We start from the raw sequence: 57,671 nt of genomic DNA, 5'->3' as shown, positions 1-57,671 counted from the left end.
ACTTTATCAGCAAATCCGAGTTTGACCATCATTTCATCTGTGACGATCATCGCCCGTTTTTTCGTTGTGAGCGATTGAAGGTATTGTACTGAGTTTTTCTCGAAGTAGATTTTTTCAGGTACTTTGAACCATTGCATATTCACGCGACGTCTCGCCACCTTTTTCACGTTGAGTAGATGTTTCGCCGTCACGTTTTCTGAGACGGAGTTTTTACCGTAAGACCCACAACCGAGCGTGAGGGATGGTGTCATTTCGTTGTAAAGGTCACCGATTCCACCGTGCGCTGAAGGTGAGTTGACGATGATGCGGCAAGCCTTCATACGGAGACCGAATTCAAGGATGGCATCGTCATCTGTTGAGTGGATGACCGCTGTATGACCGAGTCCACCGATTTCAAGCATTTTTTCAGCAATCGCGAATCCTTCTTCACGTGATTGAACTTTATATGCACCAAGAACTGGGCTTAATTTTTCGTGAGAGAGAAGCTCAGTTGCGCCAACTGTTTCAAGCTCTGCAATCAAGATTTTCGTATCAGCTGGAACTTTGAGACCTGCTTGTTCAGCGATCCATGCTGCCGGCTTCCCAACAATTTCAGGGTTGACCGCACATGTATCCGTACGGATGACGAGCGTTTCAAGCTTCGCTTTCTCTTCAGGTGAGCAGAAGTAGCAACCGAGTGCCGTCATCTCTGCTTTCACTTCTTCATATACTTCTTGGTCGACGATGATTGCTTGTTCAGACGCACAGATCATCCCGTTGTCGAACGTTTTTGAAAGGATGACGTCTGAGATGGCACGTTTCACTTTCGCAGTCTTATCGATGTAGGCCGGTACGTTACCAGGTCCGACGCCAAGTGCTGGTTTACCAGTCGAGTAAGCCGATTTGACCATCGCTGCCCCACCAGTCGCAAGGACCATCGCCACACCAGGGTGGTTCATGAGCGCTTTCGTTGCATCAAGTGATGGAACTTCAACCCATTGAATCAAGTTTTCAGGAGCACCTGCCGCTACCGCTGCGTCACGGAGGACACGAGCTGCTTCACTTGAACATTGTTGCGCTGATGGATGGAACGCGAAGATGATTGGGTTACGTGTCTTGATGGCGATGATCGCTTTAAACATCGTTGTTGATGTCGGGTTAGTGACCGGTGTGACCCCAGCGACGACACCGACTGGTTCTGCGATATAGGTGATTCCGTTTTGAACATCATCTTCAAGGACGCCAACTGTTTTTTCTCCACGAAGTGAGTTGTAGATATATTCTGTCGCGAAGATGTTTTTGATCATCTTGTCTTCAAAGACACCGCGACCTGTTTCTGTATGCGCTAATTTCGCGAGTGCGACGTGTTGCTCGAGTCCTGCAAGTGCCATCGCCTGTACGATATGATCGATTTTCTCTTGGTCGAACGTCATCAACGTATCAAGTGCCTTGTGCGCACTCGCTACGAGCGTATCCACCATTTGTTCTGCCGTAGTTTCCACTTTTGCTTTCTCTTTGACTGCCATGTTAGGTTCCTCCTCATAATTGAGAGCTTTTAATGAACATATTGACTTGATGGAAGACACAATGTGATGACTGCTTTCAAGAGATTGTGCTTTCCTTCACATTCATAGAATACAATGTTTTTCAGGATTTGTGGGTGACAACAATGTGAACTCTTTCACAATATTTTTTTGTCATTTGTTGATAGCTCTTGATTTTTTAGAGTCCCCTCAGTAAAATCGAATACGTTTTCATGAAAATGTGTGTTACTCTTTATGTAAACGCTTACATAACTTGTGTCGATTCAACAGCATATAAGATGTATCATTCATCACATCAACCCGTTTTTAGGTTCAACTGGACCTAACTCGTGTATAATAAAGTTAGAACCTAACTAGGAAGTGAATCTATTATGCCGAAACAAGATGCAGCGGACCAGTTTGTCAAACTGATTCCATTAATTCGTCGTAAATTGTTACGACGATCTGATTTTCCTCAAATCCCGAACTTAAACTTCTCTCATTTCCATCTCTTGATGTTGATTGAAGACGAGGGGGCTGTCACAAACGGACGGATAAGCGAGACACTCTCCATCGCACCGCCTAATGTCACCCCACTTATCACAAAGTTATTAAATGAAGGGTATATCACCCGTGTCCCAGACGAACGCGATCGCCGTGTCATCTGGAACCAGTTGACGGAAAAAGGTGAGCATATTTTGCTCGAACGAAGAGACTCGTTCCGAAAACTGTTTGAAGAACGACTCGCCTTTTTAAATGAGGACGAAACCGATCGACTTTTCGAGAGTTTGAAGACTTTAACAGAAATCGTGGAAAAGATGGATAAAGGCGAAGAATAAAACTTTTCTCGTCAATTCAGGCAACTTCTTATATAATCTGTAATGAATCTACGTACAAATGGAAAGAGAGATGACATGTAATGGGTCGTAAATGGAACAACATTAAAGAGAAGAAGGCATCAAAAGATGCGAATACGAGTCGCGTCTATGCGAAGTTCGGTCGTGAAATCTATGTGGCCGCCCGCCAAGGGGAACCTGATCCTGAGTTGAACCAGTCATTAAAATTCGTGGTGGAGCGTGCGAAGACGTATAACGTGCCTCGTGCGATTATCGACCGCGCCATTGATAAAGCTAAAGGTGGCGACGAAGAAAATTTTGATGAGCTTCGATACGAGGGCTTCGGTCCAAACGGCGCGATGGTTATCGTCGATACGTTGACGAATAACGTCAACCGTACGGCTTCAGAAGTTCGTGCCGCTTTCGGTAAAAACGGAGGCAACATGGGAGTCAGCGGTTCGGTCGCGTATATGTTCGATGCAACAGCCGTCATCGGTGTCAATGATTTGTCGGCAGATGATGTCCTTGAGCTCATGATGGAGCATGACCTTGATGTCCGTGACGTCATCGAGGAAGACGAGACGGTCATTGTGTACGCTGAGCCAGAAGCATTCCATGCTGTACAGACCGCTTTTAAAGCTTCAGGAGTAGAAGAGTTTGCCGTGGCAGAATTGACGATGCTTCCTCAAAACGAAGTATCACTTGATGATGCATCAAAAGAACAATTTGAAAAATTAATTGATGTTCTTGAAGATTTAGAAGATGTGCGCCAAGTCTATCATAACGTTGACATGTAACAGACGAGCGATAACTTTAACGAGTTATCGCTTTTTTTCATATTGATTTGACAAGACACACATCATATGTTAAATTTCAAAAAGTCTTTATCATATTAAAGTGATACCAAGAGAAAGAAAACATGGAAGGTGTTGGATTGATATGAACGCAGTTTTACTTGCAGTCATCGTCTTATTCGCACTCGCCATCAGTCGAGTGCACATTGTTTTATCATTAATCTTAGCAGCGCTAGTCGGAGGGCTTGTTGGAGGACTTGGGTTCAACGATACGTTGACCGCCTTCAGTGACGGTCTAGGCGGTGGAGCGAGCATTGCGCTTAGTTACGCACTCCTCGGTGCATTCGCCGTCGGGTTATCAAAGACAGGGTTACCAGACGTCCTAGCAGAAAAATTGATTGCCATGTCAGGTCGTGACGTGTCAGGAAAACGAGTGAGCTATGTTAAAGCGTTCTTATTGTCGCTTCTCTTATTATTGTCAATCAGCTCACAAAACGTGCTCCCGATTCACATCGCCTTTATTCCGATCGTGATTCCACCGTTACTCGTATTGTTTAATGAATTGAAATTAGATCGGCGTCTCGTTGCAACGATTTTGACGTTCGGTCTTGTGACTCCTTATATGCTCTTACCTGTCGGGTTCGGCGGGATTTACTTGAACGAAATTTTAATCGCAAACGTCGAAGCGAACGGTTTATCTGTCGGTGATGTGAACATCGTCTCAATCATGGGCATCCCCGCATTAGGGATGGTCGTCGGTTTGATTGCTGCGTTCATTCATTACCGAAAACCTCGTTCATACGAAACAATCGCGCTCGGACCAACTGATTATGAAGTTCGTCAAATGAGTGGTTTCAAGATGATCATGACACTTGTCGTTGTACTGATTGTCCTTATCGTCCAATTGCAGACGGAGTCGATGATTGCATCGGCAGTGACAGGGCTAATCTTACTCTCAATTTTCCGCCTCATCCCTTGGTCAGAGGCAGATGACATCTTCACAAGCGGGATGCGTATGATGGCATTCATCGGTTTCGTCATGATTGCCGCAAGTGGATTCGCCGCTGTCATCCGCGAGACAGGTGCGATTGAACCGCTCGTCAATGGCGCAAGCGATTTGATGGGTGATTCTAAAATGGTCGCGGCTCTTGTCATGTTGCTTGTCGGCCTTGTCATCACGCTCGGAATCGGTTCAAGCTTCTCGACCGTTCCAATCATTGCAGCGATTTTCGTCCCGCTCTGTGTACAATACGGGTTCTCCGTCGAGGCGACGATTGCCATCATCGGGACTGCAGGAGCACTTGGGGACGCAGGAAGCCCAGCGAGTGACTCGACACTCGGACCTACGAGTGGATTGAACGCTGACGGTCAACACGATCACCTACGTGAAACGGTTTGGCCAACGTTCTTACACTACAACATTCCACTCATCATCTTCGGCGTCATTGCCGCGATGGTACTTTAATCATTTTTTCCGTCGTGAATAAATGGTCCCTAATAAAATCAGGATGAGAATAAACCAGATTCCCGTATACATGAGAATTTCGGTGAACATAAAACTCCTCCTAACAAAAGATAAGGAGCGACGAATGTCGCTCCTTTTTATGATGAGGTTTTTAATTCGGTCTTGCAAGTATCGAGATACGCATCGACGACCTCTGCCACTTCTCGTCCTTCCCGAATCGCCCATACGATCAGGCTTTGTCCCCGCTTCGCATCTCCGGCGACAAAGACATTGTCCGCTGCCGTCTGGAAGTTTTTCGTCTTCTCGACACCGATTTTTCGCAATTCCTGTTCCGGTCGCTCAAATCCAATCGCGACGAGGACAAGGTCCGCCGGATAAATCTCAAGGGAATCCTCTTCTACAAAGAACGTCGCCTGTCCATCTGGATTGACCACTTTCGTCATCCGCTCCGTCTCGATTCCGGTGACACGTCCTTCTTTCGCGACGATTTGGTTGGAACGAATCAAATACGTTCTCGGGTCTTTCTCATAGACCTCGAGTGATTCAGCATACGCATAATCGTTCGTAAGTGTGTCAGGTTGAAGGGGCCAAGGTTTCTCTGGTGCACGAAACAATCCTTTGGATGGATGCTTTCCGAACTGGACGACGGATTTCGCTCCTTGACGAATTGCAGTCGCTACACAATCGGCCCCTGTATCCCCACCTCCGATGACGATAACATTTTTGTCTTTGGCATCGTACATGGACGGAAGCGATTCTCCTTTACGCTCACGCATAGAAGCCGTCAAATAATCCATTGCCATTTCGACACCTTCTGCATCATCCCCGTCGATCCCGAGCGTGCGCTGTTTCTGAGCCCCTGTCGCGAAGATGACCGCATCGAATTCGTTACGAAGTGAATCGACCGTCACGTCGGTACCGACCTCCATGTTCGTCCGGATGACAATTCCCTCTTGTTCGAGCAATCGAATGCGACGTCTTACGACATCCTTATCCAGTTTCATGTTCGGGATTCCGTACATGAGTAGCCCCCCTGGTTCATCCGACCTCTCGATGATTGTGACCGAATGCCCCAGTTGGTTCAATTGATCAGCGGCTGCCAAACCTGCAGGACCACTTCCGACGATGGCAATCGTCATCCCGGTTCTTCGATGGACCTGTCTTGGTTTCACCCACCCTTCTTCAAACGCCCGATCGATGATGGTTCGTTCAATCGATTTGATCGCAACCGGATCTTCACTAATTCCGAGTGTACAAGACCCCTCACACGGTGCCGGACAAACTCTCCCTGTGAACTCCGGAAAGTTATTCGTTTCCATCAATCGATGGTATGCGCCCATCCAATCCGCTTTCGTCACGAGCTTGTTCCATTCAGGGATGTAGTTGTGAATCGGACATCCAATCGTTTCTTGACCGATCAAATCACCGACGTGACAAAACGGTGTACCACAGTCCATACAACGCGCGGCTTGCTGTTTGACCGATTCGTCATCCAATCGCGTCGCGTATTCCTCATAATCTCTCACCCGCTCATCGACAAGCCGTTCTGGTAAGCTCGTTCGTGCGATATTCAAAAAGTTGTGTTTCATGCGGTACCTCCTTCAGTCACGACTCGGAACAATTCGAGTGCCCGATCCGCTTCGCTCAATTCTGGTCGATGTGTCTCGATTTGACGCATGACGTCCAATACGTTCGCATAATCTCTCGGAACTACTTTCACAAAGTGAGAGCGCGCTTGTTCAAACGACTCTAAAATGGTACGTGCTTTGACACTGTCTGTGTGGAATTGGTGCGCTTCGAGAAGTGCATAAATTTGTTCCATATCTTCATCGTTCAACTCTCCTACGACGGAGACGAGCTCCTCGTTGACGAGACGATCATACGCTTGCTCCCCGTATATATAAGCGATTCCACCTGACATACCTGCGGCGAAGTTCCGTCCGATTTCACCGAGAACGAGAACGGTTCCACCGGTCATATATTCACACCCGTGATCCCCGACTCCTTCGACGACCGCTGTCGCACCAGAGTTTCGAACGGCAAACCGCTCGCCGACATGCCCGTTAAAGAACGCTTGACCACTCGTCGCTCCGTACAAGCAGACGTTACCGGCAATCATTTGTTTACTCTCATCAAATGGTGCATGCTTTTCAGCAATCAGCGCTAATTTACCGCCACTCAAACCTTTCCCAATATAATCGTTCGCATCTCCGATAACGGAAATGGTGATGCCCCTCGGTAAAAATGCTCCTAAGCTTTGACCAGCAGACCCGCTAAGGCGAAGCGAAATCGTATCATCCGGTAAACCTACCTGACCGTGAACTTTCGTCACTTCAAACCCTAATTGCGTTCCGACCGCTCGATCGGTATTTCGAACACGACCTACGAAGAACGTTGGTTGAGTAGAAGTAATGGAACGTGATACAGCCGGGATGAGCTTGCGATGGTCGTATGAGCGATATGCAGGATGTGCCATTTCTTCTCGTTCCGGTAACGGGGTCGGCATCGTAAGCATTGGGGACAAATCTAAGCGTCCCGCTTTCGGATGACTCGTCTTCCATTCACTTTCTTCAAGAAGATCCGTTCGACCGACCACATCGTCGAGTGAGGTCATACCGAGTGATGCTAAAATTTCTCGGACTTCTTCCGCCAAGAATGTCATCAAGTTGACGACATGTTCTGGTTTCCCCATAAATTTCTGACGAAGTACCGGATCTTGCGTCGCCACACCGACGGGACACGTATCCAAATGACATGCGCGCATCATGATGCATCCGAGAACGACAAGTGGTGCTGTCGCAAACGCAAACTCTTCCGCCCCGAAGATGGCAGCTAGGACGATATCTCGCCCCGTCATGAGCTTCCCGTCCGTCTCGAGGGTTACTCTCCCCCGTAACCCGTTCAACGCGAGCGTTTGATGCGTCTCCAAGAGTCCAAGTTCCCATGGAAGTCCTGTATGCTTGATTGATGTCTTTGGAGAAGCTCCTGTCCCACCATCGTACCCACTAATGACAATTGTATCGGCATTCGCTTTGGCTACACCTGCTGCAATCGTCCCAACCCCTGACTTTGAGACAAGTTTGACACTGATTTTCGCCTTCGGGTTCGCATGTTTCAAGTCAAAGATGAGCTGAGCCAAGTCCTCAATCGAGTAAATATCGTGATGTGGAGGCGGTGAGATCAGACCGACGCCAGGTACCGATCCCCGGACTTCAGCGACCCATGGGTACACCTTGTTTCCTGGGAGTTGACCACCCTCACCCGGTTTTGCGCCTTGCGCCATCTTGATTTGAATCTCATCGGCATGATATAGATATTCGGCCGTCACGCCGAAGCGTCCGCTAGCGACTTGCTTGATGCGGCTGATGCGTTCGTTTCCAAACTCATCCGGGACGAAGCGGGCCCGGTCTTCGCCCCCTTCCCCTGAGTTACTTTTCGCGCCAATCTGGTTCATGGCGATGGCTAGGGTTTCATGCGCTTCTTTCGATAACGAACCGAATGACATCGCTCCCGTCTTAAATCGACGAACGATCGACGTGATTGGCTCCACATCTTCGAGCGGCACAGGACGTTGTGTTTTAAACGCAAACAACTGTCGGATGAACTGACCTGATGATTCATGAAGCTTCACATAAGCATCATAATATTTACGTTCATTCTCACGGCAGGCGCGTTGTAACAAATGAATCGTCTTCGGGTTAAATGCATGCTCTTCCCCGTCTGCACGCCATTGGAAATCACTTCCCGCCTCGAGCGGACGATTCGTCGTATAGGCAGACGTATGGAGTGTTTTCGCTTCGTCTTCAAGCTCTTTAAATCCGATTCCAGACAGTTGAGATGTCGTTCCCCTGAAATGCGTCTCGATCAAATCACGGTCTAACCCAACGGCTTCAAAAATTTGAGCTCCGCGATAACTTTGAATCGTCGAGATGCCCATTTTCGACATAATTTTGACGATCCCTTCAACGACCGCTTTTTGATACGAGCGGATGGCCTCTTCAAGTGAATGCATAATTTGTTCACGTTCGACTAAATCTCGAATCGTCGCATAGGCAACGTAAGGATACACTGCATCTGCCCCATATCCAATCAAGGTCGCTGCCTGATGCACTTCTCGAACTTCACCACTCTCAGAAATAAGACTACAGTTTGATCGCAAGTTCTCTCGAATCAAGTGTTGATGAACCGCACTCAGAACGAGAAGAGACGGCATCGCAATCCGTTCATTACTGACGAGTCGGTCAGAAAGGACGATCACGTTCGCACCATTTCGTACAATCTGGCTGACATGTTGCAAAAGGGCTTCAAGCGACGCCTCTAAATCATTAGTAAACGTCGTATCGACTCGTTTGAGCTTGAGCTTCTCGTCAAGTTGCTTAAGGGTTGCCCCATCAATCATCGGATGATCTAACCACACACGTTTCGCATGACCGCGTCCGGTATGAACCGGATCCCCTTGCGGACCGATCCAAGTGAATGTCGCCGTGACAATCTTCTCTCGCAAGGCATCGATTGGCGGGTTCGTCACTTGCGCGAAATGCTGTTTGAAGTAATGGAAGAGTGACCGAGGACGAGTCGAGAGCACGGCGATTGGTTGATCATGCCCCATCGAGCCGATTGGATCTTTCTCGTCTTTGATTAATGGAACCATATACTGCTCAATATCCTCTTTTGTATACCCAAACGCGCGTTGCACACGCTGAAGCTCAAATAGTTCCTCTTCTATGACCCCACTATCCTTGAGGGTCATCATCTGCTTGAGCCATTTATGATAAGGCTCTGACTTTGCAATCGTCTCTTTGATCTCATGATCTGGAATCAATCGCTTTTCAATCAGGTCGATCAACAATAATTGTCCCGGTCTAAGACGTTGTTTTGATTTGACGTTCTCTGCATCAACCGGAATAACTCCTGTTTCAGAGGAAAGAATCAATTCCCCGTCCAACGTTTCGACATAACGCATCGGGCGCAAGCCGTTACGATCTAAAATCGCTCCGATTTGACGTCCATCTGTAAAGACGACCCCAGTCGGTCCATCCCATGGCTCCATGATGGATGAATGATATTGATAAAAGTCACGTTTGAACGACTCCATCTGCCCTTCGACGAACGGTTCAGGAATCAACATCATCGCCGTGTGTGCGATTGAGCGACCGGTTCGTGTGAAGAATTCAAAAGCGTTATCGAGCATGGACGAGTCACTCCCATCCTCTTGAAGGACAGGGAACAAGTGATGAACGTCTTCAAATAAATCTGTTGATGTAACGCCCTCTCGTGCTCGCATCGCATCAATATTTCCTCGAAGCGTGTTAATCTCCCCGTTATGGACAATCATCCGGTTCGGGTGTGCCCGTTCCCAAGACGGGAACGTGTTCGTCGAGAAGCGAGAATGGACGATGCCGAACGTGCTCTTGTATTGAGGGGATTGCAAATCTAAATAAAATGCTGCGATTTGATTTGGTGTCAACATTCCTTTATATACGATCGTTCTCGTTGACAGGCTTGCGATATATAGGTGTAACGCATCGACTTTTTCGATTTTTCGACGAAGTTCATAGAAGACACGCTCATTCGCATCCTCGTCAAGGAATGGACATGAGATGAACCATTGATAGATGACCGGTTGCGTGACTCGCGCATGCTCTCCGATTTGCAATGGATCGACAGGTACTTCACGCCACTCAATCGTCGAACAGTCCAGTTCATCCGCCATACGTTCCATCATGGCCGTTTTTTCGTGGAGTTGATTCTCAGACGGCTGAAAAAAAACCATTCCGACAGCGTAACGACCAGGCGACGGAAGGTTCATTGTTTGTGTGAAGAGTTCATGTGGGATCTCAGTCATGATACCCGCCCCATCACCTGCATCGATGACACCTTGTCCTCCCCGGTGCTCTAAATTACATAACATCGAGAGTGATTTTTCGACGATCTCATGTTTTTTCAGCCCATGTAAATTGACGTAAAGTCCAATCCCACACGCATCTTTCTCAAATTTTGAGTCATATAGACCAACTCGACTCATATCATCGACCCCTTTCACTCACAGTTTCGTAATTCACATTTTGTTCTAAATATTCTGAAAAATCAAGTGAGTTGTATGTGTTTTTGCATAATAGGAATGATGTCGAATCTTATTGAAAGCGTATACACTGCTGTTATCAATGGATTTATCGTTTTTAGTTATATTCAATAAAGAATAAATATCCATGAATATTATTTATTTATAGGTTCTTTTGAACACAAAAAAGGATATCCATAGGACATCCTTTTTTTGATTATTGTTCTACCGTTTTACGCGGGTGGTGTAAAAATGATTTAGGACGTTTCCATAAAATCAAACCAATATATCCTATGGCGAGTAAAGCCAGGGCACTGACGATCACGACATAAAGAGTCCCTTCTTCGATTCTCGCAAAGATTCCGATATACGCCCAGACAAATACGAGTGGATAGATAAAATCATGATGCCACCACATAAAGAGAAGGGCTACAATCACACCGACCATCAGCATAAGTGAGGTCCAAGCGAGTTCATCAAGACCTAATAATGATGTAATCTGTTCCGTCTTCATCACAACGAATGTGTTGACAATTGTTGCGACTGATACCCAGCCGATATAGATGGAGAACGGGAATCGATCGAGCCAGCTCGTAGATGTCCGAAAGGCGATATAATACAGCCAGCAAAGGGTAGCTAAGAATGACACCATGATGACAAGGGAAAGGATGAACCACTCGTTCGTGAATGCTAAGAGCCATAAGCCGTTCAGCACGCAAGAGATTAAGAATCCAGCTTTCATACGCTCGGCTTGACGATTCGCCGTCGTTCCTTTCCTTAACTGTAAGACCAGCCAAACGAGTAACGCGACATAGATGACACCCCAAATCGAGAAGGCATATCCTGCCGGCTTAAAGTAAATGTCGATTCGATCAGAAACCGCGGCGTTGTCACCACTCGCGAAATAATTGATCACGACGATCGCTAAAAAAGCGACCCAGTTTACAATTGGCCATTTTGATAAGTCCATATGCACGATCTTCTAGACGAAGATCAGACACCTCCTTTTAGCAACATAATATTCATTACCCGCATCGATGTGTCTCTACACGTAGAAAGGGCTCGCATAAGCGAGCCCCCTCTCAATTAAAAGTCGATTTCATCCGGGTCTGGTCCGAGACGTTCACCCGTTGCCACTTGATCAATCTTCGCAAGGTCATCTGAGTCGAGAGAAAAGTCGAATACGTCAAAGTTCTCACGGATTCGATGCGGCGTCACCGATTTCGGTAACGCGACATGGCCAGATTCAAGATGCCAACGGAGCACTACTTGCGCAGGTGTCTTCCCGTGCTTCTCTGCAATTTCAGAGAATGCAGGGATGTCTAAAAACTTACCTTGCATGAGTGGACTCCACGCCTCGATTTGAATCCCTTCATCTTGACAGTAGTCCAACAAATCAGGTTGTGGGAGTTGTGGATGAAGTTCGACCTGATTGATGAGCGGGGCCATCAAGCCTGCTTCTTTCAACGTTTCTAAATGATGTTCTTTAAAGTTAGACACACCGATTGCCTTGATTTTTCCGGCTTCATATAAATCGATGAGATCTTTCCATGCATCGACAAAACCGTCAACCGGCCAGTGGAGAAGGCAAAGGTCCAAATAGTCTGTTTGAAGACGTTTCAATGAATCTTCGAACGCCTCTTTTGTCTTTCCTTCACGGATATCATCGTTCCAAATTTTTGATGTGATGAACAGTTCCGAACGGTCGACACCCGAGATGTGAATCCCTTTTGCGACACCTTCTTCGTTTTTATAAATAGCCGCCGTATCGATATGACGATAGCCTGTTTTGATGGCTTCAACGACAGCAGCTGGTGCCTCGGTTTCATTATCGACCTTCCAGACACCAAAGCCGATCATTGGAATCTCTACCTTGTTACGTAATGTAGCGTATAACATCTCATTCATCCCCTTTTCATTCTAACGAGCTGATTGTATCATACCCGACAATTTATTTCGGAAAACTAAATCGTCAAATCTTTTCGAGTGAAACGGAAGAACGAGAGTGCTGAAAAGATGGTCAAGAGACCGAGCAACCAGATGAAATGGATTCCCCAATATTCCTCACGCATGATGGCGCTCGCATCAAAGAGTGAGAAGAATGAAAAGTTCGACATCCAATCAAATTGTTCGCTCACTCCCTGAATGATATTGACCATGAGAAAGAATGTGAAGATCCCACCTGTCACCATATAGGATTTACTACTGTCATCGAACAGACTCGCAATCACATAAGCGGCTACGCCTAGGACGAGCAACATGAGCGCCCCATTCAATTGAAGCATCCACAGAACCGCATAGTCAATTTGTAAATCGAACAGAAGGTCCGCTGCCATTAAACTCAATCCATTCAGACCGACAAATAGCCCAACTGCCACCAGCAAGACGACAAAACTTGCTATCACGTACGTCACCCGCGAAATCGGGGCTGCCATATACAGCATGATTTCTCCGGAGTCGACAGGTTTGGCCAACAGTCTTGAGGCAAAAGTCAATGCGAATAGAACGGCGAGCACGTAAAAAATCAATCCATAATAGTTACTCGACAATAGATTGAGAACGTTGTCCATCGCCATCGACGCATCGATTTGGAAGACGTCGAGGAGTTCTTTTGGCAACGACTCTAATTTCGCTTCAATCAACCCTGTTTCTTGAATAGATGGGAAGATTGCGGCTAAGAAAAAGAGATACACGCTAGTTCCGACTGAATATCCAAGAATCCAACTGCGATTCTGTTTCAACATGGAGCGAATCAACATGTCAGGTCGCCTCCCCGTAATATTGCATGAATAAATGTTCGAGCTCGTCAGTACCGCTTGCCAGCGATTGAATCTGAAAATCTGCCAACGTTCGAATGAGATGATTCAACTCTGTCGGTGTCGAAATGGTGACCTCGACATGTCTACCATCCCGTTCACCAGAATCTGCAGCAAATCGAACAGCCTCCGCCTCCGTTGAAAATTCGACTCGATACCGTTTCACGCTATGTTGGCGTAGCTGTTCCATGTCTTCTTCGATGATGATGCGTCCATCTTTGATCAAGGCGGCGCGGTCGCACGTTCGTTCCATCTCAGGGAAATGGTGAGAACTCATGAGAATGGCTTTTCCTAATTGCTTTTCTTCAATTAGCCAATCGATTAGACGTTCTTGCATGAGCGGGTCTAATCCGCTCGTCGGTTCATCCAATATATAGACGGGCACATCTTTCATGAAACAGGTGATGATGGCAAGCTTTTGCTTCATCCCTTTTGACATCTTTCGGACTTTCGTCGCCTCATCGAATGAAAATCGTTCACGTAGGTGCCGTTCACGATCCGGATTCGTTTCATGCAGATGGCGGGTCAATCGAATGATTTCTTCCCCCGTCATGTTTTGAGGATAGTTGATTTCCCCCGGCAAATAGCCGACGCTCCGCTTCACTTGCTCCGTCTCCTGCCAACAATCAAATCCGTTGATGGTCGCCTTTCCTTCACTCGGCTTCAAAAGACCCATTAAGTGTCGAATCGTTGTCGATTTTCCTGCGCCGTTCGGTCCGATGAATCCGAAGATTGTTCCTGGTGTCACATGAAGTGATACATCAAAAATGCCATGTGTCTCATCAAAACGTTTCGTCAATCGCTGAATCCGAATCATCTTGACCCCTCCTTTTTTGTAATATCTGAACAATATGATTACAAAACTAGTATATCACGTTCTTTTTTGAAATGGAAATGGTATATTGATTACAAAACTAGAGAAAGGAGCGTCTAGTTCAATGGATGGATTTACGAAACGCACCGAAGAGAAACAACGAGCGATTATACGTGCCGCTCAGGACTTGATGGCAGAGAAACAATCCCGATTCACGATTAGTGAGTTAGCGAAACGGGCACAGGTCTCCCCGGTATCCATCTATAATTACTTCGGGTCGAAAGACCAGGTCATCGTGGAAGTCTTAAAGCAAATGACAGAAGAGCAGATGAGTTGGATCGAACACGCCATTGAGTCGAACGCCCCATTTGATGCGTTACTCGTCGAGATCTTGAAACGGAAAATCCAGACGGCGGTTCTCTTTGACGAGACCATCACGGAAATGATTCAACAAGATCCGAACTGGGAACAGCTTGCGACTCGGGGATATACTGCTTTCGCCCAGTTGATTGAATACGGGAAGGACCAAGGAGCAATCGATTCGACGTTATCCACTTCTTCGTATTTACGGTATGTTCAATTCATGCAGCAGGCCATCCTATCCGATCCTCAGTTTTCAATCGAGGATATGAAGGAAACGATGGAAGTCTACTTTCATTTCTTTTTGAACGGGGTCATGAAACGGTAAAAGGTGACTGTCTACAAATGAGCAGACAGTCACCTTTTTCATGTGCGATAAATAAAGTCTTCAATCGGATAGAGCGATAGATCCACTTCAGCCTCTTCTGTCAGAACAAGGTCACTTAACACTTTTCCGATGAATGGGCCGACCGTCAAACCGGATGAACCCAGACCGTTTGCGACTAATAGTTTTTCTGCCCCAGGCACCCTGCCGAGAACGGGAATGGAATTCGGTGTGACCGGACGGAAGCCGACCTTCGTTTCAACGAGTTCTGCTTCAGCAAGTCCAGGTGCCGACTCCAAACCTTTTGTCAGTACTTCGTGTACACCGATTGCTGTCGGACGAACGTCGAACGCCTTTCCTTTCTCATGTGTCGAACCGATGACTACTTTCCCGTCGTCAAATCCGAGTAAATAGCGTCGACGTGGCGGCATGACGACCGGCCAGTCTGATGCGTCTGTATCTTTTAACTGAACGTGGACGAGCTGTGCCTTTTCCCCATCGACTCGTACCGTGTATCCGAGAGGCTGTAACAACTCCGGTAACCAAGCACCCGTCGCGAGGATGATTTCATCCGCTTCATAGACTATCCCATCACACTCCACACCAATCTCATCTCCACTCGTCAACCGTGCGGAACCGTTGACAAATTTGACGCCTCGCTTTGTTGCGACTCGTTCAAGTGCAGCGCGAAAGCGACCTCCGTCGACCCTAGCCCCTCCTGTCACAAGTAGTGCATCATATTCATCGGAAAGTGGTGGGAAACGACGTCGCGCCTCCTCTGCAGTCAATCGTTCGAGTTCACCGATTTCTGGTGCTTCTTCTCGACGCAATAACGTTCGCTCCATCATCTGGTCGAGCTTTACTTCTTCATGGAGTGCAAGCGTCCCGACTCGTTTGTACCCGGTGTCCGTCTCCCCTTCAGCCTCCAGCTCTTTGACGACCTTAGGATAATAACTTGCTCCACCTTTCGCCAGTGCATACCAAGCTTTATTGCGTCGCTGCGCGATCCACGGACACACGATTCCAGCTGCCGCATCCGTTGCTCTTCCTTCTTCTTTTCGGTCAATGACCGTCACATCCGCTTTACCAGCTAAATGATAGGCAGCCGAAACACCGACGATCCCTGACCCGATAATCACTATCTTCTTCATCATAAATCTGTCTTGTGCAGACAGATGGACACATCCTTTCGTAAAAAAATCATCGACCCAACGGATCGATGATTGATTCTTATTCTCTCATCGCTAGACGATAAAGTAAATCTAACAATTCAATATACAACCAGACGAGCGTGACGATTAATCCAAATGCCGCGACCCATTCCAACTGTTTCGGTGCCCGCGCTTCGACCTGACTCGCGATGAAGTCAAAATCTAAGACGAGCGCGAGTGAAGCGACGATGACAATCACAAATTGAACACCAATCGCAAGTGGGCTTGAACCAGTCATAAATGCCAAGCCTGAGCCGAACAAACTCATCACGAGTTGCACGAGGTATAACAACATGACTGTGAACATGGCTGCCATGACACCAGCTTTAAACTTCTGTGTCACTTTGACGAGCCCTGTCGTATAGACAAACCACATCGCAAAGGCAACGACAAACGTCGTCAATACGGCGCGTCCCACAATACCAGGGACCATCGCTTCAAAGAAATACGAAATCGAGCCGACAAAGACCCCTTCGATAATCCCGTATAGCGGTGCGACGACCGGTGCTGTATTCGGTTTAAACGTGATAAGCAACGCAAAGATAAAGCCGAGAATGAGTGACCCGATCATGAGCGGGAACAATAGCCCTTCTCCGATTGTCGGGACGACTAGCCATGTCGTACCGGCTGCCGCTGTCACGAGTAACAGCAAGGTGAACACTTTAGACCATGTTCCTGCTTTCGTCATCGGTTCGGCACTGTAAGCTGTGGACTGCATTGATTTACGAAGTAATGGATTCGATTTTAAGTTCAACGTTGAATAGCTCCTTTATGGTTCAGTTACTGTTTTGCGAACACGTCGATGAACGCGCGCATATAATCTGGTAAGTCTGGCGGACGACGACTTGAGACGATATGACCATCGACGACGACCGGCTCATCATGCCAAATCGCTCCCGCATTTTCCATGTCATCTTTGATTCCCGGCGTGCTCGTCACGTTCACCCCGTCTAGAATGTTCGCCGAAATCAATACCCAACCGGCGTGACAGATTTGACCGATTGGTCGTTTTTGTTCATCCATATAACGGACGAATCCTTTCACCGACTCGAAACGGCGCAATAAGTCAGGTGACCAACCGCCAGGCACGAGAATCGCATCGAACGATGTGATGTCGACATCATCAAACGCCACGTCAGATTTTGCGGGCACACCGTATTTACCGATATATGTGTGATCGGCCTTCTCCCCAGCGAGGATCACGTGTGCTCCCTCTTCACGAAGGCGATGCACCGGGTACCAAAGCTCTAAATCCTCGAAGTCGTTACTGACAAGTTGAAGGACTTTCTTCCCTTGTAATTTCATCAAACCCCTCCTTTTATTCATTCCCCATTATACCCGAAAGCGACAGTCGCGAAAACGAAGAATGACAATTGTTTTTCCAGGATATTGATTAAGGATGATTCTCACCACTATATCTTGTGTTTCCTCCCTACAATTGATACCTTTAGTGGTAGAAGAATGAGAAGGAGGCACATCACCTATGAAGCAATATCATGACTTATGTCGACACATCCTAGACCAAGGTGTCGTAAAGGAAGACCGGACTGGAACCGGGACAACGAGTGTATTTGGTTACCAAATGCGTTTCAATCTGCAAGAAGGGTTCCCCCTGATCACAACGAAAAAATTACATACTCGTTCCATCATTCACGAACTATTATGGTTCATCTCAGGAGAGACGAACGTTCGATACCTCCAAGAAAACGGGGTCCGCATTTGGAATGAATGGGCAGACGAGGAAGGTAATCTTGGTCCGGTATACGGTTCACAGTGGCGTTCTTTCCCACGCCCGGACGGTTCTTCTGTCGATCAGTTGGCTCAAGTGATTGAACAAATCAAGACGAATCCAGATTCGAGACGATTGATCGTGTCGGCATGGAACCCAGGACAGCTTGACGAGATGGCCCTCCCGCCATGTCATCTATTGTTCCAATTCTATGTCGCCGACGGGAAACTCTCGTGTCAATTGTATCAACGAAGCGCAGATACGTTTTTAGGAGTACCGTTCAATATCGCTTCATATGCATTACTCACACACATGGTGGCGCACGTGACCGGACTTGAAGTCGGCGACTTTGTGCATACCCTTGGTGACGCACATATCTACCACAATCACCTTGAGCAAGTAGAACTTCAGTTGTCGCGTGAACCACGTCCGTTGCCACAACTCAACATCGTTCGAGACGTCCCTTCAATCGAATCTTTCCGTTTTGAAGACTTTGAAATTCTAGGCTATGACCCGCATCCGCACATTAAAGGAGAAGTGAGCGTATGATTTCACACGTCGTCGCATATGGACTAGGTCGCGAAATCGGAAAAGATAATGATTTATTATGGCGCTTGCCAGATGACTTGAAACATTTCAAGGTCATCACGTCTGGCGGAACGGTCGTGATGGGAAGAAAGACGTTTGAGTCCATCGGTAAAGCGTTGCCGAACCGACGCAATATCGTCGTCACATCTGATGCTTCCTTTTCAGCCGATGAAGTCGAGGTGTGGCATGATTTAGACAGTCTCGTTGAAATGAGTCAACAGGAAGAATGGTTTGTCATCGGTGGCGCCACGTTATATGAACAGACGATGCCGATGACGAGCCGAATCTATGCAACGGAAGTCGCCGCATCGTTCGTGGCCGATACGTATTATCCCGAACGAACCGGGAAATGGACGGTTACGAATACAACCGACCACCCGCAAGACGAAACACACGCATATGCCTTTTCATTCAAACAATACGACAAAACAGACATCGAATCATGATGTCTGTTTTTTAGTCTGGCAATTTTTCCAGCCACTGTTCAATTTTTTTCGTGATGACTTCGTCCTGTCCTCCGTCCGCATAATCGTCATAGATCGCTTCGAGTTCAGACGCCGTTCGTTTCGATACAGCAAGAATGTGGCTGTATTTGCCTCGTTGCTCTTTCACAGCAGACAACGTCCCTCTCGCTTCTTGTGCTCGTGCATCGTCCAAAACGAACATCTCGATATTGTCATTACAAGAATACGCTTCATAAGGACGGTATACGACTTCATAGCGACGGTGCTCTTTCGGCAGTCGATCAGCGAGCGATGTATAGGTATTGGCAGACATCGTCACATAGGCGATCCGCTTCTCCTCACGAACAGCAGACGTGTATCGAACGACACGATTTCGTCCATCTCGTTTCGCTTTATATAGCGCCTCATCCGCATAGGCACACCATTCACCAAGTGTATAGCCTGTCTGACAGACACGTGTGTATCCAATCGACACCGTCACCTGGTGCTCGTATGGAAACTCTATCTCTTCAATGCGTGTTCGAACTCGCTCGAGCACCGATTCGACGATGGCACGGTCTGAGACGTTTAAGAGGATTAAAAATTCTTCGCCACCGTATCGGATGAGCTCATCACTTGAACGAATGGCATGTCGGATTTCTTCAGACACACGATGAAGTACGTCATCCCCATACGAGTGACCGAACGTATCGTTCAATTGTTTGAAGTGATCGATATCAAGCAGTGCGACAGCAAAACTCTCACCAGACCGCTCCAATCTCGAAATGAACCGAGAAAAGGTCGCCTTTAAATACTTACGGTTGAAAGCACCCGTTAATTCATCCACGAGTAACGCTTTTGATACGAGGCGAGATTTTTCAATATGTAGCCCAAGACGCACCAATCGTTCCTCCATCGGCACCCACGATTCCCAATAATCGTCGAACCCGTAAGAATACGCAGCAAGTCGATAATGTTCGTTCGTTCCGATAACAATCAGAGGCACATAAAGCTTTCTCATCTTGCTTACGAACGATTGGATATCTCGTTCTTTGAATTGTGGCCATAATTCCACGTCCATAATAATGGCTTTCGGCACATCTTCATAATCGTATTCGACGGCTTCTTCAAGGGTCTGCAAAAATACCGGTCGTGCCCCGAGCTTCTCAACGCGAGACTTGTAACGACTAAATGTGGAAAAGCTTGCGGATAAGATGAGGACGAGATCTTCATCCTCTTGTTCAATCCCCAAGACAGTATGGATATAACGTTTCACAGGAGAGATCAAGGTCAAAGCTTCCGCTTGTGTGAGGACGCTTGGCAACTCCTTCGCGTCAGACTCGACACGACTAAAGATTTCTAACAAATGCATCAACCGTCGCTGCCGAACTTCCTTCTTCATCCAATCGAGTAGAAACTCGATATCGCTTTTTGGAATTTGTCTCGACTCCGATATCTTTTTCAAAATCATATGTATACGCTCAGTGAGTTGACCTTGCTCCATCTTCGTCCCCCCTATGTTCGTACTCCCCGAATTCTCTTATGTTTCGATTATGCGACTTCTCAAGATAAAATACAACTATTTCCTTATTTATTTTCTATTGTTTTACATATCACTAGGACCTACGTCCTAAAAAAGACATACTAAAAGCGGTCTTGCGACCGCTTTGTGTTATTTTTTCACTTTTAAGTTCGGTGACGTCATCTCTTCAGGGCGAATCCATTGATCAAATTGTTCTTCCGTTAATAAACCAGTTTCCAATGCCGCTTCTTTTAAAGAAGTGCCATTTTTATGTGCCGTTTTAGCAATTTTCGCCGCATTCTCGTATCCGATATGCGGGTTAAGTGCCGTGACAAGCATGAGTGACTGTTCCACGTTACGTGAGATCACTTCATGGTTCGGCTCGATTCCGACAGCACAATGATCATTGAATGAATGTAAGCTGTCCGTCAATAGACGACAAGTCTGAAGGAAATTATACATGATGACCGGTTTGAAGACATTCAATTCAAAGTTCCCTTGACTCGCCCCGAAACCGATTGTCGCATCATTTCCAAGTACTTGTGCGGCAACCATCGTAAGCGCCTCACTTTGGGTCGGGTTGACTTTACCCGGCATGATTGAACTTCCTGGTTCATTCTCCGGAATGGTGATTTCTCCGATTCCTGCACGTGGTCCAGAAGCCAACCAACGCACATCGTTCGCAATCTTCATCGCGTCCATCGCTAGTGCTTTTAACGCACCATGCGTGAAGACGAGTTGATCGTGACTCGTGAGGGCGTGGAACTTGTTGACGGCTGTCACAAACGATTTACCCGTCTCTTCTGAGATTTTCTTCGCTACGGCTTCGCCGAACTCAGGGTGTGCGTTGATTCCTGTTCCGACGGCCGTTCCTCCAAGAGCAAGCTCTGTGAGCGGTTCAATCGTGCGCTCAATCATCTGTTTTGACAATTCAAGCATCCGGACCCATCCACTAATTTCTTGACCGAGTGTGACCGGCGTCGCATCTTGAAGGTGCGTCCGACCAATTTTAACGATATCCATATACGCTTCCGATTTTTGTGAAAGCGTTCCGTACAGCGAGTCGATTGCTGGAAGGACATCATCTTGTACGGAAAGGATGGCTGCGATGTGCATCGCCGTTGGATACGTATCGTTCGAGCTTTGTGATTTATTGACGTCATCATTCGGGTGAATCGTGATTGACGCACCGCGTGCCTGTAACTTCTCATTCGCAAGATGTGCGATGACTTCGTTGACGTTCATGTTTGACTGCGTGCCCGACCCTGTTTGCCAGACGACAAGCGGGAACTCCGCATCATGTTGCCCTGCTAAAATCTCATCTGCCACCTCTGCGATGATTGCGGCTTTCTCTTCTTCGAGTACACCGAGTTCAGCGTTCGCTAAAGCTGCACCTTTTTTCAAAATGGCGAATGCGTATACGATTTCAAGCGGCATCTTCTCCGCTCCAATTTTAAAGTTTTCGAGACTACGTTGCGTTTGTGCTCCCCATTTCGCTGTCGCTGGAACTTTGATTTCCCCCATTGTGTCCCGTTCAATCCGATAATCCATTGTATGATTCCCCCTCTATAGTTGACTACGCTTTCATTTTAGCGAAAAACCATCTAAAAAGAAATGACTCCGTCAAAAAAGCGACCAAGAATGATCTCGGTCGCTTAATTCGTACTATTCAATGCGTCACGTGCAATCACGTCTGCCCGATTCTCCGCTCGTGGGATCCATTTCAAGAACACGGTTGGCAATTCATCATAGGCAATCAGCGCTTTCAGAAACATTGGTTTCGCTGAAGCATCTTTCATGAAACGTTGCTCTAGTGCGCGAACAATCACTTCGGCGTCGGAATACAACATGAATGAGGTTTCGCCTTCCAATACATGCGCTTGCTCCAGCGCATAAGCACATGCAGCCAATTCCGCATGAACGCTCGTCAATCCTTGCATTCGACGTTTAAACGTCGATACGGTACCGTCGGACGACTTGATCCACACGCCGATTCCGTTCTCTCCAGACGTCTGATTGGTGGCCGCGTCAAAATAGATGTGAACCAAATCGGTACGCCTCCCAATCCGTGTTGACAGGTGCATGGATATCAATCTGTGACAGTCGTTTCGACAAGAGGGCGATCTCTTCATTCCCGTCCAGTTTTTTGGCATATTTTTGATGGGACGCTTCGAGTGTTTCATTTTGAACATGCACATAAAGCGTCTCAATCGTATCGTAATGCTGAATCAAAATCGTCGCCGTCTTCGGACCGATGCCACGTACCCCTGGAATGTTATCCGAAGAGTCTCCCTGCAATGCCTTCACGTCGACAAACTGATATGGTTTCACGCCATACATCAATTCAAAAGAAGCTTCATTGACGAGCTGCTCCTCACCTTTTTTCGGCATGATTTGAAACACGTTCGGAGACAATAACTGAAGTAAATCGCGGTCCGAGGAATAGAGATATGATTCGCCCGGGAACGCTGTCGCGACGGCACCCATCAAATCATCGGCCTCATATCCCGTCAACTCGGATTGTAAGATTCCTCGTTCATCTAAAGCAGCTCTCAATTTCAAATAGTCTTCGAAAAGCGGTTCCGGGAGTCCATTACGCGTTGCTTTATATTCAGGATATATCGCATAACGGTGGGTAGACTCTCGTGTCCCGTCCCAAAAGAAAGCGATATGGGAAAAGTCTGTCATCCAAGAATCGACTTTCCGGAGTAATCCTTTCACAGTCACTTCCGGATCTTGTGCCCGTCTTCGCTCCGTCGCAAAATAATAACGGGATAACAAATTAAATCCGTCAACTAGAATAAGCTTCATCTTGCTCCACCTCACATGCTTTTAATCCCCGTGCTAGTGCCTCTTGGTCTAATTCCTTCCCAATCCAAACAAACACGGAACGGTCCCCTTCATGCACCTCATTTGCAAATGTCGCGCCCATCAACTGATTCGTCGCTTGAATGACAAACTTGCGCTCCTCATCCTGTAAGCGGACAATCGCCTTCATCCGATACATCTCATCCTCGTAGTGCATCAAGACTTCACGAACGTAACGGGTCACGCGCTCCCGAGACAACGGACGCTCGGCACTCAACGTGATGGCACGAAGGGAGGAGACCGATTCACTCGTCTCTGTCAGTTGACTCAATTTCTGTTCATCGACACGTGACAATTGGAACGTATTCTCGAGGAGTTCGTAATCGCCTTCTGTTTGAATCGTCTCCACAATCCTTACCGTCGGATTGAGTTGTTCGATTCGGCGGCGTGCTTGATCGAGTTCATCCGACGACACTAAATCGGTTTTATTTAACAAGATGAGATCGGCATAAGCGATTTGATGAATGCCTTCTTTGAACAGTTCACGGTCCATTTGACTGGCATCCACAACCGTCAAGATGGCGTTCATTTTAAAGTGTTGTCGCAAATATTCATCATAATAAATCGTCTGAATGATTGGTGCGGGATCGGCGACACCGGTCGTCTCGATGATGACTCGGTCGAATGTTTCTTGTTTTGCCGCGAGTTGATAGAACGTCTTACTCAAATCATTTTGGATGGAACAGCAAATACATCCGTTCGAGAGCTCAATCTGCTCTTGGTCCATCTTGACGATCAATTGTTCATCGATATTAATCGCGCCGAGCTCGTTGACGATCAGACAAATCTTTTCATCCGTCGCCGCGAGTAAACGGTTCATATACGTCGTCTTGCCTGCTCCTAAAAACCCTGTCACTAATTGTACGGGAATCATGATATCACCCTTTTCTTACAAATCTTCGTGCGCGCGAGCCCATTTCTCATAACGCGCATCTAATAAATCGATCAAGTGAAGCATCCATGCCTCCGTCGTCATCGGGAGGACACTCGATCCCCATTCTCGTTTTCCATGATGTGATAAAATCATGTGCCAGATACGATGATGAACATCTAGCGGTAATTGAATCGACTTCTGGCGTAACGCTTCTTCAAACAATAGCCCACCATATGGCATATGCCCGATCAATTTCCCAATCGGGTTGATGGAGATGCCAGTCGTTTCACTTGTGCCCTGTACGGGAGATAACTTCTCAAAACGATTCGGACTAGATAACAGATGACTGTATTCATATATTTTCCCGATGTCATGGAAAAGGATTCCAAGTGCAAGTTCATCCCAATTCAGTGGCTCTTTCTGTTCGGCCATCGCTTCACAGGCGGCATACAGTGATTCAAACGTTCCTTTAAATGCCTGTTCGATTTTAACACCGTTCATCGTATTCCAAAGGTCGACTTTGTGCAACTGCTCCGCTTCTTTGATTACACGGAACACCATCGCCAAATAGTCATCTTGCTCTTGAATCCTGTAGCCGAGACGAAGCATGCATACGGTATGCTTTAATAGACCTCCCGCATAGTTGTGATGATGGTAAAGTGCCGCGGGCGACAAAACGAAATCATCCCAGACCAGTTCAAGTAGTCCAACCGCAACCTGTTGAGCTGCCGGTGACAACGTATCAAGTATACTGAACAATTCATCCGCAAACTGTTCCATCGTCTCATCCCCTGGTAAACCTGGTAATAATGAGATCGCTTCATCTTTCGAGATGGGGTGGACGCGATCAATCGTAATCGATTTGGCGCCATCCGGTTTTGGATAGACGTCGATTTTCCCGGACAATTCGATGACACCCGACTCATAGATCGGAAGTAGCTCATCTTCATTACCACGGAGCCAATGTTTGGCACGCATCATCCCGTTCGCCGTCGTGACACTTAATTGTAGCCACTTCGCACCGCTCTTCCCTTCTTTCAACTCGACAGTGCTGACGAGTGCCTTCGTTTGAACAGATGCCCCGTCCGGTAACTGGTCTAAACGGTCCGTTGATTTTTCGATTCGTGGTATTTGAAATCGATCATAGTCCGTCGTCGAACCGATGACCGGATCAATTTGTTGATAATAGTTCATAATCATTCCCTCCTCGCATCTTCTGACATTGTATCGTGTTTCCGACCATTAGGCGAACATACTTTCTAGTAGGGTCTCGATTTTCCAATCATTATATTGAAAGCGCTTACGATTATTGATACGATAAAGATAGTTCGATAAAGGGGGAAACGATAATGATTTCATTAATCGACACGTATGAGCGTTTCATCGCCTCGGGGGAAGCGACACGTTATGCACAAGAGCAACAATCCATTGAACATATTTTAAAAGCATCAACTTGTCCGGTGGGCATGCAAGACTTAGAACAGTCACTCACGCATCTTTCCGGTAATCCATATGCAAAAGATTCATCACTCGACAAAGTCGTCGAACATGAGATGAAAGGGGCCATGGCGGCACTTGAACTTTCAGGTTACCCACTTCAGACACCGCTAGCAAAGGCGGTCGTTTTATCTAGTTTCGCTCGAACGAACCGACTCAATATTGATAAGTTGAAAGAACTGAGTCATGCCGACCTTCTCGTCCGAATCCAATCGGCAGAACGTGCTTGGAAACGAACATATACATTGTTACACCGTTCGACACCGACTCAGATTTGTGGTCAAATGGATTCACTCCTCGGGGGATGTGCCATTCAGCGCGTCCTTGAGGCAATTAAGCAACCTGGAACGACAAAAACGGCATAAGAAAAGGAGCGGTCCCCGGGCCGCTCCTTTCTTATACTCATCCTTCTGTTACTTCGACTGCGTCTGGCTCATATAGCGTCACGTTACGTGCCGGTGAGAATGTAGAAATCGCATGTTTGTAGATCAACTGTTGACGACCTTCCGACTCGACGATGACGGTAAAGTTATCAAATGATTTGATGACACCTCGAATTTGAAACCCACTCACCAAAAATACGGTCGTTGGCACCATTTCTTTTCGAAGTTGATTCAAAAAATGGTCTTGGATGTTGTAGCTCGCTTTCATGCTGGATTCCCCCTAGTCTTTATCTCTTTAAAATAATCGGAATTTTCGAAAAAACCCCTCTACCTCATCATAAATATTTTTATATGATAGTTCAAATGATTTTCGACCCATATCCACCCAAATTCCATCAAATTGATGACGGAACCAAGTTAATTGCCGTTTCGCGAACTGCCTTGTATGCTGTTTGAGCAACTCTGTCGCTTTCTCTTTCGATATGTTTCCGTCGATGTATGGAATCATTTCCTTATAGCCGATGGCTCGCATCGCCTGTGTATCCCGATATCCGTGTGCCAAAAGTCGTTCGACTTCTTCGACAAGTCCTGCTTCCATCATCGCATCGACGCGCTGATTGATTCGGTCGTATAATATCTCACGATCCGCGTGAAGGACGAACAATCGATAATCATAATGTTCGGATGGCGCACTGTCCGTCGTCTGGGTATCACCTTGCATCGCTACTTCGAGCGCCCGCACGACGCGACGCACGTTATTCGGGTGAATCGTAGCCGCACGCTCTGGGTCAAGTTGAATCAATCGTTGGTGTAGCGCCTCACGCCCTTCCACTTCCGCCATCCGTTCAAGATCAGCCCGCAACGCTTCATCGACAGGTCGCTCCACAAATTCATAGTCATATAAGATAGAGCGAATATATAAACCCGTCCCACCGACGATAATCGGTAACTTGCCACGGGAATAAATATCATCGATGGCGGCACGCGCCAATTGTTGAAACATCGCAACGCTCATGGCATCATCCGGGTCACAAATATCGATCAGATGATGCGGGATCCCTTCAGCCTCTTCTTTCGTCACTTTTGCTGAACCGATGTCCATGCCACGATACACTTGAACCGAATCACCCGAGACAATCTCGCCGTCGAACGCTTTCGCTAGTTCGATGCCCGTCTTCGTTTTGCCAACGGCGGTCGGACCGACGATGACGACGACAGGTGTTTTTTTCATACATCTCACTCCTCAATTAAAAACCCGTCTCCTCATGAGACGGGTCATCAAATTCTTCTTTTTATTTTATCATCAAACACGATGGCAAACAGCATCCAACCACATAAAAGTAATCCGAGTAACAACACGAGACCATCACTCATCTGCTTTCGCCTCCTTTAGCTATCACATTCCCACTTTTCACATTTTAGACACAAAATAAATGAGAAAAAAGCACACTTGTGAAGCGTGTGCCAACTAAGATGTATGAGCAACCTACTAATTAAACCTTATCTTCTGAACCAATCCCAAAAATGGGCACCTTGCGCGACAATTAAGTAGTCGAGCCAACGTGTATAATCCATGGGAAGTTTTTCAATGTCATCTTCATAAGTCAAAAATTCTCCGACCCATATGTAATTTTCATGTTCGTTGACGACCTCGCAAACAATCCATTCCCCATCTCTCCCGGCTCCGACGGGGATGAATGGTTCAGGACACTCCCATATTTCCCGATACTCGATCATTTCATCCACACTAAAAAGTCGAATCCCTCCACCGTATGACGGGTGAACAAATAATTCTGCTCCGTTATGTAAACTTAAAAATTCAATCAATTCGTATGGTGAATGATGCGGTAATCTAGCTAAGTCATTTTCGGTCGCAGGTGCTTGAAACGAAAACAATTCTGTTGCGACATATCCATCTTCCCGCTGCACTTCTAATCGATAATGAATCAATCTTTCTTTCAATGTATTCAACGCCATCAATAGATTCACACCCGTCATTTTTATTTAAGATGAATTTGATTCATTGACGTTCATTACTTTTCTCAAATTTTATTATATACTACCTTTAAAAGTAAAATATGAAAATGGAGGTATTATTTACATATGAGAAATAGGATATTTTATACTTTTTTCATTTTCATTTCTATCATTGGCGTCTCTTTCATGATTTATGTGTCATTCGAAAAAATAATGAGAGAAGATTACTTGATAGCCACTCTTGAGAGAAATTCACAAATTGAAAGTGAAGATTACGAGATTACTTCATCTTCATTAACAAAATTCGGTTATATATATGAATTACAATTCTCTGATGAACCTCATTTAAAGTATGCGTTCTATGTAAAAGATTCTAAGGATGATAAGTATGATCTGCTGTATTACTCGTATGGAGTGGATGGGGACTTCAATAGAGATGCAAAGAGAGATCAATTATTCAGTCAAACTATTAATGATTTTGAATAGACGTTTCATGCATAATCTAAAAAATGAGATAACCAAGTGCGAAATAATCTCACTAAGTTACCTCATTTTTTTCTTATATAACTCCCACTGCTTGTTTCGTACGTTTGACAGAAACGATAAAGTACAGGATTGCCGTACCGCTCGCTGCCCACCAGATCATGTCATACCACCCGTTCATCAGTCCAGCCATCCCAACCATCGCCGGGACAATCAACGTCAACCACGACAATACGAGAGCGACACGTGCTGTGATGGCCTCGTTCGGTCTCCCGAGTCCCATTCCAAAAAAGAACAGTCCCCATAAAAGTGACCAGAAGAACCATGTTAATGCACCCATCGGATCAGCTACAGCGATTGCCATCACCCCGTAAAAAGCGGCTGCAATCGACACGAATAGCGAGAACCAGCCGACGCCCCGGCCGTCTAAGTTCAAAATAAACGTCACACCGACATACAAATATGTGAACGCAAACAGATAGATGCTCGCAAAACCGAACTGCTCTTCAGGACTTGCCCCAATCAATAACCATGTGGCGATAAACGTTTGTAAAAGTCCAGTAAACAAACTAAAAAATCCTGCACTCTTCATATCAACCTTCCCGAGAAGGACGAGACTATTTAAAAATAGCGCGACGCCACCAAATAATAAACTTACGTTACCCACACTCATTACCCCTTTGTACAGATGTCTGACCTCTAATCTACTGTATCACTTTATCTTGAATTCGCTTTCAGTGCAAGGGGATTTTTGATTGTTCACGAGAACGTCATCCACTATTCATTTTCAAGCGTTTGAATCGCCTCATCGATGCGTTCTTGCTCTTCATTCGTAAAAGTCGGATATTGCGGATTGATTCGCTCGAGGACATCAATCATGACAGAAGAAATAACATATCGACTATACCACTCATCATCTGCCGGCAACACATACCATGGTGATACGTCCGTGGAAGTGTGCGACAACATCTCGGCAAAGATTTCTTGATATTCTTGCCAATGCTGTCGCTCTTCGACATCACTAAAGGAGAATTCCCAATTCTTCTTTGGGTCTTTCAGTCGTTCGAGCAAACGATCGCGTTGCTTATCTTTTGAAACATTGAAAAAGAATTTGATGACTTCGAATCCGTTTTCTTGTAAATAGCGTTCATAATCGTTGATTTGACGATAGCGCATCTGCCAGACCTCTTCCTGGTCCATTTCCTCTGGAAGTACTTCGTCCCCCAACAAATCATGGACACGAGGCGCAATGACTTCCTCGTAATGGGATCGGTTCAAAATTCCGACCTGACCTCTTTCCGGTAACAAGTCGTGCATTCGCCACAGATAGTCGTGCTTCTTCTCTGTATCTGAAGGTTTTTGAAACGCATTCGTCTTTAGTCCTTGGGCGTTCAAATTTGAAAAGATATAGCTGATCGCTTCGTCTTTCCCACCCGCATCAAGCGCCTGCAAGACGACGATAATCCCTGTCTTACTCTCGGCATACAATCGCCAATGCAGCTCTTTCAATCGCTCCACACTGTTCGGGATGAGTTCATTCGTCAAGGTGTCATCCCCCGGTTTGTCTGGAACAGACGTCTGAAAATCATCTAATTGAATCTTGCTGTTCGGTGACACAATAAAATCCTTCGTGTTCATACTCGTTCTCCTTTTCGCTCGACGTTCAACCTTGATTTACCCAAAAACTGCATAAGAAAATCCCTTCCGGAAATACCGGAAGAGATGTTGAGAACTTAGTAGATTCCGACAGCGTCAAATGATTTCGCAGCCGATACCGCTTGTGCGCTTGTTGAACCGTAAAGATCTTTCGCCGATTGAACGACTGCTTGACGAAGACTAGAGAAATTCGAAGTTGGCGTCAAGTAAACATTGAGTGCACGGTAGTAGATATCGCCCATTTCCATGACTCCGACACCTTGTACAGATACACCATAGTGTGTTCCGCCATTACCTAAGAGGTATGCCGCTTTGTTAACGATACCTGAGTTGATGTGAACCCCACCGTTATCTTGCGTCCCTGTGTAACGTTTTGAGTAGTGGTCAGGGTCACCGTATGCAGCCGGATTCGACATCGAACGAAGACCGTCTCCTGCTACACCAGGTGTGTAGATGTCTTCCCCTACCAACCAGTCGAAGTTTGTTCCAACATTGTATTCAGCAACCGTACCTAAGATATCCGATACCGCTTCGTTGATCGCTCCCGACTCGTTCTGATAGATCAATCCTGCTGTATATTCTGTCACGGCATGTGTCAATTCGTGAGCGACAACATCGAGTGCTCCTGAGAGGTATGTGAATGTCGAACCGTCGCCATCACCATACACCATCTTGCTTCCATCCCAGAATGCGTTGTTGTAGCTACGGCTGTAGTGAACAGATGAATTCAAAGCAGCTCCTGCGTTGTCATAACTGTTACGTCCGAAGTTGTTTTTGTAGAAGTCATACGTTTTTGCAGCGTTAACGTGTGCTGAAACTGCCGCACGGTCATACGTTGTATTCAAGACGTTATCCACATCAGCCCAAAGTGAGCCAGGGAGTGAAGTACGGTTTCTTGCATCGTACGTATAGATTCCCTTACCTCGCGTTGAATCTTGAAGGTAATAGTAAGAACCACTCTTCGTAGTTTTGAACGTCTGACTGTAACCAAGTACATCGATTCCTGTACCTGTGTACGTAGTACCCGTCACGCCGTTCGTCGGTCTCGCGTGAGCTAGTTGATCAAACTTGTTGAGTACTTCTCCCGTTCCTGCATTAATGAAGTAAGTCCAACGTGATGGTTTTTCAGCATCTAAAATGGTTCCCGTCACTTGATATGCATAGACCGACTTGTCACCTTGTGGATAGACAATCAATTCCGCTTCCGGTTCAAGCTCGTAAGCCCCTTTATGTCCGACAAGCGCTTTATAACTCGCGATGGCTTTCTTCTCGCTTAGCTTGATCGATTTATGTAGGTTCTTCACCGATTTCGCATCATCTACGACAGTTTTTAATTGACCTGCTTCATCAACGACACCGACGACCACACCACCGAATACCGGTACGCCATCAACTGTTTGTTGGAGTTTAACCACTTTCCCGACTTTGTCTGACTTCGACTCAATCGTTTTGAACTCACCTTTTGACTTCACGTACTCTTTAACGATTGTTGTCGGTGCACTTTCTGATGGTTTCGTCAGAGTGCCTGACTTCAATTCTGCCGCCCCTACCAATTGTGGTACGAGTAAAACGCCTGCGATTAATGATGTTGATACAACTTTTTTCATGTGTTTCCCTCCTTTGTGATGATTCTTACTTTACACAGTATCCCACAAACCGTGTATCCAACTTTTTAATTATTTTGACAATTCATAATATTGAGTATTTAGAACCATAATTTTTAAAAAATCCTATATATTCTACAAAAAAATCGTGCTCCTTCAGGAAAGGAGCACGATCTGTTAATAGACATCTTTTTGAGTAAAGTGATAAAACGCATACGCCAAGGCGGCGATGGACCATAAAAGAATGACAAGGAGCGAAAACGGCAACGTCATTCCCTCGATGGGAGGTGCCTGTCCTTCCAAATAGGTATGAAGACCGAAATTGACGTTGACCAGGTATTTCGAGCTATCCCAATTTGAGCCGAGCGATGTCAAAAGTGGCCCAGAGATTAGGACGGCCATCATGATCCCGATACCAGTCGCCGTATTCTTCACCAAAACGGAAATCATGAGCGAGATCGTACCGACTGCGGCAACGACGAGCCATGATAGCCCCATCGACATAAGCAGATACTTCCACATCGGAAGAGTATGCACGAAATCTGTGGAGAATGTTCCTGTCGCGGATGCTTGGAAACCTGTCAAAATCGGGGCTGTCCAACCATCCCACCCAAGCACGATACCGGATATGGCGTAACTAACGACGGCGGTCACAAATATTAAGATCGATGTATAGAGGAGCGTCGTCAACCATTTGGCGAGCAAAATTTTATATCGTCGGACCGGTCGTGATAACAACGTCTTGATCGTCCCGTCATTATGTTCTCCGCTCACGATATCTGCCATCAATACAATGATAAAGAGCGGTAAGACAAGCGTTGTCCCTTGTGAGAAGAAGACGCGCATGAACGTCGGGGCACCCGGATAATTCGGGTTGATGTCATTATCCAGATAATATTGATTCTGCTGAACTCGGAACTCTAGGATTTGTCGAAACTCATCCTGAACATTCGCAGATGCGAGTCGGTTTTGTGTATCAATGATTTCTTGTTGAAGATCCACGCGCCAATCAATCGTCCCTTGCTCTTCACGTTGCTTTTCGATTTGCCGATAATTCGCGTATGTGAACATCGACACGAGGACAATCAGGATGATGGACACGACCATCAATCGACGTTTCCGATGAATCTTGAGCACTTCATTTCGAATGAGTCCGAGCATTGAAGGGTTAGGCAATGTGATCACCGCCTGTCAATGTGATGAAGAGATCCTCTAACGTTTGGACACGGCGCTCAAGTCCAAACACCTCGACGTCTCTTTCCATTAAATAGCGATTCAACTTCGCCGTCTCTTCAACGTTCATGGAAATACGAATCGTTCGTTCATCCACCACGTCCGCTTGGTCGATTCCTTCATATCCTTGCACAATCGGCAATACTTCGAAGCTATTCGTCACATGTAAGTCGACCGTTGACGCGAGTTCTTCGATTAAGGCATGGACCGTTCCTACTTTGACAATCTTGCCTCGCGACATGATGGCGACTCGGTCTGCTAACAGCTCAATCTCGGCCAGGATGTGACTCGACACGAGAACACTCAGTCCCGTTTCTTCTACGAGACGACGGATGAAAAGTCGTAAATCCCGAATCCCCATCGGATCGAGCCCGTTCGTCGGCTCATCTAAGATAAGGACACGCGGATTGTTTAATAACGCTTGGGCAATACCGAGTCGCTGGCGCATCCCGAGGGAGTATGTCTTCACTTTATCATCAATTCGAGCGGTCAAATCGACGAGGTCGATGACTTCCTGGATTCGCTTATCATCAACACCCGGTAGCATCCTTGCGAACGCTTCTAAGTTCTCACGTCCGGATAAAAATTTATACAGTTCTGGATTTTCGACGATGGCTCCGATTTGATTCATCGCTTGGACAAATTGTTTGTCGACACGATATCCACAAATCGATACATTTCCTTTCGTCGGTTTGATCAAACCAACAATCATTCGAATCGTTGTCGTCTTCCCGGCACCGTTCGGTCCTAAAAAACCGAATACCTCGCCTGGATAGACGTCTAACGAAATATTATCGATAATCGTCTTTTTACCAATCACTTTTGTCAGTTCATGTAGCTTTAACGTCGGTTCCATTGTCTCACCTCTTTCTTTATTCTATCGGACAAAAGTGAATCTGTCCTATTCGAACATTCACATAGGGCACATCCATTCATTTTTGATATGATGTCTATATAGAAAGCGAGGTCAGCCCATGAAACAGTCGAAGTGGTATGCATTTTTAACCGGCGCCGTTCTCTTGACGGGAATTGCCTTATACGGTCTATGGATCGGTTATCAGGATATCGTCAATCCTCCGGAGCGAACACTTTCTGCCTCCGAAGATGAACGTCCCGAACCAGAAGGAAACGTTTACGTCGCATTAGGCGATTCGTTGACACGCGGTGTCGGTTCAACATCAGGCGCAGGATATGTACAGCCTGTCAGCGCTGCTCTTGAAGAAGAAGAAGGCGTACGTACGCAAAACCTTGCCGTGTCTGGGGCACGAACAGAAGATTTACTCACACAACTCGAGCAACCTGAAGTGCGTCGGACCATCGAAAACGCACGATATATCACGTTGACCATCGGTGGAAACGATTTGTTCAACCGTGGAGAAAACGTCGATAACTTCGAATCCGTCGATATTCAACAAGTGGTCACGGATGCGAAGACGAATTTAGAAACGATTTTCACTGAAATTCGTTCGCTCAACGATTCGGCAACCATCGTGTATATCGGTCTATACAATCCGTTTCAAAATGATGAGAATGGACAAGCATTCAATCAGCTCATCCTCGATTGGAACGCATCCGCGAAACAATTGGCGAATGCGCAGAATATCGATGTGATCGACCCGTTCGCCTACATCTCTGACTTATCAAGAGACCTTGCGACCGACCAGTTCCACCCGAGTGACCGTACGTATGAGAAATTCGCGAATGATGTACTCTTCGTTCTCGAATAATCAAAATCCTCGTCAGCTTGACGAGGATTTTTTACTTCTCATAACGAACGACCCACTGTTCATCTTGTTTCATCATGCCCGTCCCGATCCAACCAGTTTGGAGCAACTCAACTTGTCGCCCACGATCTTCCATCGGTACATCTTGCACAACTGATGTGGGATGCCACGAACGATGCATCTCTTTGTAAAAAATATAGCGGAGTTTCCCGCCATACTTTTCTTTCAACGCCCCGATTCGGAGTCCGAGCGTAAACTTGTCTTTCATGCTTGGAATATTGAACGGTGCGACGGTAGCGCAAACGACATCGAATCGATCATCCGATTCCACTTGTGCCATCAACAGTTTGCCTAAATGTGTCTGTAGTCCATATCCACGGAAGTCTGGATGGACGTTCGTCACTTCCTGATACAGGACACGTTCAAGCGAATCCTCCGGCCAACCGATATCCCGCCCTAGATGTTCCGCATCGATCGGTGGGATGAGCATCGCTCGAAACGCGATGATCCGACCATCTGATCTTGCCCCAATCAATGTCTGGTCATTCAATAGTTTCGTGAACTCCTCGATGGATAGCGATTGATAATGTTCTGGTTCAGCCAATGCCTGAATGACCGCATCTTGGACGGACAACAGTTCCGGTAAATCGGACAAGCCTAGAACACAAACATGAAGGGAAAGGTCTTTGATCTCACCTTTCCACATGCGATTCTTCTCCAATCACGTAAGAATCCGTCGTCAATTCACGCAACACGTCCTCATCGACGTCAATACCGAGTCCCGGACGATTATTCAGTGAGATGATTGGTAAATCATATAATAAGTTTCCGACATCTTTCCCGAATCGGAGCGGACCCGTCAACTCGACCGTCTTCACGATGTTGCTCGAGAAAGCGACGTGAAATCCTGCACTCGATGCAATGGAGGATTCGACCATGGAACCGATCTGGCATTCAATCCCGGACATTTCCGCCATATGAACCAACTTCTTCGCTGGATAGATGCCGCCACACTTCATCAGTTTGATATTCGCTTTATGGGCTGCTTGCATCATCGTCAAACGTCTCATATCGTGAATGTCTTTCAGCCCTTCATCCATCATGAGCGGGACGGAAATTTTTTGTTTCACTTCGAGCATGCCTTCAAAATCGTCTGCGCTAACCGGCTGTTCGACCCAATCGATTCCGTACGGTTCGAGTAGACGCATCGCTTGAACGGTATTGGCCGCATTGATCCACCCTTGATTGACATCGACCCGAATCGGAACATCCGGTCCAACCGCTTCTCGGACGGCCTTGACACGTGCCACGTCCGTTTGCACATCGACCCCGACCTTCATCTTCACGGCCGTGTAACCTTGATTGATTTGTTCAAGAGCCTCTTGAGCCATTTGATCCGGTTCACCAATACTTAATACGTGCGTGACGGGGAATGACTCATGGTACCGTCCGCCAATCCATTCGTAGATGGGTTGATTCAGCTTTTTCCCGATCACATCATGACACGCGATATCGAGTGCCGCTTTGGCAGCCGGAACACCACGAATCGCACGGTCCATCTCGTCATGAATATGTTCTAGGTGCAGCGGATTTTTTCCGATTAGGAGCGGAGCCAATAGATGACGGAGGACACTGACCGTACTCTCAGCGGATTCTCCTGTCACATGCTCGTCCGCCACGGCTTCCCCATAACCGACAAGTCCACATGCAGTCGTCATTTTGACGATGACAGACGGCATATCATCATAACGATGATAACTGACGATGAATGGTACTTTTAACGGAAATCGAACCGAGAAAATTTCTATTTTTTGAATATTCATGTTCATCACTCCTTTACTTCAACTGCCTGTTCCTCTATATTGTCGTTATATAGTCGCTAAATTGCAAGGGGGATTTTACATGTCCATCCATATCGCCGTCGTCGGATCACCATCGTTTATTCAACAGGTACAAAAAGGTTCTTCTTTACCCGATGTTCGAATCGAGGGATTTCCGTATGATGACCCACGAGAAGCGAAAGACATCGCTACGCAACTCCTATTTTTTGACGGAGTTTTCTTCTCCGGTTCATTTCCTTATACGTACGCGACAGAGGTAGCGTCTCTTCCGTACGCTCATCACGTCGTTCAAGATGATGTCGTCTTATTGACGTCGCTCTTATACGTGACGTTGACACAACAGCTCCGAATTGAAGAGCTCTCCATCGATCTCGTTGATGTGTCACGACTTGAATCAATTTTAGCATCGTTTCCAAGCCACATGTCGCCACCGCAAGTGAAAGAACTTAGTCCGTATATGAATTTCGAAGAGTTGATTTCGTTTCATGAGAAACTTCAACGAAATGGGTCGACTCGATTCGCTTTGACGAGTGTCGAGCGAGTTCATCGACACTTAGTGGAAAATGGATTTGCTAGTCAACTCATGATTGAGCCAGAAGAGAGAATTCTCCACCACTTCCATGATTTTATTCAACAGATTCGATTGAACAAATCAGACCAGTCCCAACTCGCCGTGCTCTTCTACTCGGATGCCAGTGAAGATACGCTCAACCATGTGTTAACACATCATTATTTCGGTGGTAAATTGATGGAGACCACTCAAGACGGTATCGTCCTATTATCGAGTAAAGGAAAGATTGAATCTGCTATATCAAAAGGTTTTATTTTGTCAGAGGACTCACCTGGTCATGTAGGGATTGGATATGGGTCCGATTATCAACGCGCCGTTGAGCATGCCGAACTTGCCCTTCAGACGGCGAGTAATGCCACGATACGAATCGTCGACGATTCAAAACGAATGACGTTCACCGATCAACCGGCAACGATTCATTTCCGCGTCACGCAAACGCGTGTCTATGACATGATGAAACAGACGGGTATGAGTCCGACCAATATCGAAAAGCTCATTCACTTTTCAATGGACCAGCTCGAGTTTACAGCGAAAGAGCTGACCGACCATTTAAATGTGACACGTCGCACGACAGAGCGACTCATCAAAAAATTGGTTGATGCAAAACTCGTTCATCCGATTGGCGAAGAGATGAGCTACAGCCAAGGTCGTCCGCGCACCGTCTATAAATTTCAATTCCCGGTCGATTGACGACCGGGAATCGTTTTATTGAGCCGCTTGTTCTGCGACAGGTTCTTCCTGTTGGATGACCGCCATGCGTTCAATCGTATATCCCGTGAAGGCATAAACAATCGAAATGACCGGTACGATGAAGTTCAAGACGGCGTAAGGTGCGTATTCGAACGCTCCGACCCCGAGTGTTCCGAGGATGAATACCCCACACGTATTCCACGGGATAAACACGGATGTCAACGTCCCTCCATCCTCGAGGGCACGAGATAAGTTTTTCGACTGCAGTCCCATTTTTTCATACGCTCCAGCAAACATACGTGACGGGACGACGATTGAGATGTACTGCTCCGAACACGTCGCATTCGTCGCAATTCCCGCTAAAATCGTTGAAGCGATCAACGAACCTGCCGTTTTCGCCAACTTCAAAATTTGGTTCATAATGGATTGGAGCATCCCCGAATATTCTAAAATTCCACCGAACGTCATCGCGACGATGGTCATCGAGACCGTGTACATCATCGCATCAAGACCACCTCGGCTGAAGAGGTTATCGACCAGTTCATTACCCGTATCAATGACATAGCCACTTTGAAGAGCGCCTACGCTGTCAGCGAGCGTTCCGCCTTGAATGAACACTTGAGCCAAGAAGCCTAGGGCAATCCCGACGACGAGTGCCGGAATCGCAGGTACTTTTTTCGCGACGAGCAAAATGACGGCGAGTGGAACGAGGAGTAACCATGGTGAGATGACAAAACTGTTCTCTAAAATCGTCAATGTCTGCGTGATCTCTGAAGAGTCCGTCGTCGAATCTGCGAACCGTCTACCAAGCCAAGCATATACCCCTAGCGCGATGATGAGTCCCGGAATGGTTGTATATAACATGTGCCGAATATGTACGAATAAATTCGTATGAGTTAAGCCTGCCGCCAAGTTTGTCGTGTCTGACAAAGGCGACATCTTATCCCCGAAGTAAGCTCCTGAGATGACAGCCCCCGCTACCATCGGCGCCGGTATCCCCATACTCAGCCCGATGCCCATCCCCGCTACTCCAATCGTACCCATCGTCGACCATGAACTCCCGATCGAGAGCGCGACGACCGCACAGATGAGGCAAATGGTTAACAAAAAGTATGCCGGCGAGATGATTTTCAGTCCGAAATAGATCATCGTGGCAACAATCCCTCCACCGATCCATGCCCCAATCGTCAACCCGACCAAAATGATGATGACGACTGCCGGTAAGGCAAGACGAATCCCTTTATACATCATCTCTTCAATCTCTTTCCACTTGAACCCGTGACGCCAGGCGACGATTGAAGCGACTGCCGTTCCGACGATGAGCGGAATGTGTGGACCTTGACCGAGCTTAACGATCGAGATGAGCATGACGACGATCATCACCCCGAGTGGCAAGAGCGCCCACCCTAACTTCATGTCTTGCTTGTTCCCCGTTGTTTCCATATAACTTCCTCCCCTATAGCGAAAATTCAGAATTGTCGTTATATTGTCGCTAATAACGTTATGATAGCGCTTACAAATGATTGATGCAATAAAAAAATGAGTGGACAGACATCTGTCTATCACACTCATTCTGAATTAAGTCGCTGCAATTCGGAGCGCATCCGCAAGTAGACGAGCCCCGTCCTCTAAGGCGTCACGGTCAAACATCATATGCGGATGATGGAGTCCTGGACCCAAGTCAGCCCCGATTCCAATCATCGTCGCATCTAGCGTCGGTTTCTCGACGGTATAAAAATGAAAATCATCGCTACCTGACGTGACGATCCGTTCGACGAGAGCCGCGTCACCGAAGCGTCCCTCAATCGCTCGCTTGGCGATTTTGCTAGATTCTTCCCCGACGACCGCTCCCGGTGTGAAGTCTTGCCATTCCCACTCTACTTTGATGTGATGAAGTTGAGCGACATGGTGAAGCATGTCCTCGACACGATTTCGGAGTTCGAGCAATTCCTCATTTTGTTGGGCACGGACGTCAATCGAGAATGTCGCATTCCCCGGAATGATATTCATGTTATCACTCCCGGCGTGTACTTTCGTCAACTTGACGGAGTGTGGCTCAAACGGTGACAAGTAAATGCTTTTGAGCATGTGTTGAATCGTGAAGATGACATCGAGTGCGTTCTGTCCTTGATGCGGTCTTGCGCCGTGCGCGTCATCTCCGATCACTTCTCCCTTTAGGAAAAAGGCAGCACCATGCTGAATCGCCGCAGCGTATTGTCCCTTTCTTAACTCTTCTTGTGGACGTAAATGAATCCCGAACAGTTGCATCACATCTTCTAACGCGCCTCGTTCGATCATGGCGAGGGAACCATTCCCTTGCTCTTCGGCAGGTTGGAAGATGAAACGGATCCGCTTCTGTAACGGCTCGTCCTTCAACTGTTCAAGTGCTCCGAGTACCATACTGATATTCGCGTCGTGCCCACAAGAATGGTTCGCTCGAAACGTACCGTCCACTTGTTGCCATAACGCATCGATATCGGCGCGGACCGCAATCACGTCTTCCCCCGATCCAATCTCCGCGATCACCCCGGTCACATCCTCGAACGTCCGATGCGGAATCGACCAGTCCGATAAGATGGAGGCAATCGTACGTGTCGTCTCAACTTCTTTCCAACTGACTTCTGGATGTGCATGAAAATGTTCAAACCATTTCAATACGTTTGTCATATGTATCTCCACACCTTTATATTTTTTTGACACCTTTGATCAAAATCCATTGAAGTGGGAGTCGACCCCACGTGATCCATTTCGGAATGACTTTCCCACCGATTCTAGAAGGTTTGACGGCCATGTTGATATTGGCTGGGAAGACGGCGATAAAGAATGCCGGTAGCGTTCTCTTTACGAACGTCGTCCCCTTGTTGAGTAAGAGCATCGCTCCGAATATGACCTCAACGACTCCACTCAGTCGCACCATCAGTCGACGGAACGGCCATGACTTCGGAATAATCGACATAAACGCCTTCTCTCTGACAAAATGTAAAATCCCTGCCCCGAATAGTAGCACCCCATATAAGTTTCGTACCATATCTCATCCTCCTTTTGTATAAGCATAGCAAAAAAGGCGGGCATGTTGCCCACCTTTTACAATGCAGAACCGTTCGCGTTTTGAATCTCGACTTGAACCGTCTCTGTTTTTCCGTCGCGGATATATTCGATGTCGACCGTTCCATCCGTATCGCGAATCAATTCACTGCGGAGGTCGATGAAGGAACTAACGTCTTTGTCATTGATTTTCACGATGACGTCACGTGCCTCAAGACCTGCTTTCGCAGCCGAACTGTTTTGCTGCACTTCTACAATGATTGTTCCCGCCGTTACCGATTCAGGTAAGTTGATTTGTTCCGTCAAGTAACCTGGAGGGAACTCTGATACGTCACGAAGTGATACGCCGAGTGACGGATGATTCACTTCTCCCGTCTGTTCGATTTGATTGATGAGCGGAAGGGCGATGTCGACTGGGATCGAGAAGCCGACTCCTTCAACTTCTGCCGTCGCAATCTTCATCGAGTTGATCCCGACGAGTTGTCCTTCTTCGTTGATTAACGCACCACCTGAGTTACCTGGGTTGATGGCCGCATCGGTTTGAATGACCTCGGCATTGAAATCGGCCTGTCCGTTCTCATCTGTATCGACCGGTACGAGACGAGACGTCGACGAGACGACACCACGCGTCACGGAGTTCTCGAATTGTCCGAGTGGATTCCCGATGGCGATGACCGTTTGTCCCGGTTTTAACTCACTCGATTTGCCGATTGAGATGACGGCCGGTACTTTATCAGCGTCTACTTTCAAGACGGCCAAGTCATACGTGGCGTCACTTCCCATGAGTGTGGCATCCGCTGTCGTGCCATCATTAAACGTGACCGTCAACTTGTCCGCTCCGTTGACGACGTGATGGTTCGTCGCGATATATGCCGAGTCTCCTTCTTTTTTGTAAATGACACCTGACCCGACTCCAGCCTCGACCGCTTCACTCGAGAATCCGGTTTGGGCGAAGTTGTTCACAGTCACGACGGCAGGTTGAGCGGTCGCGACGGCATTCGTGACCGAAGAATCGGATACGTTCGATGACGTCTGGACCGGAGTCCCTTGCGAGGTCACGTTCGTGTCACTCACACTCGTAGCCGGTTGGTCGATAAACGGATATGCGATTGCGCCCGTCAACAACGCCCCGATGACCCCACCGACAAGTCCCGGGAACATACGGCTGACGAATGACGGTTTTGTTTGTGTTCGTACCATTGTCTCTTCTCGGTTGGATGAACCGAGTTCTGTATCTAACCAATCTTTTTGTTGCTCTGATTCATGTAATTGATCGTGTTCATTTGATTGATCGTGACGATCCATAATGATTCATCTCCTCTGTGTTATCTTCTACCCTTACTATAACGAAGAGGAACACTCATTTATGAAATGATAAATGAATTACAAGATTCTTCACATTTTACGTCATTTCATTCAGACAATCACATTTCTTAGCGTGCCGAGACCTTCAATCGTCACTTCGACGGTGTCACCCGTTTGAAGATACGTCGGTGGCGTCATCCCGTGCCCGACCCCGGCCGGCGTACCAGTCGCGATGATGTCACCCGCTTCAAGCGTCATGCCTTTCGATAACGTCCGAATGAGCTCGTCAATCGGACGAATCATATCGGCCGTCGTTCCGTCTTGGCGCGTCTCCCCGTTAACACTTGTTTTGATTTGGAGAGGGAATTGAAGCTCGTCCGGTGTCACGATGAATGGTCCCATCGGACAGAACGTATCGAGTGACTTGCCACGGAAAAATTGGACATGTTCTTTTTGCACGTCTCGTGCCGTCACGTCGTTTAGAATCGTGTATCCGAAAATGTGTTCTTCGACCGATTCGATGTCTCGTCCCGACTTTCCGATGATGACGGCGAGTTCGCCTTCATAGTCGAGTTTATCCGTCAATTCCGGATGGCGCTCAATGACCGCTTCCGGACCGACGACTGAAGTCGGTGCTTTCGTGAAGATGACGAGTTTCCCCGCTCCCGCTGTATCCATCTCTTTCACGTGTTCTTCGTAGTTCTTACCGATACAAATCACATTTTTCAACGGTCGATACGGGGCGAGTAATTTCACCTCCGTCACTCGGTATGATGGCGCCACGTCCAAGTCGATATCCGGCTCGAACTCACGGGCGATCACTTCTAATAAGTTAGTCGTATGTACTTGATTGCTGACATCAAAGACGAAATCGCCCTCGATGATCCCCACTCGTTGCTCTTCCTGCATCTCAAAACTACACCATTTCATCTTAAATCCCCCTTTTTCAACATTATACAAAAAATCGAGACATCTCTGCCTCGATTACACTTTATTCAAAAAGATGATTCGTTGATTACTCGATCCCCGAAAGCGGAGTCCCATATCTCGTAGCGACTGCTCGTAATAACCGTCAACGAGGACATCGGCGTAGTCTAACACGGTTTGAATCGCTTCGTCGTGCATCGCTTCCAACTGTTCGAACGTATAACCGGTATACACCCACACATTTTTACCGAGCGACTTACATGCCATGACGAGTTTTGCTAGCTCTAATGATTGAAGAAACGGTTCACCTCCTGAGATGGTCACCCCGTCCCAACCACTGAGCTTGACGCGTTGAACAAGTTCCTCTACTTCGACATCCTCACCGCCGGATGGATTCCACGAGGAAGGATTATGACACCCTTTACAGTGATGCGGACAGCCGGCAGTAAAGATAACCGTCCGAATCCCTGGTCCGTCAACTACGGATTCTTCAACGACGGATAGAATGCGCATCGTGTTTCACCCTCGCCCGCTCTTCTTCTCGTTTCGCCGTATTCCAACGGTCCATCGTCCCGACCAAATAACCGGTGATGCGGCGAATTCGTTCGATGTTTGTATCCTCGCCACAAGTCGGACAGGATTCGTCAATCAGCCCTTCTAAGCCACAATTCCCGCAGCGATCGACCGGATGATTGATCGAACCGTAGCCGATGTCATGTTGACGCATCAAACGAACAATCGATTCCACCGCTTCCGCGTTGTGGGCGAGAGAACCATCGACTTCGACATAAGAGATATGTCCCGCGTCACACAATGCGTGATAAGGTGCCTCGATTCGGATTTTCTCACGAATCGATACAGACTGATAGACCGGCACGTGGAATGAATTTGTATAGAAGGCACGATTGGTGACATCTTCAATCATCCCGAACGCTTCCTGGTCTTTCGTCACAAATTTACCTGACAGTCCTTCTGCCGGTGTCGCAAGTAACGAGAAATTCAAGTCGTACGAATCGGCTGCCGCTCGCATGCGATCAGCTAAGTGCGTGGCGATATCGAGACCGAGTCGTTCCGCCTCACGCGACTCGGCATGTGTACTGCCCGTCAACACCTTTAACGTTTCAGCGAGTCCGATGAAACCGAGTGAGAGCGTTCCTTGTTTTAATACGTCTCGGACCTCATCCTGAATATGTAACTCCTCACTTCCTCGCCAGACCCCTTGTGTGTAAAGGAAACGAAATTCTTCAGCGCGACGCTTGCATTGATACTCGAAACGCTCGACCAACTGTTCGATTCCGATGTCGACATATCGGTTGAGTATCCGGTAAAAATCCGAGATCGACTCCGATACAAGTGCCATCTTCACCAAGTTGAGTGTGGAAAATGAAAGATTGCCACGTCCGATTGACGTCTCCTCCCCATGTCGATTTCCCATGACCCGCGTGCGGCAACCCATGTATGCCACTTCAGATGCATGCGTCCCATCATAGTACGTGGCATTGAACGGGGCATCGATGAACGAGAAGTTCGGGAAAAGACGCTTACCTGTGACCCGACACGCTTCACGGAAAAGATCGACGTTCGGATCGTCCTCCCGAAAGTTGATTCCTTCCTTCACTTTAAAGATTTGAATAGGAAAAATCGGAGTCTCCCCGTTCCCTAACCCACATTCCGTGGCACGGAGTAACTCCCGAATGAGGATACGTCCCCACTTTGACGTGTCCGTCCCATAATTGATCGAGACGAAAGGCACTTGCCCACCACCTCGTGAGTGCATCGAGTTCGCATTGTGAATGAACGCCTCACACGCCTGATACGTCGCCGAAATCGTCTCTTCTTCCGCGAGTGTCTCCATTTGCCCCTCGTCCCAGTCAACAGGTAACGATTGGAGTCGGCTCAGTTGACGCTCATATGTCTTCTCGACATACGGTGCCAAGTCGACGTCAAACATCGGGAACGCCTGCCCCCCGTGCTGCATATTTTGATTCGCTTGAAGGATAATCGATGCAAGTGCCATGGCGGAGCGAATGTCTTTCGGGGACCGGATCGTCCCATGTCCCGTATGGAAGCCGTCTTTCAACAATTGACCGAGTGGAATTTGACAACATGTCGTCGATCCTGTGATGTAATAGTCCGCATCGTGCACGTATAAAAAGTTATCAGTGACGGCTTGTTTTGACCGTTCCGACATCAAATACGTCTGCGACAATTCTTTCGACACTTCTGAAGAGAGTCGTGCTAGTTTTCCGAGCGGGGATTTGCCGTCCACGTTCGCATTCTCTTGTACCAAGTCTTGATCTGGTAAGACGCAGACGTCCTCATACAACTGCAGTAATTTCAAAACCCATCACCTCACTATATATGGATTCAAAACATTCATATTCGTTTTAAGAATCCTATATATAGATTATGGCATGTGATTTTCTCGATGGTCACGAGTCGATATTGTGACAGTTTACGTGTGGTCATACGATAAAAAAGAGCCTCGTCTTCGGTAAGACAAGGCTCTACGTTATATGTGACAAACATCATTTATTTAGCAGCTTTCACGACTTTTAATTCGACTTCTTCCTCTAATTCTTGTACCTCACGGAGACCTTTCGAGTTCAACCACGTATAGATGGCTCCCATGAAGAGCGCTCCACCGATAATGTTACCGAACGTTGCAGGAATCAAGTTGTGAATCGCACCTGCCATGCTGATCGTCTCAGGGTGTGGGACGACGAGCGTCAAGGCGAACAAGACGAAGTTGGCGATGACGTGGTCAAATCCTGATGCGAAGAAGACCGCGACAAGGAAGATCATCGAGAAGATTTGAGCGAACTCATTTTTCATTTGTTTCGGTAAGAAAATAGCGAGACAGACCATCCAGTTACAGAAGATGGCGCGGAAGAAAATTTCGACCGTCGTATGATGCATTTTACTTTCAACAACGGAGAACAACCAGTTGTTCATCCCGAGTTCTTGGATGACGCCAGTCGGTGCAAGTAGTAAGGCGAATAAAATTCCCCCGAGTGCGTTCCCGACGAAGCAGAGCAACCAGACGAGCATCGTATCACTGAGCGTCGTATAACCACGAAGCGTCGACGTTGTGAAATACATCGTATTCCCCGTGAACAACTCAGCTCCCCCATAGATAATCATGACGAGCGCGATCCCGAACGAGAAGCCTCCGATGAGTGTCGTGAACGGAGATTCCGCTAAATACATACCGTTGACGACTTTCAAGGTAAAGATTGAGGCAAAGCCGATAAAGATCCCGGCTAACATTGCCCGTAAAAAGTATTCCATTGGACGATAATGAATCATTTGAGAGGAAGCCTGTGCTTTTTTTCGCAATGATTCGAGTGCATGGATTTCCATTGATGCCATGTCACAAACCCTTCTTTCTGAATAATTAAATAGGAAAGTATCAGTTCTAATATGTGAAATCATTAACAATATAAACTGTACAGTCTCTGTTGGCAATCCTGTCTTGCATGAATTGACAGAGTGTTCACATCGTAATCGTTTACATATGGCGGATTTGTGACAAACAAAAATTCTCCCAATTTTCGGGAGAATAATAAGACAAAGTTTATGAAGCCAATCGTTAAAATAAGGGATTAATCCTTTCTCATGAGTTCATCAAATGTTAAATTTAATCTTTCCTCTACATGAAGCGTTTCATGATTAACAATCAAAAGGTGTCCACTCTTTATGTCCACTCCTACAAAATCTCCTAGCAAATCTTCATAACCTACGACTGCAAAGCCTTGTTTTGTGAACTCTTCTAAATCTCCAAACTGACTTTCTAATTCATCGTTCGGTAGAATACAAAGATATCTATTCAATCCTTCGACCTGATCCAACAGGATTGCCTTTTCTTTAACAGGTAATAGCGATTGTATCGATTTGTATGACATATTATACACCTCACTCATTTTTATGAATAGCATTATAATGTTCTTCTGTAATCACTGCATTTCATGATAGTTCAATATATATTTATTAACTGTCTCTTGGTCGACTATTGCGATTCAGACATTGTAAAATTTATCAGTGATATTCCTTTCCGATTCTAATTTTCGTGAAATGAATCTCTGCCGCAACAGGAGGCAATAAGAGATGGCATATAAATATTTCCTGCCCCTCTAATTCGTAACTATCGATGCTAATATCCTGCATGAAATATGGGCGTTGTCCCCTCGTCAGTTCTTTGATTGGCATTGTTCGATCATCTAGAGCGGTAGAAACCTCTACTTTAATACAACCTAAAAATTCAATCTCGTAGTGACGATAACTCTCTTCCTCATCTTCAATCTTTATTAAAACCTCATCTCCAAAATAACGGCAATCGAATCCTAAAACGCGCGCATCCCAGTAGTGTATTTTTTCGATTTCTCTTAATATTTCCTGAGCTTTCATTTTTTCACCTTCTGTATGGAATATGTGTTGCTTAAACCACGTGGCTTCACAAGTTTTAAATGGTTTTTATAATTTTGATTGTATAAATGAACATCATGATACAAAGCTATATGATCTGGCTAAATTTAGTCTTATTCCAACTCTACGGACTGTATTCCTCACATCGATAAACCCGCTATTATCAGTTTATATAATTCTAACAAAGAGTCATCATGAGTAGACCCCCAAACCTCATCATACATATCATTTTTCATAGTATCTATGTAACATGACTATGCGTTATAACATGCTCAAACTGAGGCCCTCATAATTCATTTTTCGTCTAAATAATCAATGTAAAATTTTTGAGGTATATTCTTTGTTAATTCTTCAATAGATTCATATTTTTTTTCATTAGAAAATAAAATAAACCCAAGTCCATCTCCATCTATTTTAATAAAAGAAGTTGGTATACTCATATCAATTAAAGGTACAAATTGAGTGCTAGAGAACAGCCACTTACCATATTTTTTTAAAGTAAAATTCAATTTATCTTTAAAGATAATGTTATAAAACCCATTTTGAGCAGGCATCCAGTACGTTTCGTTAATCAAAAACCTTAAATCTTTTTCGTTTTCTATTTTTGCATTGCAGTAATAAAAAGAATTCTCATCCTCAGCACAATCGTTCATAGAATATTTAATTTTCCTTGAATCCATTTTTTCAACCATCTCATTATCCTGACTTATATTTTTAGATAATATAAATGTTATGACTATTGGATATACATTTTGGTAAACCAAAAAATCAATTAAAGCTTTTTTGTTATCGTTAATAGTTAAATCATCATAACTAGTGATCTCATAAACCTTTTTAATTTCACCTATAATGAAATAATTATCTAAATTATCTCCAATCTGCTTATGTAGATGCTTCCTTTCAATAATTGTAAGCTCTTGCATAGTGATCACCTTCCGATACTAAAAATGAAGAAAAGCTTCTTAATAATTACGTTATCAGTTGTAGACAAGATTAGCGAAACAATACTGAAAAAAGAGGAGCATCGCCCCATCTAGGGACGATGCTCCTCTTTTATAATCGAATTGCTTATTCTTTATCCTCAGTCGATTCTTCTGTTTCTTCAGAAGATCCTTCTGAAGCTTCTTCTTCAGTTGAACCTTCCTCTGATTCAGTTTCTTCCTCTTCCTCAGCAACCGGCTCATTCACAGAGGCGATGTGCATATCTGGTTCCGAGACGATCGTGTACGATTTGTCTTCTGGAAGATCCGCTACCGTCACCGAGTCACCGATTTCGAGGTCTGACACGTCAAGTTCGATGCGTTCAGGGATGTTGGCAGGTGTCGCTGCGACCGTCACTTTATAGAGTGACTGGGCGAGATATCCGCCTTCTTTGACGCCTTTCGCGTCGCCAACGAGGACGATATCCGCTTCGACTTCTGTCTCTTCATCCATCTTCACAGCCATAAATTCGACGTGCTGATAGAAGTTTGTGAACGGATCCGTTTCCGATCCGTGCACGAGCGTGTTGATCTTGTTTCCATCGAAATGGAGTTCGATCAAGGCGTTGTCACCGTGGTCTCGAAGAATTTTACGAAGGTCCATCTCGTCAAACACGATTGGCGTGCTGTCTACTTTGTAACCATAGACAACGCCTAACGCTTTTCCTTCGTTACGCAACTTCGTGCGTAGTGATCGTGGGCGTAATTCTCGTTTTGATACTTGAAGTTTGTTCGTCATTTTCTTTTCCTCCTACATGGATATACATTTCATGTCGGCATCTTGAGGGTGAGGCAGTGAAAAAGCCACCTCTCAACCTCGATGCGTTGAGTGACATGTGTATAGTTTTCCCATGAGGGCTCCTGCATAAACGTTACATCGTGTTAAAACAAGGTAACAAGACGATTACATGACGCGTTTGAACAATTTCTCGAGTTCATACGTGCTCCACTTCACGAGAATCGGTCGCCCGTGCGGACACGTGAACGGAGACGTCGTTCGACTCAAATCATCAATCAATTGTCGCATCATCTCCATATTGAGTGGATGATTCGCTTTGATGGATCGTTTACACGCCATGAGGATCGATGCTTCCTCACGATATTTCGCGATGTCGATTGATCGCTGCTGAATAGCCATCTCCACTAGATCACGAATTGTACCCTCTAAGTCATGTTGCGGATACCATGTTGGAATTTCACGTACAAGGAACGTGTTACCCCCAAACGGCTCTAACGTGATGCCGGCATCCGCTAGAAGCGGGAGCACTTCTTCGATGGCGAGCGTCTCTTCTTGCGTGAACTCTAACGTCAGCGGAATCAACAGGAGCTGATACTCTTTTTCCGGACGTCCTAACTGCTCATAAAACAACTCATACTTGATGCGTTCCTGGGCGGCATGTTGGTCCATCACGTACATCCCGTCTTCCGCTCCACAGATGATATAACTCGAATGGAGTTGCCCGATGACGTCTAACGCCGGAAGACGCTCGGACTGACGTACAGGCTCTTCGACCTGTTTTGGTTCGATCATCTCTGCCTCCGGTTCATGAACGAGCGGAGCCGGATTCCATTGGGAAGGAGACGTGAGCGACTCTTTTCGATCCCGAGGAATCGGATAGTTCCACTCGACGGTGTCGGCTTGTTTAGGTTGCGGCTCCATCGAAAAGTCGAGTTTCGACTGTTCAGACGGTGTCACACGTTTCGGCTTCGCTTCTTGTTTCACAGACGGAATGAGACGTTGCTCCCGGAGCGTCAATTGAACGGTCTCTCGGATGAGCTGGCACAGTTCTTTTTCTTTCGACAAACGTACTTCACGTTTTGTCGGATGGACGTTCACGTCAATCAACATCGGATCCATCTTCACCTCGAGCACGGCAATCGGATAGCGTCCGATCGGTAAGAGCGTGTGATAGCCTTCGAGCACGCTTTGGGTCAGCGCAAAATTCTTGATGCTTCGACCGTTTAAGATGAGAGTCACATATTGTTTGTTCGAACGGGTCACTTCCGGGCGTACGAGATGCGCGCTCAACGTATAGTCGTTCGTCTTACTCGAAGCCGTGACGATTTGTGCGGCGACTTGGCGACCATAGATGGCGAGCATGACTTGTTTCAAGTCCCCATTCCCGTTCGTGCGCAACAATTCTTTCTCTTCATGGAAGACGGTGAAACGAATCTCCGGATGAGACAGCGCCAAACGGTTCAACGTATCCGTAATGCTCGCGAGTTCAGTCGCCGATGTCTTCAAATATTTCAGACGGGCCGGTGTGTTGAAGAAGAGCTGACTGACCGCGATTTCGGTCCCGACGTTCGTCGCCGCCGGATTGATCGCTGTGACGACACCGCCTTCAAGCGTCATCTCGAAGCCTTCTTCAGCTGCTCGCTTCGACTTCAACGAGACGTGACTGACCGACGCGATCGAGGCGAGTGCCTCACCGCGGAAGCCAAGCGTCCGAATCCGGAACAAGTCATGCTCGTCACGGATTTTACTCGTCGCATGCCGCAAGAAGGCTCGCGCCGCGTCTTCTTCATGGAACCCATGCCCGTTGTCACGGACTTTAATAAGACGGATACCCGCCTCTTGTAAGTCGACGTCCACTTTCGTCGCTCCCGCATCAATCGCATTTTCGACTAATTCTTTGACGACGGAAGCCGGTCGTTCCACGACCTCCCCGGCTGCGATTCGGTTCGCGAGTTGTTCCGGTAACTCTCGAATGATTCCCATCGACTCACCCTTTCTTTGCGGTCTGTTGCAGTTCATAGAGCGCCTGCATCGCTTCGATTGGATTCATTGCCAACAAATCGAGTTTGAGCAGTTGCTCCCGTACGACGTCATTCGACTCGAACAATGACAACTGGCTGACTTCTTCCACTGGTGGAGAAGGTTGCTCGTTCAAACTCGGTTTCGTTGCTTCGGATTCGAGTTCTGACAGGATCGTCCGAGCCCGGTCAATCAATGAATCCGGAAGTTCAGCCAATTCCGCCACGTGAATCCCATACGACTTGTCGGCACGTCCTGGATGTACCTCATGGAGGAAGACGACTCGTCCATCCCGTTCAATCGCCCGGACATGAACATTCTCAAGTGTCGGAATCGAATCTTCGAGCACTGTCAGTTCATGATAGTGCGTCGAGAAGAGTGTCTTCGCTCCGATTGTTGAGGCGATATATTCGACAATTGCCTGTGCGAGCGCCATTCCGTCATACGTTGACGTCCCCCGACCAATCTCATCCAATAGAATCAGACTATGGTTCGTTGCCTCGGTGACGGCTTGGCGCGTCTCGGTCATCTCGACCATGAACGTCGACTGTCCGCTCACCAAATCGTCCGCTGCACCGATCCGTGTGAAGATGCGGTCAAAGAGCGGGAGTTCCGCCGCTTCTGCCGGGACGAATGAACCGATCTGATGAAGGATTGCAATTAAGGCAAATTGACGCATATACGTCGATTTACCGGACATGTTCGGTCCGGTGATGAGTAACATTTGACGTGTGTCGTCAAGCGTCAAGTCATTGGCGACATATTCGCCTCGCGGCAAGACCGTCTCAATGACAGGGTGACGTCCACGTTCAATTTGGACGTGAGATGTCGTAACTGGGCGTACGTATTCCCGCTTCTCCGCCACGACGGCAAGGGCGAGGAGCACATCCAACTCACTGAGTGAACGGGCCAATTGTTGAAGGTCCTTCGTGTACGTCTTCACTTCTTCGCGGAGCGCGACAAACAAGTCATATTCGAGCGTACAGCTCTTCTCTTCCGCACCTAAGATCAGGGCTTCCTTCTCTTTCAGTTCTGGCGTGATGTATCGTTCCGCATTCGTCAACGTCTGCTTCCGCTCATAACGTCCTTCTTCAAGTAACTTCGCATTCGCTTTCGTCACTTCCAAGTAGTAACCGAATACGCGGTTATACCCGACCTTTAACGACTTGATGCCGGTCGCGATGCGTTCCTGTTGCTCGAGGTTGGCAATCCACGATTTCCCGTGCGCTTTCGCTTCTAGCAGTTCGTCGAGCTCATCCGAATACCCGTGACGAATCATCCCACCTTCTTTCGTCGAGATCGGGGGTGAATCGACGAGGGCAGCCCGTAGCTGTCCACTCAACGTCTCGAACGAGTCAAGATTCTGTTCGATTTGCAGCAAGCGATCGGCTTTCACCGTTTGTAAGAGTGACCGGACGGCTGGCATCCGCTCGAGTGTGTCGCGTAATTGGACAAGGTCTCGCGCATTCGCCGTCCCGTACCCGACTTTTGCGACAAGGCGTTCGATATCGTAGACTCGCTTCAGCTCTTCTTGTAGTTGATCGCGCAACATGAAGTCGTCCACTAAGTTCTCGACGGCGTCCTGTCGCTCTTTGATGCCTTGCTCTGTATAGAGTGGCTGTTCGAGCCAACGCTTCAATAAACGACCGCCCATCGCCGTCGTCGTCTCATCAAGGAGTGAAAGGAGTGACCCTTTCCGTTCTCCCGAACGAGCCGAACGGAACAGTTCAAGATTTCGGGCCGTATTGGCATCGAGTTGCATATGCTGTTCAACCTCATAGGCGACAGCTGGTTGCAAGTGATCGAGCGAACGTTTCTGTGTTTTCGTGAGATAGGCAAACAGCAATTCAAATGCCGAGCGTTGTGCCTCGTCTTTCGCACCTTGTGCGAGCGGACTCTCCCGCTTGTCCACTTGAATCGAGAGAGGAATGCCGGTCTGTCGTAACAAGTCAGCGAGTCGTTCGTCTTCGACGATGACCTCGTTCGGGAGCAATCCTTCGATTTCACGTAAGACGGCCTCTTCTGACGAGAGCGTCGTCAACCATGATTCCCCCGTCGTGACGTCACCGCGAGCAATTCCGAATCGTCCTGCGACGTCGGAGATGGCGACGAGATAACGGTTCTCTTTTTCACTGAGTGACGCCATGTATGTACCCGGCGTGATCACTTGGATGACTTCTCGCTTCACGAGTCCTTTCGTCGCCTTCGGGTCTTCCGTCTGTTCACAGATGGCGACATTGAATCCTTTTTCGATCAGTTGCTCGATATAGATTGCCGCGGAATGATGCGGAACGCCACACATCGGGATTGGATGCTCGGCCTGTTTCCCGTTTTTAGAAGTGAGCGTGAGCTCTAACTCCTTTGCGACAATTTGTGCATCTTCAAAAAACAACTCGTAAAAATCACCGAGTCGATAGAATAAAAAGGCGTCCGGATAGTCTGCCTTGATGGAGAAATATTGTTTCATCATTGGTGTTTGATGGACTTCTTGCATGTTGATTCACCTCTAGAAAGTACAACAGCTGACCATCGGCCAGCTGTGTCGTTTTAGTATCCGCAGCCGCCGCGTGCTTGTTCAGCCGCCATGCCGCTCCCTGTCTTCCCTGCAAGGACGTCGCCGTCCGTCGATTCGATGATACGGTCCGTCACGGAGTTCGCGAGCGTGACCGTCACGTATTGAAGTAAATCGTTCACTTCGACTTGTGTTTCTTGGAACGCTTGAACGACCGGAATCGAGTCAAGTTCTTCCATCGCTTTATCAATCTTTTGCTCGACTTTCGCAAGTGCTTCCGTCTTGCCGTAGTGCTTACAGTTGACGGCTTCTTTTTGTAAGAACTTGATTCGTTTAATCAACGTCTGTACGCGGTCACTTCCGTTCACTTTCGCTTCCGCTTCTTTGAAACGCGCCACTTCTGGTGTTTGTGCTAATACGTCTGCCAATTCTCTTGCTTTTGCAATTACTTGTTGATCGGTCACCATTGTAAACCCCTTTATGTCTATAATGTAATCGTGCTCAATGGCACGTGAATGTTCTTTCTCATTCTAACATGAACGATTCGGAAACGGTACTAGCGGGATTCGAGGATTCTCGTAACATATCGACGTGCGGAATGCTGTCTTCTTGATACACATCACTCGTCCGTTTGAAGCCAAACGAGGCATAAAAAGGTTCCACATACGTCTGCGCTTGCAGATATAATGTCTCATGACCGAAGTCCTTGATTGCCGCATCCATCAAGAGGCGGGAATACCCTTTCCCTCGATGCGTCGCTTTCGTGACGACACGTCCGATGGCGACCGGAGATGCTTCCGTTAACACGCGAAGCGCAGAGACGATCTCTCCATCTTCTTCCATCCAATAATGGATGGCTGCTACGTCCTTTCCATCCACCTCTTGGTACGGACAGTTCTGTTCGACCACAAATATCTCAGTCCGTAATGCCAGTAAGCGATACAATTCCATCGTTGTCAGTTCATCAAACGCTTTTATCTTCATCAATATCCCCCTAATCAATCGTCACCCCGAGTGCCCGGGCGACATGTAATCCGCTCGTCATCGCGCCAATCGTCCCTGCTCCCGGAAATACCGTATCCCCGCACACATAGAAGTTCGGCAAGTCGGTACGATAACTTGCCGCACGAAAGAGTGCCTGGCTTGGCGTCTGGGCATATCCTCCAACTGCTCCGTGTGGACGCTTCGTATACTTCACCCATGCCCCGGGTCCACCAGGCAGAAGTAGTGACGACTCGCGGTCCCAATCGGGAAATGCAGTCGCGACGACGTCGACGAGACGATTGGTCCAATCTTGTTCTAGTTTCTCATATGCCGCCCGATCTTTCCAATGTTGCCATTCTGATAAATCGATATGTGTGGATACCGTGATGGTCCGTTCCGGTCGTTCTGTCCGTAACACGTCACCTGGCGCGGACATCGAAATGAACGCATGCCCACTCGGTAATCGCTCGTGATAGATTTGTTGAAATAGTGGTTGCTGTTGACACACATCCTCAGGCAAGACGAGGTAAAGGCTGAACGTGCCCCATTGCGACTGCTTCAATTGTCTGCGATATTGTCGTTTGAAGCGTCGTTGTTCTTGTCCTCTCAGAAATTCGCTCGTCCGCTCAATCGGGATGGCGGAAACAACGACATCGACTAGTTCAAGTCGTCCTCTTCGATCGGTGATGAGCCATCCATCCGTTACCTGTTCGATGGATTGGACGTCTCTCCCTAATTTCGTTTCGCCACCAAACGTTCGGACGGCGCGCTCTAACGCATGAGCCAATTGATACAGTCCACCTTCAACATAGAACGCTCCTTCGTGATAGACCGACAGTGCCACTGCACCGAGTAAATGACTCGCTTCTTTCGCACCGGTCTGCAAACTGTCGAGCAGGACGCCATCGATAAATCGCTCGAACATCGTACCGTTTAGTCCGTGACGAGCTAACGTGTCACCGAGTGGCCGCTGGAGTTTCAGGAGCGCTGTGATTTGATTCGGTCGAAAACCTTTCAGCGCGTAAACTATGTCTGATGTCGTCCGAAGTGGAAGTGCAGGTAACTGCTGAAACAGCGGACGAATCCTCTCAAAATCTCCCCACACTTCTCGGTAAAACGCATGGATTGACTCATAATGCTCTGAGAACACGCGACTGAGCTCCTCAAGCAGGCGCATTCGGTCGCGATAGTAAGTGACGGTGACGTCAGGTAATTGAATGTCCATCACCTCGTCAAGTAACGTCACCTCGACCGATTCGCCCAATTTCTGAAGGACACGCTGATGGACTCCACCTTTTTCAAATCCCATTCCGAGTGTCGCGCCTGCCGGGAACAAATAGTCACCCCGTTGAAATTTACCGGCACACCCACCCCATTCACGCGATGCTTCTAATACAATCACATCATGCCCTTTTTGTTGCGCGAGCGCAGCTGCCGTCAAACCCGCAACGCCTCCACCTATGATCCCGATTTTCATGTACATCCCTCCTCTTTATATCATACCTGCTCATTCAAAAACTTGAAGAAATGAATCGGTTTTTGAGATTCCAACGATCTTTTGAAGGGAACTGATTCTCTTATGCAGAAATAGTTTATATCTGAAAAGGTAAGGTGATGAAAATGCGTAGTCGTGTCATGGTCTATTTATTGATTCCAATTCTCATCTTTATTGGTATACTGATTACCCCGCCTTCCGAGGAATCACTCAAGCTTGCGACGATGACCGTCGTCAGCATCCAAGAGATGATTCCTTACGAAAAAGAGTATACGGCACAAAAAGTGCTAGAAGAACGAACGATGGACGACAAATCAGCCATCATCGAAGAATGGCGTCTCGAACAGGGAGCGAGAACGTCTTATAGTTATGTGCTCAGACTGAGAGGATTTGACCATGTGACACAGATTGATGCAGGCGCAGCCAACACGAGATCGGACGGCTATTACGCGATGCAGGCGCATAGCCCAATCTTTGAGACGGACAAGCCGGTGTCCACGAACTATCCGATCGTCGTGTTCAGTTCGGAACAACGTCTCGTCATCGGACAGATGGATGTGCGGGTCATTTATGAAGAGGACGGTCAATTGAAGAAATGGATTGTATTGGAGGATGAATAAGTTGAAAAATTATATACATTCGATGCGAGAACTCATCGGTCACCGTCCTTTCATTATGATCGGCGCTGCAATAGCTGTACAAAATGATAATCAAGAATTTTTATTACAACTAAGGAAAGATACAAAGGAATGGGGACTTCCTGGCGGGGCGATGGAACCTGGAGAAACCATCGAACAAACCGCACAACGAGAATTGTATGAAGAAACGGGTCTCTCTTCCAACCACTTAACTCTAATCTCAGTTTTCTCTGGACCTGATTTTTTCTTTGAATATCCAAATGGCGATCAAGTGCATAATGTTACCCATTTATTCATCACTGACACAGTGACGGGCACGTTATGTTTAAACGATGATGAAGGGATAGATTTAAAATATTTTTCACTACAAAATCTACCAGAAAACATTGATGCACGGGCAAAGTTAATCTTATCGAGTCCATCTATGAAAGAAGTGACTGTATGAAACGAATCATAATCATCGGTTCTGGTGGTGCGGGGAAATCCACACTCGCCCGTCAACTCGGTGAACGATTACATCTCGATGTCTATCATTTGGACGCCCTCATGTGGCGACCGGGATGGGTGATGGCACCAAGTGAAGAACGAATTGACATCCAACAACAGCTTGTGAAGAAAGATCAATGGATCATCGATGGAAACTTCGGGAACACGCTTGATTTACGTTTACAGGCAGCAGATACCGTCATTTTGATCGACCTTCCACGCATCGTCTGTATATATCGTGTCCTCAAG

The 57,671-nt window shown here is 46.9% G+C and carries 55 protein-coding genes (2 of these 55 running past the window's edge); 12 read left to right on the top strand and 43 right to left on the bottom strand.

What is annotated here, in order from left to right:
- Positions 1 to 1,505: the 5' portion of a bifunctional acetaldehyde-CoA/alcohol dehydrogenase gene (adhE, locus tag KNO66_RS03540; protein WP_214740483.1), read on the bottom strand. Its footprint begins 1,087 nt before the window's first position; only the first 1,505 of its 2,592 coding nucleotides appear in the window; its start codon is at positions 1,503 to 1,505; its stop codon lies beyond the left edge, outside the window.
- A 389-nt stretch (positions 1,506 to 1,894) separates the two neighbouring features.
- Between adhE and KNO66_RS03535 the strand changes: the two genes are divergently transcribed.
- The 3 genes from KNO66_RS03535 to KNO66_RS03525 all read left to right on the top strand — a co-directional run bounded on the left by KNO66_RS03535 (position 1,895) and on the right by KNO66_RS03525 (position 4,597).
- Entirely contained in the window at positions 1,895 to 2,341 is a 447-nt protein-coding gene (locus KNO66_RS03535) for a MarR family winged helix-turn-helix transcriptional regulator (RefSeq protein ID WP_214740481.1), read from the top strand.
- Positions 2,342 to 2,421: 80 nt separating this feature from the next.
- Positions 2,422 to 3,135, top strand: a complete 714-nt coding sequence (locus KNO66_RS03530) for a YebC/PmpR family DNA-binding transcriptional regulator (protein ID WP_214740479.1) — start codon at positions 2,422 to 2,424, stop codon at positions 3,133 to 3,135.
- A 142-nt stretch (positions 3,136 to 3,277) separates the two neighbouring features.
- Positions 3,278 to 4,597, top strand: coding sequence for a Na+/H+ antiporter family protein (locus tag KNO66_RS03525; RefSeq protein ID WP_214740477.1), 1,320 nt, complete (start codon positions 3,278 to 3,280; stop codon positions 4,595 to 4,597).
- A 137-nt stretch (positions 4,598 to 4,734) separates the two neighbouring features.
- Here the strand turns inward: KNO66_RS03525 and KNO66_RS03520 are convergent, their stop codons facing one another.
- From KNO66_RS03520 to KNO66_RS03495, 6 genes are all read right to left on the bottom strand, one after another.
- Positions 4,735 to 6,186, bottom strand: coding sequence for a glutamate synthase subunit beta (locus tag KNO66_RS03520; RefSeq protein WP_214740475.1), 1,452 nt, complete (start codon positions 6,184 to 6,186; stop codon positions 4,735 to 4,737).
- Positions 6,183 to 10,622 (bottom strand): glutamate synthase large subunit, encoded by a 4,440-nt coding sequence (gene gltB / locus KNO66_RS03515; protein ID WP_214740473.1) that lies wholly within the window; start codon positions 10,620 to 10,622, stop codon positions 6,183 to 6,185. Before gltB ends, KNO66_RS03520 begins: the two co-directional genes overlap by 4 nt.
- Positions 10,623 to 10,875: 253 nt before the next feature.
- On the bottom strand, positions 10,876 to 11,628 hold the full coding sequence (locus tag KNO66_RS03510) for a tryptophan-rich sensory protein (RefSeq protein ID WP_214740471.1): 753 nt from the start codon (positions 11,626 to 11,628) through the stop codon (positions 10,876 to 10,878).
- Between the two features lie 116 nt (positions 11,629 to 11,744).
- Complete coding sequence (locus tag KNO66_RS03505) at positions 11,745 to 12,557, bottom strand: aldo/keto reductase (RefSeq protein WP_214740469.1); 813 nt, start codon at positions 12,555 to 12,557, stop codon at positions 11,745 to 11,747.
- Between the two features lie 65 nt (positions 12,558 to 12,622).
- Complete coding sequence (locus tag KNO66_RS03500) at positions 12,623 to 13,417, bottom strand: ABC transporter permease subunit (protein ID WP_214740467.1); 795 nt, start codon at positions 13,415 to 13,417, stop codon at positions 12,623 to 12,625.
- A 1-nt stretch (position 13,418) separates the two neighbouring features.
- Complete coding sequence (locus KNO66_RS03495; protein ID WP_214740466.1) at positions 13,419 to 14,291, bottom strand: ABC transporter ATP-binding protein; 873 nt, start codon at positions 14,289 to 14,291, stop codon at positions 13,419 to 13,421.
- Positions 14,292 to 14,412: 121 nt separating this feature from the next.
- Here KNO66_RS03495 and KNO66_RS03490 point away from each other — a divergent pair, with 121 nt between their 5' ends.
- Positions 14,413 to 14,976, top strand: a complete 564-nt coding sequence (locus KNO66_RS03490) for a TetR/AcrR family transcriptional regulator (RefSeq protein ID WP_214740464.1) — start codon at positions 14,413 to 14,415, stop codon at positions 14,974 to 14,976.
- Positions 14,977 to 15,014: 38 nt separating this feature from the next.
- On the opposite strand, the gene KNO66_RS03485 is transcribed toward KNO66_RS03490, so the two are convergent.
- From KNO66_RS03485 to KNO66_RS03475, 3 genes are all read right to left on the bottom strand, one after another.
- Positions 15,015 to 16,127: an NAD(P)/FAD-dependent oxidoreductase gene (locus KNO66_RS03485; RefSeq protein ID WP_353048530.1), complete on the bottom strand. Its 1,113-nt coding sequence runs from the start codon at positions 16,125 to 16,127 to the stop codon at positions 15,015 to 15,017.
- Between the two features lie 76 nt (positions 16,128 to 16,203).
- Entirely contained in the window at positions 16,204 to 16,938 is a 735-nt protein-coding gene (locus tag KNO66_RS03480; protein WP_012726196.1) for a Bax inhibitor-1/YccA family protein, read from the bottom strand.
- 26 nt (positions 16,939 to 16,964) lie between these two features.
- Complete coding sequence (locus KNO66_RS03475; RefSeq protein ID WP_214740462.1) at positions 16,965 to 17,489, bottom strand: type 1 glutamine amidotransferase domain-containing protein; 525 nt, start codon at positions 17,487 to 17,489, stop codon at positions 16,965 to 16,967.
- Between the two features lie 178 nt (positions 17,490 to 17,667).
- On the opposite strand from KNO66_RS03475, the gene KNO66_RS03470 reads away from it, so the two are divergent.
- Positions 17,668 to 18,462, top strand: a complete 795-nt coding sequence (locus KNO66_RS03470) for a thymidylate synthase (RefSeq protein ID WP_214740460.1) — start codon at positions 17,668 to 17,670, stop codon at positions 18,460 to 18,462.
- Positions 18,459 to 18,947, top strand: a complete 489-nt coding sequence (locus tag KNO66_RS03465; RefSeq protein WP_214740458.1) for a dihydrofolate reductase — start codon at positions 18,459 to 18,461, stop codon at positions 18,945 to 18,947. Before KNO66_RS03470 ends, KNO66_RS03465 begins: the two co-directional genes overlap by 4 nt.
- 10 nt (positions 18,948 to 18,957) lie before the next feature.
- On the opposite strand, the gene KNO66_RS03460 is transcribed toward KNO66_RS03465, so the two are convergent.
- From KNO66_RS03460 to KNO66_RS03435, 6 genes are all read right to left on the bottom strand, one after another.
- Positions 18,958 to 20,448 (bottom strand): GGDEF domain-containing protein, encoded by a 1,491-nt coding sequence (locus KNO66_RS03460; RefSeq protein WP_214740456.1) that lies wholly within the window; start codon positions 20,446 to 20,448, stop codon positions 18,958 to 18,960.
- Between the two features lie 168 nt (positions 20,449 to 20,616).
- Positions 20,617 to 22,017 carry a class II fumarate hydratase gene (fumC, locus tag KNO66_RS03455; RefSeq protein ID WP_214740454.1) on the bottom strand — a complete coding sequence of 467 codons (1,401 nt, stop codon included), beginning with the start codon at positions 22,015 to 22,017 and terminating at the stop codon, positions 20,617 to 20,619.
- A 104-nt stretch (positions 22,018 to 22,121) separates the two neighbouring features.
- Positions 22,122 to 22,514, bottom strand: coding sequence for a reverse transcriptase-like protein (locus KNO66_RS03450; RefSeq protein WP_214740452.1), 393 nt, complete (start codon positions 22,512 to 22,514; stop codon positions 22,122 to 22,124).
- Positions 22,495 to 23,277, bottom strand: a complete 783-nt coding sequence (locus KNO66_RS03445) for a 5'-3' exonuclease (RefSeq protein WP_214740450.1) — start codon at positions 23,275 to 23,277, stop codon at positions 22,495 to 22,497. Before KNO66_RS03445 ends, KNO66_RS03450 begins: the two co-directional genes overlap by 20 nt.
- The gene (locus tag KNO66_RS03440; protein WP_214740448.1) at positions 23,258 to 24,208 is read right to left on the bottom strand and encodes a CobW family GTP-binding protein; all 951 of its coding nucleotides are present in this window, start codon (positions 24,206 to 24,208) and stop codon (positions 23,258 to 23,260) included. The genes KNO66_RS03445 and KNO66_RS03440 overlap by 20 nt, the downstream gene beginning before the upstream one ends.
- A gap of 15 nt (positions 24,209 to 24,223) precedes the next feature.
- On the bottom strand, positions 24,224 to 25,402 hold the full coding sequence (locus tag KNO66_RS03435; protein WP_214740446.1) for an HD domain-containing protein: 1,179 nt from the start codon (positions 25,400 to 25,402) through the stop codon (positions 24,224 to 24,226).
- 155 nt (positions 25,403 to 25,557) lie between these two features.
- Between KNO66_RS03435 and KNO66_RS03430 the strand changes: the two genes are divergently transcribed.
- Positions 25,558 to 26,070: a hypothetical protein gene (locus KNO66_RS03430; protein ID WP_214740444.1), complete on the top strand. Its 513-nt coding sequence runs from the start codon at positions 25,558 to 25,560 to the stop codon at positions 26,068 to 26,070.
- A gap of 37 nt (positions 26,071 to 26,107) precedes the next feature.
- On the opposite strand, the gene hfq is transcribed toward KNO66_RS03430, so the two are convergent.
- The 8 genes from hfq to KNO66_RS03390 form a co-directional block, all read right to left on the bottom strand.
- Entirely contained in the window at positions 26,108 to 26,356 is a 249-nt protein-coding gene (gene hfq, locus KNO66_RS03425) for an RNA chaperone Hfq (protein WP_012726185.1), read from the bottom strand.
- Between the two features lie 27 nt (positions 26,357 to 26,383).
- Positions 26,384 to 27,319 (bottom strand): tRNA (adenosine(37)-N6)-dimethylallyltransferase MiaA, encoded by a 936-nt coding sequence (gene miaA / locus KNO66_RS03420; protein WP_214740442.1) that lies wholly within the window; start codon positions 27,317 to 27,319, stop codon positions 26,384 to 26,386.
- Between the two features lie 269 nt (positions 27,320 to 27,588).
- Positions 27,589 to 28,065 (bottom strand): SMI1/KNR4 family protein, encoded by a 477-nt coding sequence (locus KNO66_RS03415; protein WP_251128050.1) that lies wholly within the window; start codon positions 28,063 to 28,065, stop codon positions 27,589 to 27,591.
- 559 nt (positions 28,066 to 28,624) lie between these two features.
- Positions 28,625 to 29,221, bottom strand: coding sequence for an AmiS/UreI family transporter (locus KNO66_RS03410; RefSeq protein WP_251128049.1), 597 nt, complete (start codon positions 29,219 to 29,221; stop codon positions 28,625 to 28,627).
- Positions 29,222 to 29,325: 104 nt separating this feature from the next.
- Entirely contained in the window at positions 29,326 to 30,186 is an 861-nt protein-coding gene (locus KNO66_RS03405) for a PPK2 family polyphosphate kinase (protein WP_214740436.1), read from the bottom strand.
- Positions 30,187 to 30,281: 95 nt separating this feature from the next.
- A complete protein-coding gene (locus tag KNO66_RS03400; protein WP_214740434.1) occupies positions 30,282 to 31,811 on the bottom strand; it encodes a M4 family metallopeptidase in 1,530 nt (509 codons plus the stop codon).
- Positions 31,812 to 31,985: 174 nt separating this feature from the next.
- Positions 31,986 to 32,984 (bottom strand): ABC transporter permease, encoded by a 999-nt coding sequence (locus KNO66_RS03395; RefSeq protein WP_251128048.1) that lies wholly within the window; start codon positions 32,982 to 32,984, stop codon positions 31,986 to 31,988.
- The gene (locus KNO66_RS03390; RefSeq protein ID WP_214740432.1) at positions 32,977 to 33,897 is read right to left on the bottom strand and encodes an ABC transporter ATP-binding protein; all 921 of its coding nucleotides are present in this window, start codon (positions 33,895 to 33,897) and stop codon (positions 32,977 to 32,979) included. The genes KNO66_RS03395 and KNO66_RS03390 overlap by 8 nt, the downstream gene beginning before the upstream one ends.
- Positions 33,898 to 34,015: 118 nt before the next feature.
- Between KNO66_RS03390 and KNO66_RS03385 the strand changes: the two genes are divergently transcribed.
- Complete coding sequence (locus KNO66_RS03385) at positions 34,016 to 34,768, top strand: GDSL-type esterase/lipase family protein (protein WP_214740430.1); 753 nt, start codon at positions 34,016 to 34,018, stop codon at positions 34,766 to 34,768.
- A gap of 31 nt (positions 34,769 to 34,799) precedes the next feature.
- Here KNO66_RS03385 and KNO66_RS03380 read toward each other — a convergent pair whose 3' ends face one another.
- Entirely contained in the window at positions 34,800 to 35,471 is a 672-nt protein-coding gene (locus KNO66_RS03380) for a hypothetical protein (RefSeq protein ID WP_214740428.1), read from the bottom strand.
- On the bottom strand, positions 35,458 to 36,588 hold the full coding sequence (locus KNO66_RS03375; protein WP_214740426.1) for a mandelate racemase/muconate lactonizing enzyme family protein: 1,131 nt from the start codon (positions 36,586 to 36,588) through the stop codon (positions 35,458 to 35,460). The genes KNO66_RS03380 and KNO66_RS03375 overlap by 14 nt, the downstream gene beginning before the upstream one ends.
- Before the next feature lie 79 nt (positions 36,589 to 36,667).
- On the opposite strand from KNO66_RS03375, the gene KNO66_RS03370 reads away from it, so the two are divergent.
- Positions 36,668 to 37,867, top strand: coding sequence for a hypothetical protein (locus KNO66_RS03370; RefSeq protein ID WP_214740424.1), 1,200 nt, complete (start codon positions 36,668 to 36,670; stop codon positions 37,865 to 37,867).
- 15 nt (positions 37,868 to 37,882) lie between these two features.
- Here the strand turns inward: KNO66_RS03370 and nhaC are convergent, their stop codons facing one another.
- From nhaC to KNO66_RS03285, 17 genes are all read right to left on the bottom strand, one after another.
- Complete coding sequence (gene nhaC / locus KNO66_RS03365; RefSeq protein ID WP_483299189.1) at positions 37,883 to 39,283, bottom strand: Na+/H+ antiporter NhaC; 1,401 nt, start codon at positions 39,281 to 39,283, stop codon at positions 37,883 to 37,885.
- 162 nt (positions 39,284 to 39,445) lie between these two features.
- Entirely contained in the window at positions 39,446 to 40,534 is a 1,089-nt protein-coding gene (locus tag KNO66_RS03360; protein WP_214740420.1) for an amidohydrolase, read from the bottom strand.
- 16 nt (positions 40,535 to 40,550) lie between these two features.
- Entirely contained in the window at positions 40,551 to 40,895 is a 345-nt protein-coding gene (locus tag KNO66_RS03355) for a DoxX family protein (RefSeq protein ID WP_214740418.1), read from the bottom strand.
- A gap of 56 nt (positions 40,896 to 40,951) precedes the next feature.
- Positions 40,952 to 42,217: a S1C family serine protease gene (locus KNO66_RS03350; protein WP_214740416.1), complete on the bottom strand. Its 1,266-nt coding sequence runs from the start codon at positions 42,215 to 42,217 to the stop codon at positions 40,952 to 40,954.
- Positions 42,218 to 42,328: 111 nt separating this feature from the next.
- Complete coding sequence (locus KNO66_RS03345) at positions 42,329 to 43,147, bottom strand: fumarylacetoacetate hydrolase family protein (protein WP_214740414.1); 819 nt, start codon at positions 43,145 to 43,147, stop codon at positions 42,329 to 42,331.
- A 54-nt stretch (positions 43,148 to 43,201) separates the two neighbouring features.
- A complete protein-coding gene (gene nrdG / locus KNO66_RS03340; protein ID WP_214740412.1) occupies positions 43,202 to 43,657 on the bottom strand; it encodes an anaerobic ribonucleoside-triphosphate reductase activating protein in 456 nt (151 codons plus the stop codon).
- Complete coding sequence (locus tag KNO66_RS03335; RefSeq protein ID WP_214740409.1) at positions 43,635 to 45,485, bottom strand: anaerobic ribonucleoside triphosphate reductase; 1,851 nt, start codon at positions 45,483 to 45,485, stop codon at positions 43,635 to 43,637. The genes nrdG and KNO66_RS03335 overlap by 23 nt, the downstream gene beginning before the upstream one ends.
- Positions 45,486 to 45,676: 191 nt before the next feature.
- Complete coding sequence (locus KNO66_RS03330; protein ID WP_214742366.1) at positions 45,677 to 46,507, bottom strand: formate/nitrite transporter family protein; 831 nt, start codon at positions 46,505 to 46,507, stop codon at positions 45,677 to 45,679.
- A gap of 242 nt (positions 46,508 to 46,749) precedes the next feature.
- Positions 46,750 to 47,049 carry a hypothetical protein gene (locus KNO66_RS03325; RefSeq protein ID WP_214740407.1) on the bottom strand — a complete coding sequence of 100 codons (300 nt, stop codon included), beginning with the start codon at positions 47,047 to 47,049 and terminating at the stop codon, positions 46,750 to 46,752.
- Positions 47,050 to 47,182: 133 nt separating this feature from the next.
- Positions 47,183 to 47,551, bottom strand: a complete 369-nt coding sequence (locus KNO66_RS03320; protein WP_214740405.1) for a hypothetical protein — start codon at positions 47,549 to 47,551, stop codon at positions 47,183 to 47,185.
- Positions 47,552 to 47,862: 311 nt separating this feature from the next.
- A complete protein-coding gene (locus tag KNO66_RS03315) occupies positions 47,863 to 48,492 on the bottom strand; it encodes a hypothetical protein (protein WP_214740403.1) in 630 nt (209 codons plus the stop codon).
- A 145-nt stretch (positions 48,493 to 48,637) separates the two neighbouring features.
- Positions 48,638 to 49,288 (bottom strand): 50S ribosomal protein L25/general stress protein Ctc, encoded by a 651-nt coding sequence (locus tag KNO66_RS03310; RefSeq protein ID WP_214740401.1) that lies wholly within the window; start codon positions 49,286 to 49,288, stop codon positions 48,638 to 48,640.
- 165 nt (positions 49,289 to 49,453) lie between these two features.
- Entirely contained in the window at positions 49,454 to 51,271 is a 1,818-nt protein-coding gene (gene mutL, locus KNO66_RS03305) for a DNA mismatch repair endonuclease MutL (protein WP_214740399.1), read from the bottom strand.
- A gap of 4 nt (positions 51,272 to 51,275) precedes the next feature.
- Positions 51,276 to 53,801, bottom strand: a complete 2,526-nt coding sequence (gene mutS, locus KNO66_RS03300; protein WP_214740397.1) for a DNA mismatch repair protein MutS — start codon at positions 53,799 to 53,801, stop codon at positions 51,276 to 51,278.
- Between the two features lie 53 nt (positions 53,802 to 53,854).
- Positions 53,855 to 54,286, bottom strand: coding sequence for a YlbF/YmcA family competence regulator (locus KNO66_RS03295; RefSeq protein WP_012726155.1), 432 nt, complete (start codon positions 54,284 to 54,286; stop codon positions 53,855 to 53,857).
- Positions 54,287 to 54,344: 58 nt separating this feature from the next.
- Positions 54,345 to 54,803, bottom strand: coding sequence for a GNAT family N-acetyltransferase (locus KNO66_RS03290; protein ID WP_214740395.1), 459 nt, complete (start codon positions 54,801 to 54,803; stop codon positions 54,345 to 54,347).
- Positions 54,804 to 54,813: 10 nt separating this feature from the next.
- Positions 54,814 to 56,280 carry a phytoene desaturase family protein gene (locus KNO66_RS03285; RefSeq protein WP_214740393.1) on the bottom strand — a complete coding sequence of 489 codons (1,467 nt, stop codon included), beginning with the start codon at positions 56,278 to 56,280 and terminating at the stop codon, positions 54,814 to 54,816.
- Between the two features lie 137 nt (positions 56,281 to 56,417).
- Here KNO66_RS03285 and KNO66_RS03280 point away from each other — a divergent pair, with 137 nt between their 5' ends.
- The 3 genes in view from KNO66_RS03280 to KNO66_RS03270 are tightly spaced (at most 22 nt apart) and all read left to right on the top strand, a layout consistent with a single transcriptional unit that may run on beyond the window.
- Positions 56,418 to 56,918, top strand: a complete 501-nt coding sequence (locus KNO66_RS03280; protein WP_214740391.1) for a hypothetical protein — start codon at positions 56,418 to 56,420, stop codon at positions 56,916 to 56,918.
- Positions 56,919 to 56,940: 22 nt separating this feature from the next.
- A complete protein-coding gene (locus tag KNO66_RS03275; RefSeq protein ID WP_251128047.1) occupies positions 56,941 to 57,381 on the top strand; it encodes an NUDIX hydrolase in 441 nt (146 codons plus the stop codon).
- Positions 57,378 to 57,671, top strand: partial view of a DNA topology modulation protein gene (locus tag KNO66_RS03270; protein WP_214740387.1) — the 5' portion only. The gene runs 228 nt beyond the window's last position; the window shows 294 of its 522 coding nt (coding positions 1–294); the start codon lies at positions 57,378 to 57,380; its stop codon lies beyond the right edge, outside the window. Before KNO66_RS03275 ends, KNO66_RS03270 begins: the two co-directional genes overlap by 4 nt.

Origin of the sequence: Exiguobacterium sp. s48 (assembly GCF_018617395.1) — a bacterium.
Classification (GTDB): domain Bacteria; phylum Bacillota; class Bacilli; order Exiguobacteriales; family Exiguobacteriaceae; genus Exiguobacterium.
This window is presented reverse-complemented; position numbering and strand designations above follow the sequence as displayed.

What these genes read in the sequence shown, in the direction of transcription:
- KNO66_RS03535 (WP_214740481.1), top strand. Translation starts at nt 1,895, where the DNA reads ATGCCGAAACAAGATGCAGCGGACCAGTTTGTCAAACTGATTCCATTA.
- KNO66_RS03530 (WP_214740479.1), top strand. Translation starts at nt 2,422, where the DNA reads ATGGGTCGTAAATGGAACAACATTAAAGAGAAGAAGGCATCAAAAGAT.
- KNO66_RS03525 (WP_214740477.1), top strand. Translation starts at nt 3,278, where the DNA reads ATGAACGCAGTTTTACTTGCAGTCATCGTCTTATTCGCACTCGCCATC.
- KNO66_RS03520 (WP_214740475.1), bottom strand. Translation starts at nt 6,186, where the DNA reads ATGAAACACAACTTTTTGAATATCGCACGAACGAGCTTACCAGAACGG.
- gltB (WP_214740473.1), bottom strand. Translation starts at nt 10,622, where the DNA reads ATGAGTCGAGTTGGTCTATATGACTCAAAATTTGAGAAAGATGCGTGT.
- KNO66_RS03510 (WP_214740471.1), bottom strand. Translation starts at nt 11,628, where the DNA reads ATGGACTTATCAAAATGGCCAATTGTAAACTGGGTCGCTTTTTTAGCG.
- KNO66_RS03505 (WP_214740469.1), bottom strand. Translation starts at nt 12,557, where the DNA reads ATGTTATACGCTACATTACGTAACAAGGTAGAGATTCCAATGATCGGC.
- KNO66_RS03500 (WP_214740467.1), bottom strand. Translation starts at nt 13,417, where the DNA reads ATGTTGATTCGCTCCATGTTGAAACAGAATCGCAGTTGGATTCTTGGA.
- KNO66_RS03495 (WP_214740466.1), bottom strand. Translation starts at nt 14,291, where the DNA reads ATGATTCGGATTCAGCGATTGACGAAACGTTTTGATGAGACACATGGC.
- KNO66_RS03490 (WP_214740464.1), top strand. Translation starts at nt 14,413, where the DNA reads ATGGATGGATTTACGAAACGCACCGAAGAGAAACAACGAGCGATTATA.
- KNO66_RS03485 (WP_353048530.1), bottom strand. Translation starts at nt 16,127, where the DNA reads ATGATGAAGAAGATAGTGATTATCGGGTCAGGGATCGTCGGTGTTTCG.
- KNO66_RS03475 (WP_214740462.1), bottom strand. Translation starts at nt 17,489, where the DNA reads ATGAAATTACAAGGGAAGAAAGTCCTTCAACTTGTCAGTAACGACTTC.
- KNO66_RS03470 (WP_214740460.1), top strand. Translation starts at nt 17,668, where the DNA reads ATGAAGCAATATCATGACTTATGTCGACACATCCTAGACCAAGGTGTC.
- KNO66_RS03465 (WP_214740458.1), top strand. Translation starts at nt 18,459, where the DNA reads ATGATTTCACACGTCGTCGCATATGGACTAGGTCGCGAAATCGGAAAA.
- KNO66_RS03460 (WP_214740456.1), bottom strand. Translation starts at nt 20,448, where the DNA reads ATGGAGCAAGGTCAACTCACTGAGCGTATACATATGATTTTGAAAAAG.
- fumC (WP_214740454.1), bottom strand. Translation starts at nt 22,017, where the DNA reads ATGGATTATCGGATTGAACGGGACACAATGGGGGAAATCAAAGTTCCA.
- KNO66_RS03445 (WP_214740450.1), bottom strand. Translation starts at nt 23,277, where the DNA reads ATGAAGCTTATTCTAGTTGACGGATTTAATTTGTTATCCCGTTATTAT.
- KNO66_RS03440 (WP_214740448.1), bottom strand. Translation starts at nt 24,208, where the DNA reads ATGATTCCCGTACAATTAGTGACAGGGTTTTTAGGAGCAGGCAAGACG.
- KNO66_RS03435 (WP_214740446.1), bottom strand. Translation starts at nt 25,402, where the DNA reads ATGAACTATTATCAACAAATTGATCCGGTCATCGGTTCGACGACGGAC.
- KNO66_RS03430 (WP_214740444.1), top strand. Translation starts at nt 25,558, where the DNA reads ATGATTTCATTAATCGACACGTATGAGCGTTTCATCGCCTCGGGGGAA.
- hfq (WP_012726185.1), bottom strand. Translation starts at nt 26,356, where the DNA reads ATGAAAGCGAGCTACAACATCCAAGACCATTTTTTGAATCAACTTCGA.
- miaA (WP_214740442.1), bottom strand. Translation starts at nt 27,319, where the DNA reads ATGAAAAAAACACCTGTCGTCGTCATCGTCGGTCCGACCGCCGTTGGC.
- KNO66_RS03415 (WP_251128050.1), bottom strand. Translation starts at nt 28,065, where the DNA reads ATGGCGTTGAATACATTGAAAGAAAGATTGATTCATTATCGATTAGAA.
- KNO66_RS03410 (WP_251128049.1), bottom strand. Translation starts at nt 29,221, where the DNA reads ATGAGTGTGGGTAACGTAAGTTTATTATTTGGTGGCGTCGCGCTATTT.
- KNO66_RS03405 (WP_214740436.1), bottom strand. Translation starts at nt 30,186, where the DNA reads ATGAACACGAAGGATTTTATTGTGTCACCGAACAGCAAGATTCAATTA.
- KNO66_RS03400 (WP_214740434.1), bottom strand. Translation starts at nt 31,811, where the DNA reads ATGAAAAAAGTTGTATCAACATCATTAATCGCAGGCGTTTTACTCGTA.
- KNO66_RS03390 (WP_214740432.1), bottom strand. Translation starts at nt 33,897, where the DNA reads ATGGAACCGACGTTAAAGCTACATGAACTGACAAAAGTGATTGGTAAA.
- KNO66_RS03385 (WP_214740430.1), top strand. Translation starts at nt 34,016, where the DNA reads ATGAAACAGTCGAAGTGGTATGCATTTTTAACCGGCGCCGTTCTCTTG.
- KNO66_RS03380 (WP_214740428.1), bottom strand. Translation starts at nt 35,471, where the DNA reads ATGTGGAAAGGTGAGATCAAAGACCTTTCCCTTCATGTTTGTGTTCTA.
- KNO66_RS03375 (WP_214740426.1), bottom strand. Translation starts at nt 36,588, where the DNA reads ATGAATATTCAAAAAATAGAAATTTTCTCGGTTCGATTTCCGTTAAAA.
- KNO66_RS03370 (WP_214740424.1), top strand. Translation starts at nt 36,668, where the DNA reads ATGTCCATCCATATCGCCGTCGTCGGATCACCATCGTTTATTCAACAG.
- nhaC (WP_483299189.1), bottom strand. Translation starts at nt 39,283, where the DNA reads ATGAAGTTAGGGTGGGCGCTCTTGCCACTCGGGGTGATGATCGTCGTC.
- KNO66_RS03360 (WP_214740420.1), bottom strand. Translation starts at nt 40,534, where the DNA reads ATGACAAACGTATTGAAATGGTTTGAACATTTTCATGCACATCCAGAA.
- KNO66_RS03355 (WP_214740418.1), bottom strand. Translation starts at nt 40,895, where the DNA reads ATGGTACGAAACTTATATGGGGTGCTACTATTCGGGGCAGGGATTTTA.
- KNO66_RS03350 (WP_214740416.1), bottom strand. Translation starts at nt 42,217, where the DNA reads ATGGATCGTCACGATCAATCAAATGAACACGATCAATTACATGAATCA.
- KNO66_RS03345 (WP_214740414.1), bottom strand. Translation starts at nt 43,147, where the DNA reads ATGAAATGGTGTAGTTTTGAGATGCAGGAAGAGCAACGAGTGGGGATC.
- nrdG (WP_214740412.1), bottom strand. Translation starts at nt 43,657, where the DNA reads ATGCGCATTCTATCCGTCGTTGAAGAATCCGTAGTTGACGGACCAGGG.
- KNO66_RS03330 (WP_214742366.1), bottom strand. Translation starts at nt 46,507, where the DNA reads ATGGAAATCCATGCACTCGAATCATTGCGAAAAAAAGCACAGGCTTCC.
- KNO66_RS03325 (WP_214740407.1), bottom strand. Translation starts at nt 47,049, where the DNA reads ATGTCATACAAATCGATACAATCGCTATTACCTGTTAAAGAAAAGGCA.
- KNO66_RS03320 (WP_214740405.1), bottom strand. Translation starts at nt 47,551, where the DNA reads ATGAAAGCTCAGGAAATATTAAGAGAAATCGAAAAAATACACTACTGG.
- KNO66_RS03315 (WP_214740403.1), bottom strand. Translation starts at nt 48,492, where the DNA reads ATGCAAGAGCTTACAATTATTGAAAGGAAGCATCTACATAAGCAGATT.
- KNO66_RS03310 (WP_214740401.1), bottom strand. Translation starts at nt 49,288, where the DNA reads ATGACGAACAAACTTCAAGTATCAAAACGAGAATTACGCCCACGATCA.
- mutL (WP_214740399.1), bottom strand. Translation starts at nt 51,271, where the DNA reads ATGGGAATCATTCGAGAGTTACCGGAACAACTCGCGAACCGAATCGCA.
- mutS (WP_214740397.1), bottom strand. Translation starts at nt 53,801, where the DNA reads ATGCAAGAAGTCCATCAAACACCAATGATGAAACAATATTTCTCCATC.
- KNO66_RS03295 (WP_012726155.1), bottom strand. Translation starts at nt 54,286, where the DNA reads ATGGTGACCGATCAACAAGTAATTGCAAAAGCAAGAGAATTGGCAGAC.
- KNO66_RS03290 (WP_214740395.1), bottom strand. Translation starts at nt 54,803, where the DNA reads ATGAAGATAAAAGCGTTTGATGAACTGACAACGATGGAATTGTATCGC.
- KNO66_RS03285 (WP_214740393.1), bottom strand. Translation starts at nt 56,280, where the DNA reads ATGAAAATCGGGATCATAGGTGGAGGCGTTGCGGGTTTGACGGCAGCT.
- KNO66_RS03280 (WP_214740391.1), top strand. Translation starts at nt 56,418, where the DNA reads ATGAAAATGCGTAGTCGTGTCATGGTCTATTTATTGATTCCAATTCTC.
- KNO66_RS03275 (WP_251128047.1), top strand. Translation starts at nt 56,941, where the DNA reads ATGCGAGAACTCATCGGTCACCGTCCTTTCATTATGATCGGCGCTGCA.